This is a genomic window from Lysinibacillus sp. 10T31, from assembly GCF_056394365.1.
On record NZ_JBFTHS010000030.1, the window covers coordinates 1 to 57,671 of the forward strand.

Sequence of the window (57,671 nt, forward strand, 5' to 3'; positions counted from 1 at the left end):
GAGAAGTGAAAAGTTATATGATGTATTACAACCATTATCGAGGGCAATGGAACTTGAAAAAGCTGCCGCCTGCAAAATACAGACAGCAGCTTCAAAAAGTCGCCTAGCTTTTTTTCAAAATGTCCTTTACAAAGGGTACACTTTAATTTGAGATGGCTTCTTTGTTTTACTCAGTCAATCCTTTATTGTTGAAGTACTTTTTATATTTTCGATAATAATTTAAATTATTTAACGTTAGTTTCACCCAACGCTTCGCATTCATATCTTGATTAAAGTAAAGAGAGTTTGTATATTTCCCTTCACGAATTAATTTTTTCGCCTCTAGCTTAAGCTTTTCATTTGATGCATATTTGAAAAGAACGCCCTTAGGAATGATCATCCATAAATGCTTGTCCTGAACATAAGTTACTTCCTGTTCAATATTTAACATATGGTCATCAGCTACATATTTCATTAAATTATGACCACTTGCTGTTACATAATAACTAGAACGACCATTACGTAAGTTAATTTCAAACAACTTATACTGTTTGTCACGCATATCGTATTTCATATCGAAGTTAGCAAAGCCTGTATAACCGATGTCCTCTAAGAAGAAACGTACTTGATCCATTAATTCTTTATCGTATGTTGTAACAATCGCTGCATAACTACCGATTCCTTCAGGTGAATGCTCTTCTAAGATTGGGTTTCCTAGACACATTAGCTTCACTTTGCCATCTTTCCCTACATACGCATTTAATACACGCATGTACGAATCATCACCTGGAATGAATTCTTGAATAATCATTGTATCCTGATAAGTTGAGCTATAGATTGCTTTTAAAATAGCTGTTTTTTCCGCTTCATCATGTGCAACGAAAACTTTTTTCTTACCTGGGAATTTACATGCCCAGTATTCCACAGAGTTAGATGCCTTTAAAATAATTGGGTACTCAAATGGTGGTGTAAAGTTTTCGTAATTGTCTGCTGTTACAGTCGTCGTACCTGGATATTTAAAATCGTACTTATCACACATTTTATAGAAATTTTCTTTTAATAAAATTTCATCCATAAGTGATTCATCAATGTATGGTACTGTAAAATGCTCCTGCAATGCTGGCTTATTTTTGATAATAAGCTTTGCATAATCATCTCCACAAGCTAACAACAGTAGTTTTTTATCAGAATATTTTTTTGCGACCTTTGCAAGTGCAGGTGCAAATACATCCTGTTCATTTAAGCGATCAATCTCTTCGAAATTTATGATATGACTATCTTGCGTTGCCGTTAAATGTGAACGTCCTAATACAAGTGGTTTAATACCATATGCCTCATAAAATGCACGTGCCATACCATATGCATTCATATCTGATCCTAGTAATACTGGTAAAAATGGTTGTTCAGTTGCCATGTATATTTCAACTCTCTTTTGTGTTTTAGTATAGATTTTAGTGTATCATACTTTCCAAGATGTTCACGAAAAAAGTGTCAAAAAAATGGGGTAAAGATAATTAAGCTCTTCACCATAAGGTCTGGTTGATTTCCGTTCCGGCTTGGCGCTTTGTTGCTGACGCTTCGCTTTCGCACAGAGCAAAGCTTCCTGGGGGCGTCCGATGAGCCGCTTCACTCGCGTTGCTCGCTCCAGGGTCTCATCTGTGACGCTGATCCCCAAGGAGTCGCCCAGCCTCCACTCCAATCAACCTTTTCACATAGAATGTATCTTACGACTTGTCACTCTAATTTATAGTAATAAAACAAAATTTCAGCAATGTTTTACCTGTGCGACAGCAACAATTGCTTTTATATATGAAAACATAATAAAAAACGTGCGAACACATAAGGTTCACACGTTCTATTAATTAGAATGTAATAACAGCTTGTCTGCTACGTTCTAACTTATCTACAATTTCTTTACCTGTTTCATCCCATTTAATCATGCGGTAATACGCATCATGGTAGAAGATAAAGCCGTAGCCATTCGCAAGTGCTTCTTTCATTATACGTTCCTTCGCATAGACACTCGTCATTGGATAATCGTCATACGCTAAAACCCATAATGGATTTTGATGTGCATGTGTCGGCATAATATCCGCCATATGCAATAATACCTCGCCATTTTGAGTCAATTTTATAATGGCATGTCCATCACTATGACCACCCGTATGGATCATTTCAATCCCAGGAGCTACTTCTAACGTACCTTCATACGTTTCAATTAAGTGCTGAACTGGCTCCCAGTTTTCTTTCCAATACGTATTTTTCGAGCGAATATTTGGCTCACGCATTTCATCCCACTCGATTTTCGTTACAAAGATTTTTGCATTCGGAAATGTTGGTACAAGTACATCATCTTCCCATTGCGTTAGACCGCCAGCATGGTCAAAATGTAAATGCGTCATTAATACTACATCAATATCAGCTGTTGTTAATCCTAGCTCCTGTAAGCTAGCCGCTAATGTTGATTCCTCAGTAACCCCAAAGTTACGTAGCTGTTTTTCATTTAATTTGTTAAAGCCAACGCCTGTATCAACAATATAGTTTTTACCTTCATACTGAATTAATATTGGTTCAGTTGGTAACTCGATTTGATTTTTTTCGTTGACTGGATATTTGCGTGACCAAAGTGGTTTTGGTACAACACCAAACATTGCACCGCCATCAAGGCAAGTGACACCCCCGTTTAGCCATGATAATGACATTTTGTGAAACTTTAACTCATCCATCCATACTCCCCCTATTTAGTAAAGAATTGCGATTCTAGACGATAAATTGGCTGTCCTTTAGCAGAAAATTTCTGCTCATATTCAGTCATAACATTATCCTCAGGCATATTCGCATGTAGGTCGAGTGATACATACTTAAGTAACATACCATATTCAGACATACTCATTAATGAATACTCAAACAAACCACGGTTGTCCGTTTTAAAATGGATTTCCCCCTCATCCACTAAAATCGACTCATATAATTTCAAAAAATCCCCGTGCATTAAACGTCGCTTAGCATGGCGCGTTTTCGGCCAAGGATCTGAGAAATTCAGATACACACGCTCTACATCATTTTTCCCAAAATATTTATATAAATCTGCGCCATTTACTTTTAATAATCGTAAATTCGCTGGAGATTTAGCCTCTAAAATTTTTTCTAATGCACAAACAATTACACTGTCATAAAGCTCGATGCCAATATAATTTATATCCGGATTTTGTAAGGCCATACCTGTGACAAATTGACCTTTCCCAGTACCTACTTCAATATGTAATGGGTTGTCATTTCCGAAAACAGCCTGCCAATTCCCTTTAAAGTCTTCAGGATTTGGAACAATCACCTCTGGATGATTCGTAATCATTTCCTCCGCCCAAGGCTTATTTCTTAATCTCAATTTTTTTCCTCATTTCTTTCTCGTGAAATTATTAATTTTTTATAGTATAACGTATTACCATAAAATTCGCATGAAATTATTGCGAAATTCCATTTTTTCACTGACTTTTTGATATAACCTGCCAAGCCTCACGTTGCACTGTACAATGAATCCACATTCCCTCTTTAATTTCTCCGATATAATTACCATCCGTATGAGCATCAACGTTATTTGCGTGCACGAAAATATTAAATTGATTGCCTTGTAAAAAAGTAATCTCTTTAAATTTTGTATGCTTTTCAAAAAACACCGTGACAAAAACTAGTAGCAATTTAAGTCGTGAAATACCGTGAACGATTGTTATTTCGACTTGTCCATCATCAGGTTTAGAAGATGGGGAAATTTTCATCCCCCCTCCGAAATAAGGTTGATTGCTCATCGCAACAAACCATGCCTGCTTAAATTGCCATTCTTGATTGTTTGTACGAATAGTTACATCAAAGCATCTAAAGCTAAATAGCCCTCTTACAACAGCCGCAGCATAGGATAGCTTACCGAGCCCTATTTTATTGAGATAAAACTTTAAACGGGATTTATTAATACGCTTTGTGACAAATGCATCAAAGCCCACACCAGCATTATTGACAAATATTTCGTGCTGCTGATCTCCAAATTGAACGACACCAACATTCATTGGAAGGTTAGCCATTTCTCTTTGTATATAGCTTTCAATTTGATTAGCATTTTGAAATGTAGTAAAGTATCGTGCGAAATCATTGCCAGATCCAGCACGAACTACACCAATAACTATAAATTTATTATGTACAACGCCACTAACAACCTCATGTATTGTGCCGTCACCGCCAACAATAACAATTAATTTTTTTGTTTGAGCATCTTGCGCCCAATTTCTTGCAAGTTCCTGTCCATGCCCCTCATATTCTGTATAGGCGACTTCATAGTTCATTGTTAAATGCTGTTGAAGTTGATGCCAAACTTTCTTACCTTTGCCGTGCCCTGCTGCTTCATTTACAATAAATAACACTTGCATTCATTAGTCTCCTGCTGGCTGAGAAGATTGCTTCCAAATATCTCGATTAAAGGATGTTGTTTGTACGTTGTTTAAAATTGTTTGAGAAGCACGAATTTGCATATGCTTCATAGGAGAGGATACTTTCTTTAAATGCTCCATCCACTCCCCATAATTTCGACGATCAACAAATTGAATTCCGTAAGGTGACCCTGGATAATCGAAATAGCCATTCTGTGTTAAAATAACCTTGCGAATCGGCATACTTATATTTTCCTGCATAAATAATTGAGTTAATACAGACTCCATGCGATTTAAACTTATCATTGGATTAAGGACTTTTGAATCCTTCGTCCCTACTTTTTTAATCCAGAATCGCTCACTACCTCCCACATAAACGGCTTGATTTTCTGCTTCTAGCACTGTTATACAAATACATTCTGTCGGTGACATTAGTACGACATCAAGTTCTATGGGTGCTTTTCTAATTTGCAAAATAGGATAGTAAAAAAGTAAATAATTATCTGGTAATTTTTGTAATAAATTTCGCAACAAGGGGTCACGCATAAAACGAGGGTCTACATACGATTTTTCACGTAATGTTGAACTTGCCCATTTCATTTGGAAATGGAAAAATTGATCGATAAACATTCGTTTTAATTCATGAATAGATTGTGGTGCATAGACAATTTTTGGTTCAAAAATTAAAGTCGTTTCTTCTTCTGGTATAATATCTTCATCACTCACTAGTTCATTCGATATTTCTATCTGTTCAACGTCCTCATTTTCTTCCTTCTGACGACCTGCAAATATTTTTTTAAATAAAGAGAATCTCTCTTTTTCTGCGAAGGAATCATTTTCTGAATCGTCGTCGGTATGTTGCCATTCACTAATTTCTTCTCCTAGCTCCCACTGTCGCTTAACACGCTCCCATTGACTTTTCTTTAAGCGTACAAATTGTGTCGGATATCTCGCTAAATCAATTTGATAGCGTGAAATATAATCTTGTAATTTCACCAATTGTGCCATGTTAAGGTCACTCCAATCTTACTCACTCTATATCTAATTTGCTAATTTCCCCACTACTGCTTGGAAAGCAAACCGAAGTATCAATTTTCTCCTTGGCGTAATTGTAGTTGTTGTTGCTGCCGCTTCGCTTTCGCACAGACATAAAACATTTGTTGCTGTCGCTTCGCTTTCGCACAGAAAACAGTTGTTGCTGCCGCTTCGCTTTCGCACAGACATAAAACAGTTGTTGCTGCCGCTTCGCTTTCGCACAGACATAAAACATTTGTTGCTGCCGCTTCGCTTTCGCACAGAAAACAGTTGTTGCTTTGCTTTCGCCACAAATACCATTACTTAATGAAGATAAATAGACATTTGCATTCATTACATCGACATATGCTCTTTTACTTTAAATTCCGATAGTAATTATTTTGTAGTCATCTTATTTATTTTACATGACGTTTCAGGATAAAACATCCATAATTTGCTCTATAGAAAAAGAGAACTACCCAAATTCAAGGTAGTTCTCTAAATGATTTATTTATTTCGTATTAATAGAAAGGGGTAATTTCGCTTCGAATACTTGCTGTAATTTACGAGTCCATTCACCCGGAACTCCAGCACCAATTTTGTTTCCATCAACATCGATAACAGGTGTTACTTCAGAAGATACAGATGACACAATTACCTCATCCATTGTTAATACATCAGCCTTCGTCATTGGTTCTTCAATAACTGGTAAATTAATTTCCTCAGCACATTTCAAAATAACTTGGCGTGTAATTCCGTTTAAAATGAAGTTATTTGCAGGGTGTGTATAAAGCTTACCATCTTTAATGCCGTAAACATTTGCTGATGAACATTCAGTTACGATGTCACCACGATGTAAAATAGCTTCGTAGCAGCCTTTTTCAGATGCTTCCTGTTTTGCCAATACAGCACCTAATAAATTTAATGATTTAATGTCACAACGTAACCAGCGAATATCCTCTACGAAGGTAGCCTTAACACCTTTTTCAAAGTTTTCATATGAACGCTCGCCAGCTTTAACATTCCCTGTTAATACAGCTGGAACACTTGCATCAGGGAAAATATGGTTGCGCGAAGTTGTACCACGTGTAATTTGGAAGTAAACATGACCCGTTTCCAAATTATTTTTTTCGATAAGTTCATGTAATAATTTGTGTAATACGTCTTTAGTATAAGGAATGACAAGACGAATTTTTTCGGCACTCGCATAGAAACGATCAATGTGTTCTTGTGCTGTGAACATGTTTCCGTTATAAACTTTAATTACTTCATAAATACCGTCACCAAATTGGTAACCTCTGTCTTCTTGAGATATTGCAATTGATCCTTCTTCAACGATTTGATCATTCCATAATGAATATGCCATGTTTCGTTCATCCTTTTCATATCTAATTTATTTGTTTCCTGCAAGTTCAACAATTGCTTCAGCATAAATAGCTGTTGCTTTTATGAGATTTTCAATAACGACAAACTCATCCGCACGATGCGCTACGTCAGGTTCACCCGGGAACAGCATGCCAAATGCCACACCTTTTTTCATCACACGTGCATACGTACCACCACCTGTAGAAAGTAAAGGCGTTTCATAATCTCCAGTTTGACGTCTATAAATATCTGCTAAAGTTTGGATAAATGCATCGTCCTCGCTTACATAATGAGGCTTTGAGTCATCTTGAATATCCAATGAAAATCCTTTTGCCACAGCTAAGCGTTGTGCTTCCGTGATTTTTTCATCAAAAGGATATGTGACAGAATAGCGCATGCTAATTACCATGCTGCCACCTTTAGCCACATCATAAGTTACAATGCCTGGATTCAATGTAGTTTTACCAGACATTTCGTCCTCAAATTGTAAATCAAGCTTGTTGCCATAATGATCTTGATAAAAAACATCTGCGGTAAAGTCGACAAATTGTTTACTTGCCTCTGTCGTCAACTCTTGTTGTAAAAATGCTGTAAGATAAACAGCTGCATTGACACCTTTTTCCGGCTCCATTGCATGGGCTGCCTTACCTTTGATAGTTATTATATAGCGAGAACCCTCGATTAATAAAGAGCCTTCTAGCTGATTTTTGCTTAAAAATGTGTGAAAATTCTGTTCGAACTGTGGGGAAACAAACTGTACTGTTGCTTTTGCAAAATCAGGTACCATATTTGGTCGCTTTCCAGCATTAAATAGTAATAGCTGTTCTTTCGAAGCATCGCCTGTTTTATTTTGAGAGAACACTAGCTCTGCAATGCCTTTTTCAGCATTGATGAGCGGGAAATCCGCATCTGGTGCAAATCCAATCGTCGGCATTTCCTCATGTTTAAAATAGTGGTCGACACAGCGGAAGCCTGTTTCTTCATCCGTTCCAATAATCATACGTATTCTTTTATTAAGCTCAATGCCTGCATCTTTGACAAGTTTCATGGCCATCCATGCCGCAATTGTTGGGCCTTTATCATCTATTGCGCCACGAGCAAATAGCTTGCCATCTGCTACAGTGCCGCTAAAGGGTGGGTATGTCCAATCTGTTTCATCACCAACTGGTACTACGTCAACATGACATAAAATACCTAATAAATCATCGCCTTCACCCATCTGTATGTGACCTGCATAATTATCAATATTTTTAGTTTGCAGTCCTTCAGCTTGGCCCTTTGCTAATAACCATTCAAGAGCCTTTAGTGGACCATCACCAAAAGGTACTTCAGTAGTGATCGTATTTTCATCGAGAACACTATTAATTTGCACAAGCTCCTGTAACTCTTGTATCAATTCATCTTGCCTTTCCTTTGCAGCTTGTAACCAATCCATACGATGTACCTCCTTCAATGTATTAACATTATTCTACTCTTTACAACATAAATTACAATCATCTTCCTGACAACTTTTCTAAATCTTACTTTGAACACTACCACATATAGCACGTATTTCACTTATTCCCACAAAATACAGTGAAAATTTTATGTCTTAATTGTAAATTTCCCTTGCATTCACTAGAAAATTGACTAGCTTTTCTATATAATGAAGTTATCAGAATAATTTTTCTGAATATAAAATTAGAAAAGGGGATGTCTAAGGCAGCTACTTATAAGCCTAAGTGCACTCCGCACATATTGTCGTCCGCTAGTCTTTGCCAAGAGAATTAAGATGAAGGAGTGGTTCATTTATGAAACCAACTACTGATCGAATGCTTAATCGTATTAAAGACGTGTACATGTTTATTTTAGACAAAGGAACCGTGTCTACACAGGATTTAGTCGAAGAGTTTAGTATCACTCCTCGCACCGTTCAAAGAGATTTGAACGTGTTAGCCTTTAACGATTTGGTGATGAGTCCAAGTCGAGGCAAATGGACAACGACGAAGAAAAAAGTAAAATTGACGTCTTAGTTTTTACGTGTAACACGTAAAGCATTTTGTATGGGAAAAGAATGACCTTTCGTCGTGGTCATTCTTTTTTTGTTTTCTACTATTTTTTGATTCCTCACAATTTCTCAAACTTCCAAGTAAATTACCTCTCAAAAGATTGCGATTACTTTTATTTCCACTAATCATGAAATTCATTATTTATGGTATTCATCATCAAAAATTGAGGATAACATTATTTTAAAAGTATGCCATGTATATAAGTTGATCTTCGTTCCGACTGGGCGACTCCTTGGGGATCAGCGATAGAGGAACGAAGGCTAAAATCATCACATCCTGTGATAACACCTTCGTGACCAACATCCTGGCTGCCGCTACGTTGCACTACGCTTTCGCGCAAAAAACATCTGTTGCCCCAAGCGGCTCATCGGACGCCCCCAGGAAGCTTTGCTCTGTGCGAAAGCGTAGCGACAGCAACAAAGCGCCTAGTCGGAACGGAAATCAACAACACGTTATGGTGATGAACCTTATTTATGCAAAACCCTTTATTTGCTAACAGTTCATGTATTTTTATAACATTCGTTTTCTCAGCGTTACTTTCAAATGTTTTTTGACTATTTACAATTGATTAACAATCCGTTAAAATCGAAACATTCTACATTTTGAGAGGAGGATTCTATGAAACTTTCCAAATTGTTTCATCCGCTAGTTTGGATTATTTTAGGGGGAACCATTTTCACACGTATTGCAAGTTTTATGGCGATGCCCTTTTTAGCAATTTACTTACATAATGAGATTGAAGCATCCCCTTTACAGATAGGTTTGACAATTGGTATTGCACCGTTAATCTCCACTGTAGGAGGGTTCTTTGGTGGTTATTTAACTGACCGATTTGGTAGAAAAAACGTCATTTTGCTTACCATTATAGTTTGGAGCATTGTGTTCTTTGGCTTTGCAACAGCACAAACGATTTGGTTCTTTGTTGCATTGAACGCCCTTAATGGCTTATGTCGCTCCTTCTTCGAACCCTCAACACAGGCATTAATGATTGATTTTACTCCTGCTGACAAACGAAAAAGATTATTTTCGTTTCGTTACACAGCCATTAACATCGCCGCTGTTATCGGTCCTATTATTGGTGTTTATATTTCTCAATTGTCCAGCCCAAGTATTCCATTCATGCTGACAGGGACTATGTATATTATTTACGCCGTATTTTTATTTTTCGTTTTAAATCGCTATGAAATGCAACAACCAAAAGCTTCAACACCAACTAAAATACTGCAAACCTTTACGATTCTATTAACAAATCGTGTACTACTAAGCTTTATTTTTGGGGCAATTTTAATAAATATTGGCTACTCTCAATTTGATTCAACATTGCCACAAATCATTGAACTTAAAATTGAAGATGGTACCAAGCTATATTCTCTACTTATCTCGCTAAATGCAGCAGTTGTGTTATTACTACAATTACCAATCAGTATACTTTCAGAACGTTTTTCATCGACAGCTACTCTATTAGTAGGGATTCTGTTTTTCGCGTTTGGTCTTTTATTATTCGGCTTCTCAAATAACTATCCGTTATATATTATTGCTATGATTATATTCACGATTGGTGAAATTTTTGCCTTTCCGACTATGAATGTCATGATTGATGAAATTGCGCCCGATACACAAAAGGGAACCTATTTAGGAGCAGCTCAATTTAAAAATTTAGGGGGCTTTATTGGACCAATTATTGGTGGGTGGTTGCTAACACATTATATGAACGCAATGTTTCCGGTCATAGCTGTTCTAGTTTTATGCAGTTGTATATTTTATAGATCAAAGTTTAAGCCGCAACAGGAATAAAGTGCTCATCACCATAACGTGTGGTTGATTTCCCTTCCGACTGCGCTTTCCTGGGGTCGTCCGATGAGCCGCTAGGGCCCAAGCAGATGTTTTTGCGCGAAAGCGTAGCCCAATAAAATGAATAATAAGGCTTTTACGGGATTTAACTTCAGACAAAAAATCGCTCCATTTCTATAAGCAAATCTCAAGCATATCAATTATGCCTCGGCATAATTGCCTCCGGAGGCTTTAACTTCTTGCTTGGACTCACAGATAGAAATGGAGCGAGCATATAGTTTTATCCTTAAAAATTTGAAGTGGTTTTAGCTTTCTTCATTAGCAGGAGCCTCTACATAACTGGTGTATTGGTCTTTACCAGCATTTTTCGATTGATACAACGCCTTATCTGCACGCTCAAATAAACTTCTTTCTGACTCATCTGGATGAATGCAAATAGCACCACCCATACTGACTGAAAGTACAGACCATCTATCAATAGAAACTTTATCCTCATACTTCAAGTGATGAATTTTCTCTAAAATAGAATTCGCTAATTTTTCCATATGTTCATCCTTCGTATCATATAAAACAATTGCAAATTCATCTCCACCAAATCTTACGACAAATCCATTTTTTCCTACTTCTTGTATTAAAGTTCTTGCTGTTTCAATCAGAATTTTATCACCTTCAACATGTCCATACTGATCATTTACTTGTTTAAAATTATCTAAATCTAACAGTAATAAACCAGGTTGATTCGTCTTCCTTTGTCTTAATAACTTATCCATTTTTCTAATATAGGTAGCACGATTATAAACATTTGTTAAAGGATCATATGTTGCAAGATGAATCGTTTTGGAAAGGAGTTTGTTGATGACTAATAACATGATGAAAGAAGTTACTAAGGCAATACCAAGCAAAACTCGAAACTGCTTTGTATTTTTAGTTAGCGCTCTTATTTCTGTGAAATTACCATATTTCACATATACCACTCTTTTAGAGGATTCTCCTCGAACCGCTTCAGCTTCGTATGGTAAAAAACGGTGCCTTTCAATATAACCATTTTTAAACTCCTTTTGATATTCCGTTGGCTTCATCGTTTTTCTGGCTAGCTCAAAATGCTCTTTAAACATTTTCGATTGATCATTTACAGTGATATCACGAGATTTAGAATCATTAAAGAAAACCCCTCCCGCATTTATCGTTTGTACTTCTAACAAATCATCATATTTATCAATTAGATAGTCAGCAGTCTTGGCGAAGTTAAAAGTTTGGAATACAGGATCTTCAAGTAAGTCTATACCTACCTCGAATAAATATTTCTTGTCAGGCGTTGCTAAATAGCCAAATTTTCGATATCCCCCAGTCGTTGTTGAAATATCTATACCGTCAGTGTAATATTGCCCACTTGCTCGACGTTTGTCTAGTAAAGTAGAAAAACGGTGGCAACATTGAGAAAAATTTAAACCTTTATCTTTTTCAAAAGTTGTATAAATTACGGTATTTGATTGGTCGAGTATGTACACATCCATTCCATTTTCGCTTTTTATTTTCTGTAAATCCCACTTCGCTATATATGGATTTTCTTTATAATAAGCAATTAGTTTTCGTAGTACTCCTTCCATTTTGTCAGAGAGATTTTTATCAAAATAAAAATGTGCATTATCTACAGATTGCATATCTGTCAGAATATGATTTTCAATTAATGTTCTATTCATGACTTCTTGTTTTTTTATATCCTCAGTAAGTATTTGCCTATTCACATAAGAGATTACAGCGACGAGTATTAATGCAAAGGCAATTAAAGATATTAATAATTTAATTCTTAGGTTTTTCATTAACTTGTCCTCTACTTATTTTCACCATCATATTTTCTGAAACATTTAGAGATTTATGAGTACGATAGACTAAATGGCTTTTCACCAAAAGTTATACCAATTATACAATTATTGGTATAAGTATGTATATAAAAAATGCCTCGATACTAATCATCGTTAGTATCGAGGAACTCTTTAATCCCTATTTTGTATGCAGGCAAGCTCTTCAGCCGTTAATTCTCGATATTCTCCCAATTCTAAACTGTCATCTAGCTTTAGGCTACCCATAGATAGGCGTTTTAAATACGTTACACGTTTACCAACAGCCTCAAACATACGCTTCACCTGATGAAACTTACCTTCTTGAATCGTTAACTCAATTTCTGATTGCTGAGCAGATTTTAATATGATGAGCTCTCCTGGCTTTGTTACATAACCATCGTCTAACTCAACACCTTGAGCAAATTTCTCACAATCTTCCTCTGTCACAATTCCTTCTATTTGTGCATAGTAAATCTTCGGCACATGTTTCTTAGGAGACAATAAATTATGTGCTAATATGCCATCATTTGTTATCAACAATAATCCCTCTGTATCTTTATCTAGGCGACCTACAGGGAATGGTTGGAAATGTTGATGTAAAGGATCTAACAAATCGATGACGGTTTCATCTCGTAAATCTTCCGTTGCAGAAATAACTCCAGGAGGCTTATTCATCATAAAGTATACAAATTCTGTATAGTTCACACGTTCACCAAATACGGAGATCTCCTGCTTGTCAGGATCAACATGTAATGCTGCATCCTTCGCATATGCGCCATCTACTGTCACTGCTTTTTGCTTTAGAAGCTGCTTAACTTCCTTGCGTGACCCGTAACCCATATTCGACAGTAATTTATCTAAACGCATTAGTACCTCCTATTTAATTCCCAGTTTGTTCGTAATTCTTGTCAATCGTTCACCGAGAAGCTTTTGTGCTAAGCCTAGGCGTAAAGACAAATAGCCATATACCGCTACACCGACTCCAGCACAAATAACAGAATAAACTAATGCAGAGAATTTACCACTTACTGGTCCCATTAATAACACTAAAAGTTTATGAACGATTAGGACACTTACCGCCATTGCCGCTGTCAAAAGAGAAATGAGCATGACACGACGAATAACCATTTCTGATTTGTAGTTCAGTGTTTTTCGTAGCACAAGCATATTAATGATAATTGAAACACTATAGCCAATAGCTGTAGCAAGAAGTGCGCCATCTGCCTCCATCCAACGAATTAAAGGAATGTTAATTGCAAGCTTGACTAAAATTCCAGTTAATAAGCTTAGGACAATCCACTTTTGGAAGTCAATGCCCTGTAAAAGAGCTGCTGTCACTTGGAATAATGCAAATAAAATAGCAACAGGTGCATAATGGGCTAAAATCATAGCCCCCATCTCGCTTTCAGTATAGAGCATAAAGTAAATTTCATTCGATAATAATGAAATTCCAACTACCGCAGGCAATGTAATAAAAATTAATATTTGATATGTTTTATCCATTGCATGTCGTAGCGATAAATATTCACCTTGCGTAAAGTACTTTGTAATCGTCGGTACTAGTGCCGACGAAAAACCTGTAGCTAACATTACTGGGATAATGACAACCTTCTGTGTTGTAAAGTTAATCATTGATAAATACTTATCCGTTACTTCCGCTAAGCCTATAGATATCATAGCTCCATTAAATGTTAGCATATCTACTAATTGGAACAACGGATTGGCTACGCCTACAAATACCATTGGAATTGAATACGTAATTACTTCTTTATATATGTTGGACATTGGTAGCTGTGTAGACGTCACACTTTGACTGCGTAGTAAATCAAATTCAGGTTGATATTTCTTCCAATAATAATAAAGTACTAGCAACCCACCAATTGCCCCAATAAAGGCAGCAAATACTGCAAAGGAAACAGCTGTTTCTGGTTTCCCTTTGAAAACTACTACAACTAAGAATGAACCACCCAATAACACAACAATACGAACAATTTGCTCAACTAACTGAGAAATCGCTGTAGGCTCCATTTTGTCATAGCCTTGGAAAAATCCACGCCAGAGACTCATAAATGGCACGACAATTAACGCAAAGCTAACCCAACGAATAACCGAAGCTATTTGCTCTACCGTAAATGCCTGATCATCACTTTTAATAACAAGCCCCGCTATTGGCGTAGCTAGCGCAAAAAGGAAAATAAACGCCGCTAACCCCGTACACAGCATTATAAGTATGCCTGATTTCATAAGTTTGCGGCCTGATTGATAATCACCCATTGCATTGTATTTAGAAACAAACTTGGATACAGCAATTGGCGCACCTGAGATGGCTACTGCTAGCATAATCGAGTAGGGAATATATGCATATTGATAGAGGGCAACATTTTCCTCACCTACAATCGCATAAAACGGAAAAATATAAATTAATCCGAGCACCTTCGATAAAAACATTCCCATTGTTAATATCGCGGTACCTTTCATTAAATTGGACATCGTACCCATCCATTCATCGTAAAATCAATATTTTCATTACTTTAACACTTATGAAATATTTGCTGTTAAAGGTTCTTGTTTTAGTACAAGCAGAGCAGTCGTTTTTCAAAACATTCGAGGTTTAACCTGCTTCTTGAGCAGTTCTTTCTGTTTCTCTAGTACTTTTACTGAGTACCTGAGAGATTTCTTCCTCTACCCGAGCACTTTCACAGGATTGTTTTAAACGCTGTCATATCAATTATGCCTCGGCAAAATTGCGTCCGGAATCGGCTTTGTGCTTAGACCTGCAGATGTTTTTTCGCGAAAGCGAAACGTCAGCGCCAGATGTTTTTTTGTGTAGCACAGTGCTAACGTAGAGTCAGCAACGTGTTTTATCTGTGCGAAAGCGAAGCGGCAAGATGTTGGTTACTCAGTCGTTACCACAGGACGTGGCGTTCTTAGACTAAGTTCCTCTATTTCAGCGGATGTTTAAACACTCTCTGAAAGAAGTTAAAAAATAGCTTTCTTTTACTGTTCAAACCATAATACTACCGCCAACAAAATTCAGCAAAACAACAAGAAAGCACATCATCGCAAAATATTAAATAAGTAAACCAATTGTAATCTTAACATATTTATAGGTATACAGACGCAGAAATACATTAAAAAGTTCTTGAAGCTCCATAAAAAAATAGAGACTGTGTCCTCCCTACGGAAAGTAGAAGTCTCAAAATAATCGGTGGAGATTAAGAAAACCCCCACCGATTAAAGCTACTTCTTTATTACATATCTACGAAAAATTGTTTATACCATACTAGGAACACATAGGCTGTCCAAATATAACGTCCACGATTTGCTTTTTCTTCATAGTGCTCATCTAGATAGCCTACTAATTGTTTTGTATCAAAGAATTCATTGGCAAAGTCAGTTGTAAACATTTCTTTTACCATCGTATAATACTTTTCTTCACGTAACCAGTGACGAATTGGCACTGGGAAGCCAAGCTTTGGACGTTTTGCCCATTCTTCAGGTAATTCCTGATGTGCAGCTTGACGAAGAACGTATTTCGTATCAATGTCATTTACACGATATTTTGATGGAATGTTTTTCGCTAATTCCATCACTTCTTTATCTAAAAATGGTACACGTAATTCAATAGAATGAGCCATACTCATTTTATCTGCTTTTAATAAAATATCGCCTGGCATCCAAAGATTTAAATCAAGATACTGCATTTTAGTAACATCATCATCACCTGGAACCTCATCGTAAATACGTTTTGTAATCGATTTTACAGATGGACCATTTTTATAGTCTGGTTTCAATACATTTAATGCATCTTCTTCGTCCCATACAACCGCTTCCCCAATGAAGCGTTCTTCTACGGTTTGACCACCTTTAACAAGGAAGTGTGTATATTGATTTTTAGGTAACGCCTCTGCTAAGCCACGTAACGCTTTACGAATACCAAATGGAACTTTCTCATACTTTTGCATTTTGCCAGAGTTTTGGTACCATGAGTAACCACCAAAGATTTCATCCGCACCTTCACCTGAAAGTACTACTGTTACATCCTTCGACGCTAATTCCGAAAGGAAATAAAGTGGTACAGAAGACGGATTCGATTGTGGCTCGTCCATATGCCACTGAATTTTTGGTAGTGCTTCAAAACACTCATCTGCTGAAATATATTTACGCTCATTTTGAATATTTAATGTATCAGATAAATCTTTTGCTAAATTTGTTTCATTAAACATATCCTCGTAGTCAGAGAAACCGACTGAGAAGGATTTATCAGGGCGTAATAATGAAGTAATATAACTTGAATCAATACCACCTGATAAGAAAGAACCAACCTTTACATCACTTATTTGATGCGCATCTACTGATTCTCTTACTGTCGTACGAATGTCTTCTACATATTTTTCAATTGGAGCTTCTTTTGCATGGAATTTTTTATCCCAATACTGCACAATCTGCTTTTGCCCATTTTTAATAAGCATATAGTGTGCTGGTTGTAATTTGTACACACCTTTAAAGAACGTTTCGTCCATTGAAGAATATTGGAACGTCAAATAAGGACGTAGCGCATTTTTATTTAATTCTTTAATAAATGATGGGTGTGGTAAAAATGATTTAATTTCTGAACCGAAAATAAAAGTACCATCTGTTGTGTTTTCTGTATAATACAGTGGCTTAATACCAAAGCCATCACGAGCGATGAATTGCAAATCATTCTTTTTATCCCAAATACAGAATGCGAACATTCCGCGAAGCTTTTTGACAAATTCTACTCCGTATTCAACATAACCATAAATAATTACTTCACTATCAGAGTGTGTTTTAAAGTTATGACCTTTTTCAATCAAATCAGCACGTAGCTCTTGGAAGTTGAAGATTTCTCCATTAAATACGAGAACGATGTTACCATCCGCACTGTATAACGGCTGATTTGCCACGTCAGATAAGTCGATAATACTTAATCGACGGAATCCTAACGTTACTTTATCATCACTGTGAATCCCGCCGCTGTCTGGTCCACGGTGAATAATTGTATTCATCATATTTTCGATCGTTTGATGATGATCGATCACATTTGTTCCATTAATATAGCCTATAAATCCGCACATTCTATTTTTCACCTCATAATTTAGTGCATAACCTTTACCATAATAGCATGAAAAGACATTCATTTCATACAGACAATACAGATAAAGCAAAACTTTCATCAGTGAGGTTATTCTACACCGATTATTCGTTCAACCAACGAGCACTTTATCTCTCGAAAATACCTAAATTCCCCTTCAAAACTTTACACATGTGATCTCTTCACCATAATGTGGGGTTGATTTCCGTTCCGACTGGGCGCTTTCCTGGGGGCGTCCGATGAGCCGCTTCACTCGCGATGTCGCTCCAGGGTCTCGGGCCAACAGGATGTTGGTCACGAAGGCGTTATCACAGGACGTGATGCTTTTAGCCTTCGTTCCTCTATATCGCTGATCCCCAAGGAGTCGCCCAGTCTCCACTCCAATCAACTTATATACATAGCAAAAGTTTTATCACATGTCATTCCCAACGTTATGGTGACGAGCTACTTAAAGTAGAAGATAAGGAATTATAAAATACTTTTGTTTTATTTTCAATGTGAAAGAAGCCCCCCTATATAGACTTCATGTATAATAGGAAAGATTCCTAATTTGAAAAGAAAGTGAGTTTAAATATATGTACGATGTTATCGTTATCGGTGGTGGCCCATCCGGTTTAATGGCTGCTATCGCTGCTGGAGAGCATAAAAAGAAAGTATTATTACTCGAAAAAGGGACAAAGCTCGGCAAAAAATTGGCCATTTCAGGCGGTGGTCGCTGTAATGTCACAAATCGTTTGCCTGTTGAAGAAATAGTTAAGCACATACCTGGAAACGGTCGTTTTCTTTACAGCCCATTCACGGTTTACAATAACGAAGATATTATCACATTTTTTGAAGGACTTGGTGTGGCATTAAAAGAAGAGGATCATGGCCGTATGTTTCCTGTATCTAACCGCGCGCAAGATGTTGTAGATGCACTTATTCGTCAGCTTCAGAGGCTACATGTTGAAGTGCGTTTAAACACACCCGTTAATAAGCTTCTAATGGATGAGGAGAAAATTCTCGGGGTACGCCTTACAGATGGTACAGAAATTCGTAGTGAGGCAGTAGTCGTTGCCGTTGGTGGGAAAGCTGTTCCACAAACAGGCTCAACAGGAGATGGTTATCCATGGGCAGAGCGCGCTGGCCATACAATTACTACACTTTTCCCTACTGAGGTTCCTGTTCTATCAAAAGAGGATTTTATTCAAGCTCGTGAGCTACAGGGACTTGCCCTAAGAGATGTCGCTGTCTCTGTTTTAAACAAAAAGGGCAAGGTGCTCGTAACACATCAAATGGATATGCTCTTTACTCATTTCGGATTAAGCGGTCCTGCTGTTTTACGTTGCAGTCAATTTGTCGTGAAAGAATTAATGAAAACAGGTTACGAGCCTGTGACAATGCGTATTCAAACTCTTGTTGATTATAATGAGGAGACGTGTCTGCAATATTTAAACAGACTCATTAAAGAAGATCCCAAAAAAGCGGTGAAAAATGTTTGGAAAGGAATTGCACCTGAAAGCTGGCTTCTATTTTTATGTGAACGTGCAGACATCGATGTACAACTGACAGGTACTGAATTATCACAGGAAAAAATCCGCAATTTAGCTAAACTACTCGTCAATTTCACAATGACAGTTAGTGGTACGCAATCCCTTGAAAAAGCATTCGTCACTGGAGGTGGCGTCTCTGTTAAAGAGATTGAACCAAAGACAATGGCTTCAAAGAAAAAGGCTGGCTTATTTTTCTGCGGAGAAATTCTTGATGTTCATGGCTACACGGGTGGCTATAATATAACGTCCGCACTCGTTACAGGACGTATTGCAGGGATGAATGCAGCATTGTAATAACTCTATCAGTGTTATTGTAAGTTATCAGTGATTAGAGCTACTTATTTTCATATTAAAAGCGTGTCCTAAAATACGGACACGCTTTTTTAGCCTTCTTTAGACATATATACTTCTTCAAATGGTTGAATGATAACAAATCCTTCACCTGAAAACGCCATTTGAATGGATTCGCCGCTACCACGACCGATAAATGTTCGGAAGCTAATATCTGTTTTAAACTCTGGTGCCAAATTACCTGACCATGCTACTGTAGCATGAGGATCAGTATAGACAGTTTCACCAGGCTTCACTAACAATGTTAACGGTTCAAAATGAGTTGTAATGGCTACCTTCCCTTTTCCTTGTAAGGTTACATTAAACAATCCACCTGACATGACTCCTGCCATTTTACGCATCAAATGAATATCCCATTCAATACTTGGCTCGAATGCGAGTAAATCATTGCCGTTTACACAAATACTTTCATCCTTTAAATCGAAGACAGTTATTTTCTTTCCTTGATCAGCTAAATAAAGTCGTCCCTTACCTTTTGCTTTCATAAGTTGTGTACCTTCGCCGGTTAATGCTTTTTTAAACATTTTACCGAGGCCATGCTCCAACACACGCTCACGCTCAAACTTAATATCTCCTATGTAAGAAATCATCGCGCCCATTTTTGACCAAACCTCACCATTTAGGTTGACCTCTAATACACGCTCTGTTTCTAACTCGAAATATTCATTTTCGTTGTCGTCTTGCTGTGTTTTATTGATAAATTCATTTAAAGAAAATTTCCCCATATCACATTGCCCCCTTATTTATTTTATATACGTTTTAACATATGAAAAGATTCAATCAAATTAAGTTTTAAGTCACCCTCTAGAAAATAAACCCCTCAATTGCTTCCCGTTACAAAATTTCTCTTTTGGTACCGAAATCACTTTATTTCCCGTAATGATATTGACATCAAACACCAACTGTTATACATTAAACAGAGATTAATCAAGTGTTATATAACAATAGCTACAAAAAAAGACCATACAAGCGTCATGTGCGAAATGACACTCATATGGCCAATACCTTCAAGTGCGAATTGAAAGTATAATTTATTGTGTAGCAGAGACGTCTCCAACTTTTTCAGAAGCTTCTTTTAATGCTGTTCGTTTACGTACATCTGCACGTAAAGTTAATGAAATGATTAATGAAGCTGCAATTAACCCTGTAAACACATAGAATACTGGAATATAACTTCCATAAGAATTTTTAATTGTGCTCACTAAAAGCGGTCCGAAAATACCACCTAATGACCAAGTCGTTAATAAATAACCATGAATAACTCCAAGTTGTTTCGTACCGAATAAATCACTTGCAAATGCAGGTAGATTCGAGAAACCTCCACCATAGCAACTAACAACTAAGAAAATAAGTGCTTGGAAAACAATAACGTTTGTTGTATGCGGTAAGACGATAAATGTAACTAGCTGTGCGATAAAGAAAATGACAAAGACGTTCGAACGACCAATATAGTCAGACACAGCAGCCCATATTAAACGACCACCACCATTAAATAATCCCATTATTCCTACCATTGCTGCGGCTCCCGCAACTGATAATCCTACAATTTCTTGAGCCATTGGAGATGCAACAGAAATCATCATAATACCTGCTGTTACGTTTACTAAATGCATCGACCAAAGCATCCAGAAATGCTTAGTTTTCACAGCTTCACGTGCTGACATGACAGCTAAATCTTTTTTCACTACTTCTTTACCATTATTTGCAGCAGCCTTCATATTAGCTGGCATATAACCAGGTGCAGGCGGTACTATATATAAAGCCCCTAAAATCATTAACGTGAAATAACTTGCCCCTAAAATAAAGTACGTTGTAGAAATACCCACAGCCTCCATTAAGCTAGCTGCGACTGGCGCTGTAATTAGTGCCCCTGAACCAAATCCAAGTACAGCCATACCTGTTGCTAAACCGCGGCGATCCGGGAACCATTTTACTAATGTCGATACAGGTGAAATATAACCAATACCCATACCCAATCCACTTAGTAAACCATATGTTAACCAGTACAATGTTACGGAATCCATTGAAATCGCTACACCCGCACCAGCTTGTCCTGCCCCAAATAGAACAGCTGCTATCATTGCAGATTTACGTGGCCCCATTTTTTCTACTAAGTTACCGAATAATGCTGCTGAAAAACCAGCAAGCCCCATCATTATTGTGAAGGCAACCGTTACGTTTGTTTCACTCCATCCCATTTCTGTGACAATTGGTAGCTTGTATACACTGTATGCATATGCTCCACCGATCGAAAGATGAATAGCGATTGCGGATAATGCAATTAACCATCTATTTTTATTCATAATTTCTCTTTTCTCCCCTCTTTTGCTACCTGTGAAAGTTTTATGAACGTCCATGAAAACAATTTAACACTTAGAATTATTCAAATGCAAGATGTTTTTTCAAAAAATATTATTTCTCGAAAAAGTATTTTATTTTTTACCCTAGTAATTTTATAATCAAAACCCTACAGCCTCTAAGTAAATAGATGTTTATTAAACAAAAACCACAACATTTTTTAGCTAATATTATTTTTCTACTCTATTATTCAACTCTATATAAATTATTTTGATATAATTAATTTTGTGCATATTTTCACATGCAATCTATGTATACTTCATTTTTTCTAACGCTCATAATTTATTCTTATTCCTTCAAAAGACCATGAATAGATATTCATTATGTAGAAATTTTTAGAATAAAAGAGAATTTTAAAACTTAAATGAAAGATTTTCTTTCACACAAAAGAGAACGAAAAAATAATATTAAATGACGTATTTAACTTTTAATGGATATTAAATTAAATAAACCCAATACACATTTTGTATATTTCAAAATGAACAATCATTCCCCATTCATTTTTATTATTCAAATATATATTTTTTCATTTAAAATAAATCCCGCTCAATTTTTAGACTATGGGCAGTAATGCTTTTTAAACTGAAAAGCAACTAAACCAATAAGTTATAACAAAAGTATTTGCTATAGCACACAAGAAAAAAAGTACTTTTTAACGACGATGTTAATAAAACTAAACTCCAAGTTTGGATCATTTATGTAATACGAACATATTCTTCACAGGATTTTACTTTTAGTATTTTTTGTTTTTAACTCAATTATCACTTTGGTCCTACTATAGAGACATGTATTCGATTAAAGTCCGGCAATTTTAGACGATTGTCATTATTACAGTTCCTCTTCTTAATTACACATTTCAAAACAAGTTTTCAATTTCTAGTCATATATCAAAAAGAGATGCTCTTGAATAACTCGAGCATCTCTTTTCGTTCGTTTCCTTTTCTATAGAAAATAAATGATAAATACAATGATTAGTGGCACTAGTGCAATAAATGACCCCACCGATACATAATGTCTTTTTTCTTCACGCCCATAATAATAGTCAATCATAATAGTGCTTACTATAGCGACAGTTAATAATATGCAAATTGCAGCTGTATATAAAAACCACCCATTTATATTAAATAAAATTAAAGCCCCTCCTTGTATAAACTTAGCAATATACGTTGTACGTTGATGGCTTGTATTTATATATTTTGGTTCCTTTGAAATGCTAAACTTTTTTCGAATAGCTTTTTCTAAAAGCCACCCTAATAAGAGAGCAATTATTAAAAAAGTAAACATCTTACCGAAACTACTATCTTTTTCATCTTTTCGCATAAGCGCAATAAATGCTGAGGCAGTATCGGCATCTTTCACTTTGTAAAAGGCATTTGTATGTTGATCGCTAAAAGCTAGTTGCCCATCGTTTAAGAACATTTTTAGCTGCGCAACCTGCCCATTGTCAAACTCCACCCATACATCACCAAACACATAATAATCATTATCCATTTTCGATTTAACTGCCTTTTGAAGAGAATTAGCAATGAGCCTTGTTTCCGAATCTTTTTTATATGCCTGTTGTACTAAGATCCAGCCAGTTCTTCCAGCCTTAAAGGAATCTTCCTCCCAATTTTGCGCAAAAGTAAACTGTTTAACCTCATGCTGGGCTAGTTCAACAATCGAAGCATGCTTAGATGTATCTACTTGCTTCCATGGACCAATTACAATCAAAAAGAGGATCGTCACGACTGCTCCAATGATAATCATTGGATATCGCCATCTATGAGGTTGTTTATCTTGCTGATATACATTGTGCAAAATACGCTCCTGCAATTGTTGTGAGAAACGCGGGGCTTCTCCAAGCTCTTTATCCAATTTATCTTTAAAAAATGTCATCTTCTAGCACCTCCCAATGACTCTGACCCAGTTTTTTCTGCAATAGTTGTCTAGCTCTACGTAGCCTTGTCTTCACAGTATTTTCTGTACATGCCAGAACTTCTGCTATTTCTCGAACCTTTAATTCTTGATAATAATAAAGAATGATTACTTCTCGATAGGTTATGGGAAGCTCAAACAAAGCTGCTGTTAAAATTCTTCGTTCATCCTTTTCAAGTAAATTTGTTTCAGGTGTTCGCTTGCTAGCTCCAATGTGCAGCTTTTCAAATAGAATATGACGCTTATTTTTCCAGCTTCGTAAATAGTCATGACTTTTATGTACTGTTATTTTTACTAAATATGTTTTTAGTGAGGATCGTTGTTCAAAGCGCTCCTGCTGCCGATAATAAGAAAAAAATACATCTTGAACGATTTCTTCTGCAATTGCCCAGTCTTTAACATATAAGTAAGCTACTCGAAGACAATATTCACCATGCTCATCCATAATAATTGCTAAATGCTCACTCAAACACCTCCTATTCCCATTCACACTATAGTCGTATCGAAATCTCAGTTGGTTTCAGTAGAAAAAAGTTTTCACGCAGATTTTTCACAATACGCAGGGTAAGTATAAAAAAGACTGTGTCTCAACACCAAAACGTAGGATTAATTTTCGTTCCGACCCGGCGCTTTCCTGAGGGAGTCGGGCTAACTGATGTTTTTTGTGCGAAAGCGTAATGCTAACGTAGCGACAGCGACACGATGTTAGTCACGAAGGCGTTATCACAGGACACGATGCTTTTAGCCTTCGTTCCCCTACTCGCTTGCGCTCCAGGGCCTCATCTGTGATGCTCGCTCAGTCTCCGCTCCTAATAAAGACAGATAAAACGTAAAAAAGACAGAACCAAAATTTGATTCTGTCTTTAATCTTATTAGTGAAATGATCCAACCATCAAAAGTACTTCCGTTAAGACTTTCCAGTGCTGTAGCAAGTAATCTTAACTTTTATAGAAGCATCTAATGTTGTTTCCTTCATTTATTTAACAACGATATTAACAAGCTTACCTGGAATGACAATAATTTTCACTAAGTTTTTGCCTGCCATATACTCTTGTACTTTGTCATCTGCAAGTGCTACTTTTTCGATTTCTTCTTTTGAAGCATCTTTTGCTACAATGATTTTTGCACGTACTTTGCCGGCAACTTGAACTGCGACTTCCACTTCATCATCAACAAGTTTAGACTCATCATATGTTGGCCATTGCGCATATGAAAGTGTTTCGCCATGACCTAAAATCTGCCATAATTCTTCAGCAACGTGTGGAACCATTGGAGCTAGCATCTTCACAAAGCCTTCAGCGTAAGCTGTTGGAATAACATCCGCTTTGTAGCAATCATTGATGAATACCATCATTTGTGAAATAGCTGTATTGAAGCGAATACCTTCGTAGTCCTCTGTCACTTTTTTCACAGTCTGATGATATGATTTTTCAAGAGTTTTGTCATCAGAAGGTTGAATTTTCGCTGCGATAGCACCATCTTCTTCATTGACAAATAGACGCCAAATACGATCTAAGAAGCGACGTGCCCCGTCCAAGCCATTTGTTGACCATGCAACAGATGCTTCAAGTGGACCCATAAACATTTCATATAGACGTAAAGTATCCGCACCGTGTGAAGAAATGATTTCATCAGGGTTAACGACATTGCCTTTTGATTTAGACATTTTTTCATTACCTTCACCAAGAATCATCCCTTGGTTAAATAATTTGTGGAATGGCTCTTTCGTGTGTACAACACCTAAATCGTATAATACTTTGTGCCAGAAGCGAGCGTATAGTAAGTGTAATACTGCATGCTCTGCCCCACCGATATAAATATCAACAGGTAACCAGCGTTTCAGTAACTCCGGATCTGCAATTGCTTCTTTATTTGTTGGGTCAATATAACGTATGAAGTACCAGCTTGAACCTGCCCACTGTGGCATTGTGTTCGTTTCGCGACGACCTTTTTTGCCTGTTTCAGGATCAACAACATTTACCCACTCAGAAATATTCGCTAATGGCGATTCACCAGTGCCTGAAGGGCGAATATTATCTGTTTTTGGTAGCATTAATGGTAATTCTGATTCCGGTACTGGCGTCGTTGTACCATCTTCCCAATGAATCATAGGGATTGGCTCTCCCCAGTAACGTTGACGAGAGAATAACCAATCGCGAAGACGGTAAGAGATTTTCTTCTCCCCTACACCTTTTTCCTCAAGCCATTCAATTGCCTTAGCAATACCGTCCTCTTTGTTTAAGCCATCAAGGAAGTCAGAGTTAATGTGCTTACCATCTCCTGTGAATGCTTCTTTACTAATGTCTCCACCTTCAAGAACAGGGATAATTTCTAAGCCAAATTCTGTTGCGAATTCATAGTCGCGCTCATCATGTGCTGGAACCGCCATGATTGCACCAGTACCGTATGATACTAATACATAGTCTGCAATCCAAATCGGCATTTTTTTACCGTTAATCGGATTAACCGCATACGCACCTGTGAATACGCCTGTTTTTTCTTTCGCTAAATCTGTACGCTCTAAATCAGATTTCAATTTTACTTTATCTAAATAAGCTTCAACAGCTTGACGTTGTTCGGCAGTTGTAATTTGCTCCACTAAATGATGTTCAGGTGCAACAACACAGTATGTAGCACCAAATAATGTATCAGGACGAGTTGTAAACACTGTGAAGTTTTCATCTGTGCCATCTATACTAAATGTTACTTCTGCACCTTCCGAACGACCAATCCAGTTACGTTGCATATCCTTAATAGACTCTGGCCAATCAACTTCCTCTAAGTCATCGATTAAACGATCAGCATAGGCAGTAATTTTTAGCATCCATTGCTTCATCGGACGACGTTCTACAGGGTGACCACCACGCTCTGATTTTCCATCAATAACTTCTTCGTTTGCAAGTACTGTACCAAGTGCTGGACACCAGTTTACAGCTACTTCATCTACATAGGCTAAGCCTTTTTTATAAAGTTGGATAAAGATCCATTGTGTCCATTTATAATAGTCTGGATCCGTTGTGTTAATTTCGCGATCCCAATCATAGCTAAAGCCTAGCTCTTGGATTTGACGCTTGAATGTCGCAATATTTTTCGCTGTAAATTCCGCTGGGTCATTACCTGTATCAAGTGCATATTGTTCTGCTGGTAAACCGAATGCATCCCAACCCATAGGATGTAGGACGTTATAGCCTTGCATGCGCTTGAAGCGTGAAAGGATGTCTGTCGCTGTGTAGCCCTCTGGATGTCCTACATGAAGACCTGCACCAGATGGATATGGGAACATATCTAATGCATAAAATTTTGGTTTTTCTGTTTCATTTTCAGTTTTGAAAGTTTTGTTATCAGCCCAATATTGCTGCCACTTTTTTTCAATTTGTTGATGATTAAAACTCATTATTTTTCCTCCTTTGAATGTGCCATACTTTTCACCTAAAGAATTGACAAAATATTTAAAAAATAAAAAAACTCGTCCCTTTCTTTGTTAGAAAGGGACGAGAGAATTCGTTTCTCCCGCGGTACCACCCACATTAGTGATCACACTCGGCTCTTGCTTCCTTAACGTGGAAGGAACGGCACGCGATATTTCACGCGGGCAGACTCAGAAGGCGAGTTCAATTTGCTTTCCTACTAGCTCCCACCAACCGCTAGCTCTCTAAAAAGAACCACAAATTTACTATTCCTCATCATTGTCTTTACATGTATTGCATTTATTCTAATGGAAAGTACTGAAAAGCACAAGACTTTGTTTACATACTACCCATTATTGAACAATTAAATTCTCTTTTTCTTTTGGTTGGGATAATTCCTGACATTCACGGAAAGCAAAGTGCTTACATCCAATACATTTATTTGTATCTAAATAACGTAAAGCTTTATTTATCGCTTCTCCTGTATGCGGATAAAAATTATCCTCACCAATTTCATCATATAGGCCATTATGCTGTAGTACCCTTTTTAATTCATCTTGTACACCTGTAACTAAAATGGTACCGCCCTGCGTTTTGAAATTTTGAATGATATTGCTAAAATATGCTTCACCTGTTGAATCCATAAAAGGCACTTTACTCATGCGTAATATTAAAACTTTTTGCTGATGCTGAACGGAACTTACAATTGCCTCTTCAAAAGTTTGGGCTGCACCAAAGAAAAGCGGGCCCTCAATTGTATAAATACTAATTTGTGGACAGTCACGATTCTGATGAACAGCATGTGATTGCACTTTTCCACTCTTTAACGAATGGTCCGGTAATACCTTTGTTACTACAAGCTTTTCGCTCATACGCTTCGCAAATAATACGACAGCTAACACAAGTCCTACCTCTACAGCTAATGTTAAGCTTGTAAAAACAGTAAGCAAAAACGTAATGATTAAAACGAGAGAATCTCCTGATTTTAATTTAACGATATGCGCAAAATGCTTTTGCTCACTCATATTCCAAGCTACAACCATTAAAACTGGAGCCATACTTGCTAATGGAATATGTGAAGCAAATGGAGCTAGCAATAATAAAGTGACTAATACAAATACACCGTGAATAATACCTGATATTGGTGATACTGCACCCGTTTTAATATTTGTCGCAGTACGAGCAATAGCCCCTGTTGCAGGGATCCCGCCAAAGAAAGGCGTGACGATATTAGCAATTCCTTGACCTACAAGTTCTCGATTACTATTATGTTTTGTATTTGTCATGCCATCTGCTACCACTGCAGATAGAAGTGATTCAATTCCACCTAGCATGGCAATCACAAAGGCTGGTCCAATAAGTAGCTGAATTCGCTCTAATGTGATATCTGGAATTACAAAATTCGGTAATGTATTTGGAATTTGACCATAGGCTGTTGCAATTGTGGCAACTTGTCCAGAGAAAAAGAACGTTGCAACTAATGTAGAAACAACGATGCCTGCTAACGCCCCTGGAACTTTGGGTAAAACTTTAGGTGTTATTAAAATAATGATGAGACTAATGATTGCCGTTAAAACACTATAAAAGTTTGTTGTACCAATATGCATAACGATTTCTTTTACATTGTCAATAAAATACTCATGTCTTTTAATATTAGTCAAACCTAGGAAATTTGCGATTTGGCCTGTAAAAATAATAACTGCAATTCCTGCTGTAAAACCTATTGTCACCGGACGAGGGATAAATTTTATTAATGAGCCAAGTTTAAAGATCCCCATTAAGCACAAAATAATCCCGGCCATTAATCCAGCGATTAGTAAGTTTTCATAGCCATACGAAATGACTATCCCTAGCAGAATTGGTACAAACGCACCTGTAGGTCCTCCGATTTGAAACTTCGAACCACCAAAAAGTGAAATAAGTATTCCAGCAATAAAAGCTGTATATATTCCATACTCAGGCTTAACACCTGACGCAATGGCAAAGGACATTGCCAGCGGTATTGCCACAATCCCGACAATAATCCCCGAAATTAAATCTTTCTTCAAATGATGAACAGAATATCCTTCATATCGTCCTGTAAACAGCGACTTCATCTATAAATCTTCCCTTCAAAATAATAAGCAAGGTAAATGTTTCATAAGAACTCAGTCTACAAAATTTACATATCCTCTTCATTATTTTCATTAATAGTCATTTCTTCTAATCTTGAAATTGTATTTATCAAATGATTGTTGAAAATATCCTTTGCAACACCAAGTAATTCTCCAATCATCGGATCGCTTAAAGAATAGTAAACTTTTTTCCCCTCTTTCGTTCCATGCACAATATTTTTGCCTCGTAATACACTTAATTGCTGAGAAACAGCTGAGCCCTCTTTTTCTAAGCAGCTTTGAATTTCATTGACATTTTTTTTACCATCTACTAGTAATTCTAGTATTCTGATTCGTAATGGATGTGCTAAGGCTTTAAAAAAATCTGCCTTAAATTGCTGCAAGCTCTCTTCCACATAAATCCCTCCACGGAACTTCATCTTCATATATTCAAATATTTGAATATGTATGATTGATTCTACGCTACAATATGTTTACTTTCAAGAGTAAACATTAAAAAACGAGCAAAAAACGTGTTTCCCACACAGTTTTTGCTCGTTTCCGGAAAATTTTTGTTAAATTTAACCTATAAATCTATCACTGTTTTATTCTTTCGTAAAGGATAATCATAGATAAGACATGGAATAATCGCAAACAATACTATAATCACTAGAATTAATACGAGTACAATCATGCCAAACTGATCGACCATAATACCACCAAATAGAGGGCCAATCATACGACCAGTTGTTGCCGCACTATTAATAATCCCTTGATAAAAGCCCTGACGCCCTTTTGGTGCAAGCTGATTGGCGATGGTAGGTAAAGCAGGCGTATAAAACATTTCACCAAAAGTCAGCACAACCATTGCTGCCCCAAACATTTTAAAATCACTTGCAAATGCAATGATTCCAAAGGATATTGCGATAAGGATAACGCCAAATACTAATTGACGCTTCAATTTATTTTCCCAACGTTTCACTAGCGGTGCAATTAGCGGTTGCCCTAAAACGATAAGTAGACCATTAATAGTCCAAAGTAAGCTGTACTGTTTCAATCCTAATCCTAGATCTTGCGTATAGGAAGAAATAGTCGCACTCCATTGTGAATAAGCTAACCAGCATAGTACAGAGGAAGAACTTATAATTAATAATGCATAAAACGGCGCTTTATTTATAATTCGCTTACTTTCACCCACGACATTCATCGGTGCAATGCTCCCCGCTTCTAATCGTTTAAAAGTAAACAACGCTATAAAAAAGAACAGAATATACATAGCTAAGTTGACCTTAAAGACGTAGTCAAATTTGTAATCAGCAACAACGCCGGCAAGTGCAGGACCAATTGCTACTCCTAAATTTTGAGCTAAATAAATTGCGTTAAAGGCCTTTCGTCCACCCTCAGGCCACGCAGTTCCAGCTAAAGCAAACATTCCTGGGAAAACAATACCTCCACTAAAGCCAAGAATCGTTAAAATCCACACATACTGTGGCCAGCCGTGCCAAATCGTTAAAGCAATTAATGAGGCAATCGTCAAAAGAATGCCCAACATTGTGGATTTATAGCCACCTATTCTATCAAATAAATAACCACCTAAGAGATTTCCTAATACTCCAGCAGCAGAATTCAACATCAACACAAAGCCAGCCATCGCAAGTGACTTCCCTAAATAATCGTGCATATAAATGGCATTTAAAGGCCATAAAAATGAGTTGCCCGTCGTGTTCACAAGCATTCCGATAATTAAAAACCAAACACTTTTTGGCATAAAATATCCTCCGTTATTTCGCTACTCTAAATAGTTAGTTTATGTTGAAAAATACAAAAGTACAAGAAAAATAAATTTACTCTTTTTACATACTCTTTAGAATATTTTTTGTGTAGCTTTCGTTCTGCCCACCTCATGATTAACTCCGGTTGATGTACTTTTTGCTCAGCTTCCCACAGCATACACTCCGGTCATTCACATAATATTAAATTCTTCTTTCATGACGGAAGCACTAGCACGTGATAAAATATAGTGTTAGAGGAGTGAAATAAATGACAGAAACAAACTTTCCTTTTCCTTCAGATGGAAAAAGATATTATACATGGAATCGCTATTTACGTGAGCAATTTGGTCATAAAGTTTTTAAGGTAGCACTAGACGCGGGCTTTGACTGTCCAAATCGTGATGGTACCGTTGCCTTTGGAGGCTGTACGTTTTGTAGTGCAGCAGGTTCAGGTGATTTTGCGGGCAACAAAGTTGATCCTATCGAAGTGCAATTTGCTGAAATCCGTGACAAAATGCATCAAAAATGGAAGGACGGCAAATACATGGCCTACTTCCAAGCATATACAAATACACACGCACCACTTCCTGTATTAAAGGAAAAATTTGAAGCTGCATTGGCTCAAGAGGGTGTTGTTGGATTATCTATTGCAACGCGCCCAGATTGTCTTCCAGATGATGTAGTTGAATATTTAGCTGAATTAAACGAGCGCACCTATTTATGGATTGAGCTCGGACTTCAAACAGTACATGAAAAAACAGCAAATCTTATCAACCGCGCCCACGACTATGCAACATATGTGGAAGGTGTTGAAAAGCTACGAAAGCATGGTATTCGTGTATGCTCTCACATTATTAATGGCCTTCCTCTTGAAGACTATGACATGATGATGGAAACTGCTCGCGAAGTCGCAAAGCTTGATGTACAAGGCATTAAAATTCATTTACTACACCTTTTAAAAGGTACACCAATGGTTAAGCAATATGAAAAAGGCATGTTAGAATTTTTAGATCAGGAAGTTTATACAAAGCTAGTAGCAGATCAGCTTGAAATTCTACCACCAGAAATGGTTATTCACCGTATCACAGGTGATGGACCAATCGATTTAATGATTGGCCCGATGTGGAGTGTTAATAAATGGGAAGTATTAAATGGTATTGATGCAGAGCTTGAACGCCGTGGAAGCTGGCAAGGGAAATTTTATCAAGCTGAGGTTACGAAATGAAGCTACAACGCATTTTACAATATGCACAACAGCTAATAGAGGATACAGTTGAAGAGGGCGACACTGTAGTGGATGCCACAGCAGGAAACGGCCACGACACATTGTTTTTAGCACAACTTGTCGGCGATGAAGGTCAAGTATATGCCTTTGATGTTCAAAAGAGCGCTGTTGATGCAACTCTCCATCGCCTTTTAGATAATGGCTTAGAGCATCGTGCACTTGTTTTACATAGAGGGCATGAAGAAGTAGCCAACTATGTTCACAAGTCAGTAGCTGCTGCAATTTTCAATCTTGGTTATTTGCCTGGTAGTAATCACGACATCGTTACACAGCCAAATACAACGATACAAGCAATTGAAGATTTGCTAAAGCTGCTCAAAATCGGTGGTCTTATTGTCCTTGTCATTTATCACGGTCATCCGGGTGGTAAGGAAGAGCGAGATGCTGTGATAGAATATGTCAGTCAACTTCCCCAAAAATATGTACATGTACTGAAATATGAGTTTCTAAATCAACAAAACGATCCACCCTTTGTGATTGCTTTGGAAAAAATGAAAGATTACTCGTTAAGTTAGTTAGATAATTTCAATATTAATATTTATTTAAGGCATGATTTCGATAGAGCATCGGAATCATGCCTTTATATTTCTTTAAGCAATTATTTTCTGTAGCGACAGGTATAGAAATCTCTCACCTCTATAGGTGGTGAGATGAATGCAGGTTAAGTTACTTTTCAGCGGGCGTACAAACATCCGCTGAAATAGAGGAACTCAGGCCTAAGAACTTTCACATCCTGTGAAAACGCCTAAGTGGCCAACATCGGTTGTTGCTGCTGCCGCTTTGCTTTCGCGCAAAAAACATTTGCTGCTGCCGCTTCGCTTTCGCGCAAAAAACATCTGCTGCTGCCGCTTCGTTAGCACTGCGCTTTCGCGCAAAAAACGTTTGCCGCTGCCGCTTCGCTTTCGCACAAAAAACATTTGCTGCTGCCGCTTCGCTTTCGCGCAAAAAACATCTGTTGCTGCCGCTACGTTAGCACTGCGCTTTCGCACAAAAAACATTTGCTGGCCAAAGCACAAAGCCGATTTAGGACGCAATTGTGCCGAAGCATAATTTATTTAAGAAAAAAATATCCCCCGATGGCGCGGGGGATATGGGGAGTACTTATTCTTTACTTTCATGTCAAATTACCTTAATTAACTTAGCTTAGTTAGATTTTAAAAGTGTTTGTTGTTTCATTGCATCCACATAACGTTGATTGACTTTATCCCAATCGACAGTATTCCACCAATTCGTAACAAATTCAGGGCGACGATTTTGATATTTCAAATAATATGCATGTTCCCACACATCAATAACGAGTAGAGGAATCTTCCCCTCTTTTAAAGGTGTGTCTTGGTTAGCTGTACTCATAATGGTTAATTGTTCACCATCTAGTACTAGCCATCCATATCCACTTCCAAAGCGGGTAATCGCTGCATTAGAAAGCTGATCCTGAAAATTATCAAACGTTTTAAAATAATAATCAATCGCCTTTCCAATATCAGCATTTGCCTCACCACCACCTTTGGGACTCATCAATTCCCAAAATAAACTATGGCAATAGTGTCCTCCACCATTATTTTGTACGGCTGTTTGAATATCTGCTGGCAACACATCAAGATTGCTTAATAAATCTTGCAACGACTGATTTTGTAAATCCTTATGACCTTCTAAAGCCGCATTTAAATTATTTACATACGTAGCATGATGCTTAGAATGATGAATTTCTAACGTTCTAGCATCAATATAGGGCTCTAACTGATCATAATCATATGATAGTTTCGGTAAATGGAACACGGTCATTTTTTCACCTCCTCTTAAAAAAGTTTCCTAAAGGAAAAATGATTTCCCTTAGGAAGAATATACCTTCTTTTTTTATTGTCGTCAATAGAAATTTTTTTATAAATCAAAAAAGCTATCTAATAGATTGTTAAAATCTATTAGATAGCTTTCTCGTTATTGTCTATTTATTTTTACGTTTTTCATTATAATCTACCCAGAAATCTGCACCTTTAATTCCTAGTTTACGAGGATCAAAAACAGGATCTTTTCCTTCTTTTTTCTGTTTTTCATAGTCCTTCAACGCGACTATAGCAGGCTTCATAATAATTAAAATCGCTAAAACGTTAATCCAAACCATTAGGCCTAATCCAACATCCCCCATAGCCCAAGCAAGATCGGATGTGCGGACTGTACCGTAAAACGCAGAAATTAAAATTGCAAATTTAGCAAGCCATATGACGACTTTTTCTGTAGTTCCTGAGAATAGATACGCCACATTTGTTTCGGCAATGTAGTAGTATGCCATAATCGTCGTAAAAGCAAAGAAGAATAATGCAATTGCTACGAATGGTCCACCAAAACCTGGTAGTGAAGAGTCAACTGCATATTGTGTAAAGGCTGCACCTTCTTTAATACTTTTCGCAAATGTTATTTGTTCTTCTCCCGTTAATCCACCTTTATTGAAATCACCAACATAAACATATGAATCAGCACCGTCTGCAGCTTTTTCATCGTGTACATTGTACATACCCGTAAATAAAATCATAAATGCTGTAGCTGAACAGATTAATAGAGTATCAATATACACAGAAGCAGCTTGAACGATACCTTGTTTAGCAGGGTGTGATACTTCTGCTGCCGCAGCCGGATGCGCACCTGTCCCTTGACCTGCCTCATTTGAATAAATACCGCGTTTAACCCCCCATGCAATAGCGGAGCCAATAATACCACCAAAGATTTCATGCGCACCAAATGCGCTAGAAAAAATTAATGAAAATACAGCTGGTACTTCTTTAATATTCATTGCAATAATGACGATGGCCATCAGAATATATGCTAATGCCATAAACGGTACAATGACTTGTGCAGCATTGGCAATCCATTTTATCCCACCGATAATAATAGTACCTAATAATACAACAATAATAAGTCCTGTAATCCAAGTCTTAACATCGAAAGCGTTTTCAACAGCTGTCGCAATTGCATTCGATTGAACACCTGGCATCAATATTAACATGGCAGCTAATGCGGCAACAGCAAATATAACTGCAAACCACTTTTGCCCCATTCCTTTTTCTATGTAAAAAGCCGGCCCGCCACGATATTCTGTATCTTTCTCTTCTTTATAAATTTGAGCCAACGTCGACTCAACGTAAGCAGTTGCCGCACCGATAAAGGCGATTGCCCACATCCAAAAAACAGCACCAGGTCCCCCCATCCCGATTGCTGTAGCAGTACCGGCAATATTACCTGTACCTACTCGACCAGATAATGCGATAGACATCGCTTGGAAAGATGAAATCCCCTTTTCCGATTTTTCACCTTTAAACATTAAAACAAACATATCTTTAATGTGTCTTACTTGTAGGAACCGTGTAATGATTGAAAAAAAGAGCCCAATTAACAAAATGCCATAAATAAACCACGGTCCCCATAAAATTTCATTAATTTTCCCTACGATTGTTTCCATTTTACCCCTCCAATGTGAAAAATATTACTTTAAGTCATTATAGTATTACACTTTTCTGAAAATTACAACATTATATTCAAGTAACAAAAAGTTAGTAATTTTCTAGTTAATTGGAGAGGTAATTCACTATTCAATTATATAGCCAATTCTTCGAAGAGCATTATTAATAAAATCACGTATATAAACAAAAATCTCGTCACGCTCTACTTCATGAAATAGATTATGATAACAGTTTGCCCATTCTTTGAATTGAAACTCTGTAAATTCCATCTGATGAAGCCAATTACGTGTTTGTTTAGTTTCAGTAATTTTATCTTTTTCAGCTGTCATAACTAACATAGGCATATTAGGAAATTCAGACTCAGGCAATAACACTAAATTGCGCATCATTTGCTGTAGTTCTCGATACCATTTTACTGAAACAACTGACGAAAAAGGAACCTCATCCTTCATCTCATCTCTACCTTCTACACTGCGCGTTAGTGATTCTAATGTAATTTCATGGGTCAGCTTCACATTTGCAGTCAGGGCACTTAAACTAGTTAAAGCATTTGATAGTTTACCTGGCAATAGCTTTAAATGAAGCCAAGGTGAAGTTAAGATAATCCCTGCGCATTCATATTTTCGTTTTTGCATGGTATGTAGTAATAGTGTCGCACCAAGCCCATGTCCTATTAAAAAGACAGGTAAATTATACGAAAAAGCATTCTCCATTAAATGCCTCGTATATTTGTTGTATTCTTTAAAATCTTCATCGTGAACACGAGAAAATCCTACATTTACTCCATGGTTTGGTAAATCCCCCATGACTATGTGGAAGCCTTCCAATCTAAGTTTTTCTATAAGCCATGCATACCATCGGTGATTTTCATAAGCACCATGAAGAATAGCAACCACAGCCTTTGCTTGTCCATCAGCTTCCCATTTCCACATTTCACATAGTCCTCCTAAAAAATAATTACACAATGATTATATCGGAATATTTAGCTCATTTTAATTTTATATTTCCATCAAGTTGCGTATTTGATACGATAATATTACATCATAGAAAGAAAAGAGGCGATCCTTATGATCTATCCATTTAAAGGTAAAGAACCCAATATCGATCCATCTGTTTTTATTGCCGATTATGCAACCGTTACTGGTGACGTTACAATAGGTGCTGAAACAACGATTTGGTTTAACACAGTTATTCGAGGGGATGTATCACCAACAATTATAGGAAAAAGAGTTAGTATTCAAGACCTCTGTTGCTTACATCAAAGCCCTAAATATCCACTAATTATTGAAGATGAAGTAACAGTAGGACATCAGGTAACTTTACATAGCTGTACAATTCGAAAAAAAGCCTTAATAGGTATGGGCTCTATAGTATTAGACGGAGCGGAGATTGGAGAAGGTGCATTCATTGGGGCGGGTAGTCTTGTACCTCCAGGCAAAGTCATTCCTCCAAATAGCTTAGCACTAGGCCGTCCTGCAAAGGTTGTAAGAGAATTAAATGAAGAAGATAAAGAAGATATGGAACGCATCATACGTGAATATGTAGAGAAAGGTCAATACTATAAATCTCTTCAACCAAAAAATTAATAGCTATTTCAACTAAATCAAAGCAGCTCCACGTCTGCTTGGGCAACCGAGCCATCCATGATTAGGATTAGGAGCTTATTTTTTTTCGTTAAAAAAACAGCGAAAGGGGCTTTTAAATTTTTTGAGCCCCTTTCAGTAATATAGTATTTTAAAATATTTTCCTAGCTACTTTATCACTTTAGCTGAATAGTTTATAAACCTGCTTTTTCTTTTAATGCATCAGCTTTGTCTGTTTGTTCCCACGGTACATTTAAATCAGTACGACCGAAGTGACCATATGCTGCAGTTTGCTTATAGATAGGACGACGCAGGTTAAGCATTTTAATAATCCCCGCTGGGCGTAGATCAAATAGCTCGCGTACCCATTTTACAATTTCACTTTCTGTAACTTTTCCTGTCCCAAATGTATCAACAGCAATAGATACAGGTTGAGCAACACCAATCGCATAAGCTAGTTGTACTTCAGCTCGATCTGCTAAACCAGCTGCTACGATATTTTTTGCCACATAGCGTGCTGCATATGCCGCTGAACGGTCTACCTTAGTTGCATCCTTACCTGAGAAAGCACCTCCACCATGACGTGCATAGCCACCGTATGTATCAACGATGATTTTACGTCCAGTTAGACCAGCATCCCCTTTAGGACCACCAATTACGAATCGGCCAGTTGGGTTGATGAAATATTTAGTATCGGCATCTAGTAATTCACTTGGAACAACTGGAGCAATAACGAATTCTTTTAAGTCTGCTTGAATTTGCTCAAGTGTAGCTTCTTCATCATGCTGTGTTGAAATTACAATCGTATCAACGCGTACTGGTACATTGTTTTCATCATATTCAACCGTTACTTGCGTTTTTCCATCTGGACGTAAATATGCTAGTTCACCAGATTTACGTACTTCCGTTAAACGACGAGCTAATTTATGCGCTAAACTAATTGGTAATGGCATAAGCTCTGGCGTTTCGTTACATGCATAACCGAACATTAAACCTTGGTCACCTGCACCAATTGCTTCAATGTCAGCGTCTGTCATAGAGCCTTCACGCGCCTCTAATGCTTGGTCTACACCTTGAGCAATATCAGGTGATTGCTCGCCAATAGCAACAAGTACTGCTAGGTTTTCAGCATCAAAGCCGTATTTCCCACGTGTATAACCGATTTCTGCTACAGTATCACGAACGATACCTTTAATATCTACATAAGTAGAAGTAGTAATTTCTCCTGCTACTAATGCTAAGCCTGTTGTTACTGTTGTTTCACACGCTACACGCGCATTTGGATCTTCTGCTAAAATAGCATCTAAAATGGCATCCGAGATTTGGTCACAAATTTTGTCTGGATGTCCTTCTGTTACACTCTCTGATGTAAACAGTCGACGGTTTGTCATTTGATTTTCCTCCTATTACTTTTACAAATAATATTTGCGAATTAATACGGTACTCATTACCCATGTCAAGTTCACCCTAAGGATTGAACTCCCAAGCCGTTGTTGCTGTCGCTACGTTTGCACTACGCTTTCTCACAATAAAACCAACTGTTGCTTTCGCTACGTTTGCACTACGCTTTCGCACAATAAAAACAACTGTTGCTGTCGCTACGTTTGCACTACGCTTTCGCACAATAAAAACAACTGTTGCTGTCGCTACGTTTGCACTACGCTTTCGCACAATCAAAACAACTGTTGCTGTCGTTGCACTTACGCAGAAATAAACAGCTGCTGCTTTTAACACGAGGATTTCGAAAGATCCGTCATTATAATAAGGAAAGGACTATATACTTACCTTTAATTCGTTTTTAACAATAAAAAAATCCTTTTCTCACGCTTACTTAACATGAGGAAAGGAATAATGACTTCGTAACCTTTCACTCTTATCGTTCAAGGGGTTCCCCCTTGCATCAGGTTGGCACCAACGCATGTCGTGAAATAGTTCATGCAGGTTGCCGGGTTTCACAGGGCCTGACCCTCCACCAGCTCGGGATAAGAGTATCCGTTCAATATCTCATAATACGTAAAAGGTCGAACGTTGTCAAATATTTTTAATCTTTCAGCGAGTGTCCAAACACCGCTGAAATAATAGAGGAACTCAGTCTAAGAACGCCACGTCCTGTGGCAATTTATCTGCGCGAAAGCGAAGCGTCAGCAACACGGTTTTATCTGTGCGAAAGCGAAGCGTCAGCAACACGGTTTTATCTGTGCGAAAGCGAAGCGACAGCAACAACAACACACGACTGAGAGACCAACATCGTGCTGTTGCCGCTGCCGCTTCGTTAGCACTGCGCTGTCGCACAAAAAAATCTGCCGCTACGCTTTCAAGCAAAAAACATCTACAGGCCTAAGCACAAAGCCGATTCCGGACGCAACTATGCCGAAGCATAATCGATTGTATTCATATAAAAAAAGTATGGAATTTATCAAGAAACTGATTTGGATTATGCTGTAAATTAAAACAAAATAATCCCTACTCTCCACCTCACATCATGTGTTAACATATGTGTAACCCTTTACAGCACATTTTGTAGCGAAAGCAAAGCGTCAGCTACAGAACATGTGGTGGATGAATATGATTGTAGCCCCTTTTCAGTCGAAGACAAGCTCCAACTAATAAAAAAACAAGCTAAAACTTCACATCCTGTGCGAACCTCATGTTAGCCAAAAGCTTCAAAACACAATTTTGCTGTGTCGAAAGTGAATGTGTGATCACTTATAATAAATAGGGTAATAAGCATTATCAAAACGAATTAATTTACTTTTTGTCGTTTTCTTGAAAAGTAATAAAATCTGAAAAATAATTTCTGAATTAGTATAGATTATTTAAGCAATTGTGTTATACTATTTTTGAAATTAAGAAAATCTCCCCCAGACACAAGGGAATACTATAAAAAAGGATGGTATTTAATCGATGAATTCAGTAGAAATTGCAAACGAACTGAAGGAATTATTAAACGGCGGTAACATTAATGTTCAACTTTCAGTACCACAATTAGCTGAAAAAGCTACATCTCGTGGTGAAGCTATGTTAACAGTAGATGGCGCAGTTCGTGCAGAAACTGGCAAATACACTGGTCGTTCACCTAAAGATAAATATACGGTAGAAGAAGAGAGCACAAAGGATAAAATTGACTGGGGTAAAGTTAACCGACCAATTTCTTCTGAAGTGTTCGATAACTTATATGTAAAAGTAGTAAAATATTTAAAAGAACGTGACGAATTATTCGTATTCAAAGGCTTTGCTGGTGCTGACAAAGATTCGCAATTAAGCATCCAAGTAATCAATGAATATGCTTGGCACAATCTTTTCGCTCATCAATTATTTATCCGTCCAACTGAAGAAGAGTTAGCTTCTCATGTTGCTGACTTCACAGTTATTTCAGCTCCTAACTTTAAAGCAGACCCTGCTGTTGATGGCACTGCTTCTGAAACATTCATCATTGTATCACTTGAAAAGAAAATTATCCTAATCGGTGGTACTGAATACGCTGGTGAAATCAAAAAATCTATTTTCGGTATTATGAACTACTTGTTACCACAACAAGGCATCCTTTCAATGCACTGCTCAGCAAATGTTGGTGAAGCTGGTGATGTTGCATTATTCTTCGGTTTATCTGGTACTGGTAAAACTACTTTATCAGCTGATCCTGACCGTAAGCTTATCGGTGACGATGAACACGGTTGGTCTGATAACGGTGTATTCAACATTGAGGGTGGTTGCTATGCAAAAACAATTAACCTTTCTGCTGAAAAAGAACCAGAAATCTACAACGCAATCCGCTTCGGTTCTGTTCTAGAAAACGTAGCTGTTGATCCAGAAACTCGAGTTTGTGACTATGATGATGGTTCATTAACAGAAAATACACGTGTAGCTTATCCAATTCAATACATTGAAAATATTGTTGATCCTTCTGTTGCAGGTCACCCAAAAACAATCATCTTCTTAACAGCTGATGCATTTGGTGTATTACCTCCAATCAGTAAATTAACAAAAGAGCAAGCTATGTACCACTTCCTAAGCGGTTTCACGTCTAAACTTGCTGGTACAGAACGTGGTGTAACAGAGCCAGAACCAGTATTCTCAACTTGCTTCGGTTCTCCATTCCTTCCACTTCCAGCAACAGTTTATGCTGAAATGTTAGGACAAAAAATTGACGAGCACGGTGCACAAGTATTCTTAGTGAACACTGGTTGGACTGGTGGCGAATATGGTACTGGTAGCCGTATGAAGCTTTCTTACACTCGTGCAATGGTACGTGCTGCAATCGATGGCAAATTAACTGATGTTGAAACAATTCAAGATTCAGTATTCGGATTAAACATTCCAACTTCTATTGAAGGTGTACCAACAGAAGTGCTTAATCCTCGTGATGCATGGGCAGACAAAGCTGCTTATGATAAAAAAGCTGCTGAACTTGCTGGTTTATTCAACGATAACTTCAAGAAATTCTCAAATGTTTCTGAAGCTATCACTAAACTTGGCGGTCCAGTAAAATAATTTACTAAGCAAAGGGAACGATTTAAAAGTCGTTCCCTTTTTTATGTTAAAAAACTTTAATTTCAATAAAATTAAGGTGTCCTATTAAGGCTCTTCTGCACAACGAGGGTTGATTTCCGTTCCGACTGGGCGCTTTCCTGGGGGCGTCCGATGAGCCGCTTCGCTTCGCTCCAGGGTCTCATCTGTGACGCTGATCCCCAAGGAGTCGCCCAGTCTCCACTCCAATCAACTATTTCACTTAGCAAATATTTTCTTACATGTTTCTCTTATTTATAGTGTGAACTCATTTTTTAGCAATAAGTGATTTTTATGCGAGGTCGAAGTGGCAACAACAGATGTTTTTGTACAAAAGCGGAATGTCAGCAAAGGGTTTTAGTCTGTGCGAAAGCGTAGCGAAAGCAACAACAACAGTTGTACAATCAATTTCACTGTTATAAGTCTACTCTGATCGATTATGGTGAGTAGCATAACTTTCACTTTTAACTTTAAAGTCAATTATAAAAGTTCTACGTTGCTGACTGGAGTGGAAGGCTACTCGACTCCAGTGGGAAAGCGAGACAGGCGAGACCCTGCACGGAGCGGATGTGTTCTGTGCGAAAGCGTAGCGTCAGCAACAACAACAGCGAAGGAAGCGGCTCGACGCTCGTCCACAGGAAGCTCTGCTCTGCGCGAAAGCGAAGCGTCAGCGACAAAGCGAGTATCCTGGAACGGAAATCACCCACATTTAAAGTGCCACAACAATCGCAAAGATTTACTTAACTATTTTGTTTTTCAACACTATAAAAGGGAACAATTAGAGTAGTTCCCTTTTTTATCTCCCCTATTTTATAGAATTCTACTTTTCATATTAGTAACTTTGTGTATAATTCATAATAGTAGTTTTAGGGGGATATATATGAAAAAAAAATATAAAGTGATTATTACCATTGTCAGTCTTCTATTAGTATTGTTTGTTGTTGCTGGATTTTTTGCAGGGAATTATTTCTATAACTTCGCCTTAAATCCTAATACTGATAAATCAGATGTGTTTAATGCTCCACAAAATTCTATTGCTGTTAGTCCTAAAGATGCTAAAGAAAAAGAAGAGAGTGAGAAATGGTTTAAAGAGAATTATGAGGACTCTTATATACAGTCTTTCGATGATTTGAAATTACATGCCTATACGCTTAAACATGCAAACGACACAAATAAATGGGCAGTTGTTTTCCATGGATATTCATCTGATGGCTCACAAATGGCAAAGTACGCTAAGCATTTTTATGATACAGGCTACAATGTTCTCGTACCTGATGCAAGGGCTCATGGAAAAAGTGAGGGTGACTATATTGGTATGGGCTGGCATGATCGGCTTGATGTAGTGTCTTGGATTAATAATGTTATCAGTTCTGATAAAAACGCTGAAATTGTTTTGTATGGTGTTTCCATGGGAGGTGCTACAGTGATGATGGCCTCAGGAGAGGATCTACCTGACAATGTTAAGGCTATTATTGAGGATTGCGGTTATTCCTCAGTTTGGGGTGAATTCTCCTATCAATTGCAAGCAATCTTTAATTTACCTGAATTCCCCATCATGCACTTTTCTTCAATTGTTACGAAGTTAAGAGCTGACTTTACGCTTGGTGAAGCTGATAGCGTCAAGCAAGTAGCAAAATCAAAAACACCGATGCTATTCATTCATGGAAGTAATGATACATTTGTTCCATCTGATATGCTAGATGAGGTATATGAGGCTGCCAATGTACCGAAGGAGAAATTTATAGTTGAAGGTGCCGGACATAGCGGTGCAGAAAGCGTTGCTGGAGACGCTTATTGGAAAACTATTAATAACTTCTTAGCAAAATATATAGACTAATTGTCTTTTATTCTACCGTTCAGGTGCCTGCCGTTAAGCACTTGAACGGTTTTTTAGTATACCCGAGCAGTTTTTCGGGCTTCCTGTTCAGTTTTCCACTTGACCCGAGCAGTTTAAACTGCCACAGGACGTGGCGTTTTTAGACTGAGTTCCTCTATTTCAGCGGATGTCTTTTGTACCAAAAGCGTAGCGACAGGTACGGGTGTTTGAACACCCACTGAAAAGTAGCTTAAATCCGCAGTCATCTCACCAAAGAAGTTAAAAGACACGTTGGTTCAAAACAATGAAGGAAATGGTAGACCTTCATCTATTGACGTTTCATCCACTCGCAAAGTGCATGTACTGTTGCTCTATTTTGGGCAGGTGGATACTGATGAGCATAGCGAAGATCATACCATGTTTCATATCTTTTATTAGCATCCTTTAAATAAAATTCTAACTGTCTTGCATGTTCAATATCTACATTTTCATCACGATAGCCATGAATAATAAGTACTGGAGCTGTAATGTGCTCTATCTCGAAAAGTGGTGTTCGAGCATCATAAGCCTCTGGTACACGATTAGGCGTCCCTCCAATAACCCGCTTCATCATCCTGCGCATATCTGTCCGCTCCCAATATGTAGCTGTCGCATCAGATACTCCCGCCCATGTCACAACAGATGTGATATCTCTACGTAAGATAGCAGTCCAAAGTGCCATAATACCACCACGTGAAAAACCAAAGACATGAATATTATCATTACAAAACTGTTTTAGCACGTCTACTGCGTATACAGCATCATAACGATCCACTCCTGCAAACTCATCTCGTCCTTCTCCACCTCGATTGCCACGGTAATATGGAGCAAAAACGATAAAGCCTTGAGCTGCAAACTGTGCGACACGCGAAGGTCTAACCATACCAATGCTTTGCATGCCTCCCCGTAAATATAAAAAACCATCATATGTACCTTCTGCCTTAGGCTCCGCTAGTAATCCTTTCACACGTAAACCATGTGACATATACGTGATTTCTGTTAAACGAATAGCTGGATTAGGCGAAGGATAAGGACGTTTTCCAACGATCTTACCATTGGTCATAATGCTTCAACTCCTCCAGCATTTTCTGCATACCTGCATCCTTCATATGAAAGCTTAAATTTGGATGATGAGTAAATTCTTCATCCGTTAGCCAAGTCATCCCTGAAGTTTCTAAATCAAATTCAATGTCCTCCTGCCCCGCAAACTGTGCAGTAAAGACCGTTTTACAAAATAAGATGTCATCATGAACGGCGTATTCTGCAAACCATTTAAGATTTTTCACATGAACACCCGTCTCCTCGAATACTTCCCTAATGGCTGCCTGCTCCAATGTTTCCCCAGGTTCTTGCTTTCCTCCTGGAACCTCTACACCACGTCGTTTATGAATCGTACATAACCACTTATTTTCATGCTTTAATAAAACGAGTACATGCTTAGGCTCAGTGTCCAATTCACCTCTTTTAAAACTTAAATCCACTTGCAAACCATTTAAATCTGTAAATGTAAACATGCTCTTCAACTCCTTTTTCTCTATTTCATACACTGAGTCGAATCAGCGTTACGGTGATGATCTTTTATTTCACTATAGTGTATTCATGTATCTATAATCAACAGATAAAATCACTTATATTAACTTCCATTATGCGGTGCGATAGGCGTCTTTTTAATACTATGTTTATTCGATCGCGAACAATAACAGCGTCACAAGTTGCAATTTATTCACTGCTAGCTACTAGTGCTCAAAACGTGAGCTCTTCTATATGACAAGGTTCATCCGTCAAAAGCTCTCATCAATAAAAAAGAGTCACTGATATTTTTCAGTGACCCTACGTTTAGACACGTTTATTGAAATATGGAAGCTGTTCAACAAATGCCTTTGTATCCGCATCCCCATACTCATGAACAAGTGCATAGATTTTTTTTAATCGCAAATCAATTTCATCATTTTCTCTATCAAGATGATACTGTATATATGGCAATTGCGCACGCCATGCATTCGCAATTTCTAACATCTGCATTTGCTGAAAAATCTTTTCAAATACATCTAATGCTTGGCGATCTATGTTGAGTTCAAAGTTCCACTGTCCTGCATAGGGATTTGTATAATACGTTCTATTGGCAAGTGAAAAATATACACGCTGACGATCCATCTCTACAAAACACTCCTTTTACCATAGTATGGTGGTAAAAGGACTGTTTTATTCGCTGGAATGTCAAACTTCCTTCACAACTAAGTAAGATTATCTAATTTATAATAGAAAGTATGAATAAGGAACGGAGTGAATGCCATGAGTTTAATCACACTCTTAGTTGTAGCAGCAATCATCGTTATATTAGTAACGGTCGCGACTATTTTAAGTGTCAATCGTGCGTATGCTTTTAAACATACAGTTGATGAAAAACCACAGCAAAGATTTCATCAAGATGATGACTAGTTCAATTTGTACATTTTTTTAAGACAATCTTTTATAATAGTATTAACAATAGAATTTGGAGTGAATGCAATGGGAGTACCATTACCAATAATCATTATGATCGCAATGATGATGCTTATGTTTGGCGTTTCTGTTATTGTCTTGTTGAAGAAAAAAAACAATTTCTTTACACAAACTATCGATTCTAAGCCTAAGCAAATCAACGCTCAACAAAAGGATAAACAACTGTGAAATATCCCTTTATATGGCTCATTAAGTTTTACAGAAAATTTATATCACCCATGACACCGCCATCCTGTCGCTTCCATCCTACATGCTCCTCCTATGGACTAGAAGCTTTTCAAAAACACGGTGCCATTAAAGGATTCTATTTAACAATTAAACGTATATCAAAATGCCAGCCATTCCATCCAGGTGGCTTTGATCCAGTACCTGAAAAATGGCCTTCGAAAAAGAATTAATTTTCGAGGGTCATTTTTTCTTGTACTTTTATCGGATGTGCGTTATTATAGAAACTGTTCAAAAATAAATCGTAATGATTACTATTTTAAAGAGGTATACTATAAGATGAAAAAAATTATTTTGTTATTTTTAGTTGCAGTTCTTGCCCTATTCACTGCTGCCTGTGGGAATAAATCGGCTACTTCCAAACAGTCAGAGACAAAGGATAAATTAACAATTTACACAACTGTCTATCCATTAAGTTATTTTGCACAACGAATTGGTGGCGATTTTGTAGAGGTTTCTTCTATTTATCCTGCTGGCGCTAACGAACACACATTTGAGCCAACACAAAAAGATATGATGAAATTAGCAGATGCCGATGTATTTTTCTATATAGGCTTAGGACTAGAAGGCTTTGTTGAAAATGCCAAAAAGACTCTAGCTAATGAAGATGTAACAATGGTAGCAACTGCAGATCAGGTTGCTGATGAAAAATTAGCTGTGAGCACAGGTCACTCACATGATGATGAAGAGGAAGCACATCATGATCACGAAGATGAAGACGGACACGGACATGATGACCACGATCACGGTAATGTAGATCCACATGTTTGGCTATCTCCAACTATCAGTCAAGACTTAGCACTTTCCATTAAAAACACTCTAGTTGAAAAAATGCCAGAACAAGAAGCTACATTTACAGCTAATTACGAGGCATTGGTAAAAGAACTACAAGGTTTAGACAATGAATTTAAAGCTATGGCTGATAAAGCGCAAGAGAAAACGTTCTTCGTATCACATGCAGCATTTGGCTATATCGCAGGACAATACGGCTTAAAGCAAGTTCCAATAGCTGGTTTAAACTCACAAAGTGAGCCTTCTCAAAAAGAACTTACGGCGATTGTTGATAAAGCAAATGATTTGCATATTCACTACATTTTATTCGAGCAAAATGTCTCTTCTAAACTAGCCGAGGTTATCCAAAAAGAGGTTGGAGCAAAGTCTCTTGTCTTGCACAATTTAAGCGTTTTAACAACAGATGATATAAAGAATAATGAAACTTACTTCACCCTTATGAAGAGAAATATTCAAACTTTAAATACTGCATTAAACGCTCACAAATAAAGTAAGGAGGTGCCCCGAACATCGTATGGGGCACCTCCTTTATTATGACATACTTTTCTTGTGGCATTCGTTTTTCCGCTCTATAAATACTAACTAGCCCTTTTTTCTTATACATAGCATTTTGTGTTATCTTTCGATTATCCTTTACTTGGGCTACATTACTTTCTAAAATGATTGGTTCCCATTCATATAGATGCACCTGAACAGAATTATCGCTTTTATTACCTTTTAAAAGCAGACTAGGCTGTGCTATTAATTGTTTTACAGTTTGTTTATTTTTACTAAAAACGGACAGCCCTTTATCAAAGGCAAAATAACCATCCAGTATTGGTTTTGTAAGAACTTCAACCTTATTCGTTTTTTGTAAATCAAAATAGGCTTCGCTTGTAGCAGCTGGGAAACTCGTATAGTCCCAAGAGTGATCCTTAGCTACTTGGCGATCAGACACTAAAAAATAATTATAACGGACCTCACCCTTACGATCAGGCAATGGATCATCCCATGTAACATCGATATGATACCATGCATTATCAAGCTTCACTAAGACCCAGGCGTGTAGTTGTTCTCCTACTTTTCCTGGTACATATTGTACCTCAAAACCTAGCTTCTCTAACATTCGATAAAGCACTAAAGCATATGCCTGACAAACTCCMTTATTTTCAGTAAGCAATGTATAGGGAGAATATTGACTTCCTTCGGTTTCCTTTGAATATTCAGCAGATAGAACGATAAAATCATGTGCAGCTTGTATTTTCTGCAATTCACTTAATCCATGCATAGGTGCAATAATATTCGTCAAAGTCTGTTCTACAAATGCCTCCTCTTCCTGAGAAATATGATAAGTAAACTCAAATCTAATGACAATATTATTTGCATAGCCATCATATTTCCATTTAAAACTAGAAATATTGGCGTAAATATATGGATCCTGAATAGCGTGTTTAATGAGCTCAGATAGTTCATCTTTTATTTCTGACGTATTACCAGTATAACGAATATCAAATTCAGTAGATAATTGGATGACTTGTTTTTGAATTAGATGTTGTAGTGTTTCTATTGAATTGGCCGTTGCAATATTCTTTTGTTCATAGTTTGCGAATACTTGCACATGACTCATTTGTAGAACAAATAATATAATGACAACATTATATATATATTTTCTCATATGAGTCTTTCTCCTTTACTAACTAGTTTATGCCTGTCATTTCTTATTATGTTAATGAATGATTAATTTAATCCTAAAAATTTACTAAAAATGACTCTTACAACGAATAAAAGAAGCCTTCTTATAAATGAAGGCTTCTTTTATAGTGTTGAAAAAAACATTGAAATTAAGGTGGCATATCAAATAAAAATATGCCCTTTAGCAAAACGTGGAGTTGATTTCTGTTCCGGCTGGGCGCTTTTATGCTGTCGCTTCGCTTTCGCATAGATAAAGCGAGTAGCCTGGAACGGAAATCACTCTCATTTAAGCGCTTAAACATTCATAAAAGTTTGCTTAATCATTTTGTTATTAGTCCATTAATTTTCTACGAAGTAGTTTGTTGGCACCGTTACGAGGGAGCTCGTCCGTAACAATAATTTCTTTTGGTATTTTATATTTAGCAAGCTTCTTTTGACAAAATGCTTGTATTTGCTCTACCTCTGCTTCTTCTTTTAATACAACAAAGGCGATTGGTACCTGCCCCCACTCATCATCGTCAATGCCGCATACTCCCGCTTCCTTAACAGCTGGATGTGTAAGTAGCACATTTTCAATTTCAGCAGGATAAATATTTTCGCCACCTGAAATAATTAAATCCGCCCGACGATCAATGACAAATAAATACCCTTCTTCATCTATATAACCAATATCCCCAGTATGAAGCCAGCCATCAATCGTTGCATTTTTTTGAGCAAAACGACCAATGTACCCTGGTGTAACATGTGGGCCACGTATGCAAATTTCTCCTTCACCATTGTCATTCGGCTCAGCAATGCGAATTTGATTAAAAAATAATGGTTTTCCCGCAGAACCAATTTTTTGCATCGCATCTTCATTTGCTAATGTTGCAGTTTGTGATGAAGTTTCAGTCATACCATACGTCTGAGCTACAGCTAAATTCACTGCATGCGCTCTCTTTAAATAATCTACTGGCACAGGTCCACCACCCGCTAGCATCATTTTAAATTTTGGTGAAGCTTGCGCGTTTTTCTGCTCAAGAGTATGTAGAATCCTTTCTAATGTGACAGCGACTACCGACATATGTGTAACCTCGCCATCCATTATATTTTTGGAAATGGCTTCTGCATCAAACTGATCATATAAATGCACTTTATTGCCGTACAACAATGAACGCACTAAAATAGAAAAGCCACTAATATGAAAAAGTGGTACAGCACATAACCAAGTATCCTCCGCATGTAAACCTATATTTAAAACGGAGGCCGTTGCACTTGCCTGGTGATTTCCAACAGTTTGGCAAACGCCCTTCGGAAAACCCGTCGTACCAGATGTATACATAATCGATGTTGTTTGGTTTAAAGACCATTCTTTCGTAATATCAATAGCCGCTTCTGTACTTTTTTCTATAGTAGAAAATAAAAAATAAGATGTATGTGATGGTAATTTTTCTATATCCTCATCTGCAATTAATACCGCCATAGCCCCCGAATCCTCTAGCTGATAGGCAATTTCATCCTGTGTTAGCCTACGATTTAGCATGACCATTTCACATTGTAAATGCATACACGCGTACATCATAATGACAAGGGAAGGCTTACTCGGCCCCATTATTGCAATACGGTCCCCTTGCTTAATATCCAGTGCTGTAAGTTGACGAGCACGTTTTAACGATAAATCATTTAATTCTTGAAATGTCCAAGTCTGTCCATTATATGTTAAACCGTTTCGTAAAGGTGTTAAATAAGCTCGCTGTAAAATCCAATTTAGATACATCTCGTTATTCCTCCAATCAGCCTTAATCTTACCGCTTTATCACATCATCCGTCTATCCGTCAGTTTAATGACCTATGTCTCTTGCTTAGATGAGGTAATCCTTTGTTTTGAAAAGTCTATTTGGCGCTCTGACATAGTTTTCTGCTGCTTGAACTTGCAGTTTCGTCGCTTCGGCATGTCTTTCCTTCGCTAAGCCATAACTCTCCGTCGTTTGGACATGACTTTCCGTCACTTGGGCATGCCGTTCCGCCACTAAGCCATAACTTTCCGTCGCTTGGACATGTCTTTCCGTCGCTCTAGCAAGTCTATCCGTCTCGCTCCTTTAGATATACAAAAAGCTCGTATCTCATTAAGATACGAGCCGTTCAACGTTTCAGATAATCAAGGGAATCTTGGGAATTGACCGAAATCTGGTTGACGTTTTTCTTTGAATGCGTCACGACCTTCTTTAGCTTCATCTGTTGTGTAGTAAAGAAGAGTAGCGTCGCCAGCCATTTGTTGAAGACCTGCTAAACCGTCTGTATCTGCATTCATTGCTGCTTTTAAGAAGCGTAGAGCAGTTGGAGACATTTGTAGCATTTCTTCACACCATTGTACAGTTTCATCTTCTAATTGCTCATAAGGAACAACTGTGTTAACTAATCCCATATCAAGTGCTTGCTGTGCATCATATTGACGGCAAAGGAACCAAATTTCACGCGCCTTTTTATGGCCGATAATACGTGCAAGATAGCCTGAGCCATAACCAGCATCGAATGAACCAACTTTTGGTCCAGTTTGTCCAAAACGAGCGTTGTCAGCAGCAATTGTTAGGTCACAGACAACGTGTAATACGTGTCCTCCACCGATTGCATAGCCTGCTACCATCGCTACTACAGGTTTTGGAATAACACGGATTAAACGTTGTAAATCAAGAACGTTTAGACGTGGGATTTCATCTTCACCAACGTAGCCGCCATGGCCGCGTACTTTTTGGTCTCCACCTGAACAGAAGGCGTGTTCACCTTCACCAGTTAAAATGATAGCTCCTACATTTTTGTCATCACGCGCACGTGAGAAAGCATCGATCATTTCCATTACCGTTTTTGGTCGGAATGCGTTGCGCACTTCTGGACGGTTGATCGTAATTTTTGCGATACCGTTATAGAACTCATACTTAATGTCTTCATAAGTATGTAAGCTAGTCCATTGACGTGTCATTGAATTGCCTCCTAATAATTAAATTCGTCTCGTTCAAAATCGAGGCGATAACGTAAAAATTATATTACGTTAAATACTCCTCTACTATTGTAGCAAACTCAGCGGGATTTTCCACATGAATTGCATGTCCAGCGTCATTTACTGTCGTATGCTTGGCATTTTTTAATAACGCTTTCATTTCTAGTGCTATTTTACAAAATTTCTCATCTATTGAGCCTGTAATTAAAAGAACAGGAAATTCAAGTTTCCCCAACAGCATCCAATTTGATGGCTGACTGCCTGTACCAATCCCACGTAAGCTTCCTGCCAAGCCTTCCTCCTTCTGAGAAAGTCGCTCTAATCTAATCACTTCTTGGATACTGTGCGGTAAACGCTTTTGGGACTCAAACAAAGGAATGTTTTCCCATGCATTAACAAATGATAACAAACTGTTACTAATTATTTTTTCAGCTAAAGCGTTATCTCTCTCACGACGTTCAGAACGCTCCTTAGAAGTTCGTAAGCCTGGAGAAGCGCTTTCTAAAATTAGCTTTTCAATGCGTTCTGGGTAGGAGATTGCATACGATAATGCAACTCTCCCTCCCATTGAATAGCCTAGCAGCGTAAATTTCTTGAGCTGTAGCTGTCCAAAAACTTCCTCTAAATCTTGGATTTGCTCTTCCATAGAGAAACGACTAATTTGCTGAGGTATAGCTGTTTGACCATGCCCAATTAAATCAAGGGCAATAACTCGTACATTAGGTAGAGCTTTTGCCAAATTTCTCCACGTAGCCGTACTACCTGTAAAACCATGCAATGCAACGAGCGTTTGCTCCGCTTCTTCATTCCAGATTTCCACGTATGTTTCAAGCCCTCGAATCATTAGCTTTGCCATGTTTTTAACCCTGCGTTAATGCGATTCCACAGTGCCCGATGCGCATACACATTTTCCTCTCGATTCGTGAAAATCTCAATTAAGCGCAGTGGTCGTTTTTTCATCGTAGTGAACTTTACTGATAGCTCCGAAATATCATTTACTCGTATATAATCCATATCGTACATATTGGCAATATCATGGAATTTAAGGGCAGTTGGTGTACCAAATAAATCTTCATAATGTGCCTCAACTGTAGATTGTGGTAAATAAGAGAAAATACCACCGCCATCATTATTCATGACGATAATTGTCAAATTGCATTCCTGGTATCTTGAAGCAATGAGACCGTTGACATCATGTAAAAAGGCTAAATCGCCAATAAGCAAGTAGGTTTCACGGTTATTTCCTTGACTAAAGCCCATTGCTGTTGATACGACACCATCAATACCATTCGTTCCACGATTCGCTACTATCCTAATATCCTTTGGTGTCGCCATTAAAAACGTATCAATATCACGCACTGGCATACTGCTACTAACAAAAATATCACTGCCATTAGGAATCATTTTTAGTAATCGACTTACCATTGCTCCCTCATCAATCGCACCGTCAGAATAATACTCTATATACTCAAGTGCAATATCATTAGCATCCTGCCACTCAGCTAAATACTCTGTTTCTAATGATGTTTCAGAGATTTCTAATTGCGTGATCCACTCACCAATACTAGCGTGAACAAAATGAGTAGACACACCTGTAGAATCACGGAACATCGGATCTTCATCGACAACAATATACGCATTAGGCTGAGATTTAGTAATAAATTGCATGATAAATTTAGAAACAGGCTGTGCTCCTAAACGTAGTACCGTATCTGGTTCAACTAATGCTTTAAAATCTTCACTTTTCATAATGGCATCATACGTTGTGATTATATAAGGCAGACAATCCTCTGGGACAGTCGAACGCATATTAGATAAACTCTCGACAATGACCGGCCATTTTAATTGGCGAACAAACTCCCACATAATTGTTAAATCTGTACCGAGTGCTAGCTCACCAATAATAATAAAGCCTCTTTTGGTAGTACTTAAAATTTCCGATAGTTCTTGTTGAGTCGCCATTGAAGGGATTAGCTGACCCATACTACTATGCTTAAATGTCGTTTCTGGAAGTTCCTCTTGAAAATCAATCAACAAAGGTTCTCTGAACGGTACATTAATATGCACTGGTCCAAATGGTGCGCTCATTGCCACCGCTACCGCACGTGCAATATGACGCTCAATAAACGGCAATGTTGGTGTGGCACCATCTGCCAAAGGGAAATCCACGCTCCATTTGACATTTGTACCATATAAATTCGGCTGATGAATAGCCTGTGGTGCACCCACCTCTCGCAATTCATGTGGACGATCCGCTGTAATGACAATTAACGGTACACGAGCATAGCTAGCTTCAACAATGGCAGGAAAATAGTTTGCCGCAGCTGTTCCCGATGTGCATAAAAGAACAACAGGTTTTGCTGTAGCCTTTGCAATTCCTAGCGCAAAAAAAGCAGCAGATCGCTCATCAACCTGACGATACATATGGAGCTGTTTCGTTGAAGCAAATGCATAAGCTAAAGGTGTCGAACGTGAGCCAGGGCTGACAACAACGTTTTCAACACCGGCTTGCACTAGCGATGCTACCATTTTATAAACATAGTCCGTTAAAATTTTACGTTCACTCATGTAATTGTCCTCCTAGCGCACGAAGCATTGGACGGAATTTCACTAATGTTTCCTCATATTCAGATTGTGGCTCTGAATCTGCTACTATACCGCCACCAGCATATAAATAAGCTTTATCCTTAAGTAAAGCAGCCGAACGAATGGCCACTGCAAATTCCCCATTGCCATCAGCATCTACCCAACCAATTGGAGCAGCATAAAGTCCACGATTCATAGGCTCATACTTACGTATAGCTGCCATTGCCTCTTTCCTTGGCACACCGCCTAAAGCTGGCGTTGGATGCAAAGACTTTGTCAGTTGTAATATTGTTGCCTCACTATTCAACTGACCTTCAACAGGTGTATATAAGTGTTGTATATCTCTAATCTTTAATAGACGAGGACTATCCGGTATTTTCATCTCTACACAATTTTTACGGAATGTTTCCGCAATCATATCGACAACATATTGATGCTCGCCACCATTTTTCGAATCATTTAATAAGCTTTGTCCATAGGCCTCATCTTCCTCTGCTGTCTTACCACGTTTAATAGAGCCTGCCACACAAGATGAAAAGGCGCGGCCCTTTTCTACTTTTACAAGACGTTCAGGGGACGCACCAAAGAATAATAATTCTTGACGCTCTAAACCAAATAAATAGCTCTCCGGTTGCTCATGAATAATTTGTGATAGTACCTGAGGTGAAGAAACTTGTTCTTTAAATTGCAATGCTAGTGAGCGTGCAATAACGACTTTATCTGCCTTCTTCTGCTTAATCAATGCTGTTACTTGGTCAATCGAAGCTAAATATGGCTCCTTATATGGCTCAAAATAACTTGTGATTTCAGGCTTTGAATACGTTTTCACTTCTTTTACCTGAGCAGCATGAATTAAATGATCACGCTCTTTACGTAACGCTTCAAATTGTGATTCTGCCTGCTCATTTTTTGAAATAAGGTGAATACTTACAAACGCTTTGTCATCACGGATGACAAGCTGGTATGTTGCGAGTGCAAAATAAGCCTCTGGAAAGTCTGTCCACTCCCCAGTTACTTCATTTTGTGGATCGAATGTAAATCCACCAAACAAAATTGGTTGTAGCTCGCTTTGTCCCTGCACACAGTTTTTCGTTAAACTTTTCCATTCCGCTTCTACTGCATCGAAGCGCTCGTTTCTGGCGTTATTTTGAATTGTATAGGCATATCCTAGCCCTACTAATGTCATTGTTTTTTCTCTATTTTGCCAATAAAATCGTTCACCTTTATAATGCTCCTCGCCCGCCGCATAAAATGCGAGAGCCGATAAGCGACTTACTTCAATTGTTTCCATATAAAAATGAAGGCTTTGGCCCAAAGAGTCCACTTCTACCTCTGTGGCTTGGTACCACTTCTGTTGCATGAAAATTACCTCCGTTGTTGCAATGTACATAATGAATGACGCACGGTATGTTTTGTACTCGTTCTACACTTTCAGTCATAAATATCAACTGCTTTGGCTTTTCTTTAGCACAAAATGACCAAAACTTTGCATTATGAAGTGAGCGTTTGTACTTTTACTACATCATATTTTTTTGTTAAAATAGGGGTCATTTTTTATTTGCTAGCCTATTCTTCGTACTGTTGCTATTATCTTAATTATTGTTTTCAGTTCATAAATGCATGTTCTATTGTATCATTTTTTTAAACTTCTTTCAGCAGAAGACTCCCTCCTCTATAGGTGGTGAAATGAATGCGGATTTAAGCTACTTTTCAGCGGGTGTCCAAACAGCCGCTGAATTAGAAGAACTCAGTCTAAGATCGCCACGTCCTGTGGCAACGACTGAGTGACCAACATCATGTTGGCCTAAAGCCTCCGGCGGATGTCACGTAATCGGAAAGGAGTTCACATAGGATGTTAGCCTAAAATCATCGCATCCATGCGATAACGGCTAACTGACCTGCATCCTGCAGGCCTAAGCACAAAGCCGATTCCGGACGCATTGTTTATCTGTGCGAAAGCGAAGCGACAGCAACAATTATGCCAAGGCATAATTGATCTGAACTGTATATAATAAGCTGTGAACCTACCCATTTTCTCATTCTTCGTATAAAATAAGAATAGTCTACAACATTTGAAGGAGAGAAAGACCTTATGACCAAAGTCATTGAAGCTGATAGGGGTTTTAAAGTTTGGTGGCATTTAACACGTCCACATACTTTAACCGCTTCATTCGTTCCAGTATTTTTAGGAACAGCGATTGCCTTAGCAATTGAAAAACAAACAATTGATTTTGGACTATTTTTTGCTATGCTCATTGCAAGTATGCTTATACAAGCAGCAACAAATATGTTCAATGAATATTACGATTACAAACTAGGATTAGACAACGAAAATTCTGTCGGTATCGGCGGAACGATTGTGCGTCACGGTGTTAAACCAAAAACAATTATGATGATTGCCTTAAGCTTCTATGCAATCGCTATGTTGCTTGGCATTTACATATGTGCCTCAACCTCTTGGTGGCTTGCTGCTGTCGGGCTCGTTTGTATGCTTATTGGTTTTTTATATACTGGAGGACCATACCCAATAGCCTATTCACCATTTGGAGAAATTGTATCTGGCGCTGTTATGGGAATGGGGATTGTTTTAATCGCCTTTTATATTCAAACGCTTACTGTGACATTAGATGCTGTTTTGCTTTCAGTACCAAGTATGATTTTAGTTGGGGCTATCATGCTGTCCAACAATATCCGTGATATCGTTGGCGATACAGAAGGTGGTCGAAAAACGCTTGCTATTTTAGTAGGTCGAGATAACGCCATTTCTGTGCTATCTGGCTTTTTTATCGTTTCGTACTTATGGGTAATCGCTCTTGTAGCAATTGATGGTATTACTTTTTGGGCTCTGATCATTTTCTTAAGCGTTCCAAAACCACTTCGTGCGATCCAAATTTTCCGCGATAAAAAAGAAGCGAAAGAAGTTATGCCTGCGATGAAATTTACAGCGCAAACAAATACATTTTTCGGCTTCCTCTTAGGAATCGGATTATTAATTCAATATTTCTTTTATTAAGATCTATAACTAAAGATGCAGCAGCCTTAACGGGCTGCTGCATTTTTTACATAGCATCTAAAATTTCCACTTGCAATACCACGAACTTCTTCGGTTGAAAAATGTTCACGTAACACCTCTAACAAATTTTGTGCCTCTCCTGCGTGTGCTAATCCTTTTACAGTAGCATCTATTCCATCGAAGTCTGATCCTAGTCCAAGGTGCTCTATCCCTACTATATTCGCTAGA

Annotated in this window: 53 protein-coding genes, 1 riboswitch and 1 other annotated feature (1 of these 55 running past the window's edge); of the genes, 15 read left to right on the forward strand and 38 right to left on the reverse strand. The window is 37.8% G+C overall.

Going from position 1 to position 57,671, the window contains the following annotated elements:
* Window positions 1–166: 166 nt before the first annotated feature.
* From AC1DCY_RS17290 to pepV, 9 genes are all read right to left on the reverse strand, one after another.
* The gene (locus tag AC1DCY_RS17290; protein WP_477352127.1) at window positions 167–1,393 is read right to left on the reverse strand and encodes a carboxylate--amine ligase; all 1,227 of its coding nucleotides are present in this window, start codon (window positions 1,391–1,393) and stop codon (window positions 167–169) included.
* Between the two features lie 63 nt (window positions 1,394–1,456).
* A complete protein-coding gene (locus tag AC1DCY_RS17295) occupies window positions 1,457–1,654 on the reverse strand; it encodes a hypothetical protein (protein ID WP_477352128.1) in 198 nt (65 codons plus the stop codon).
* Window positions 1,655–1,841: 187 nt separating this feature from the next.
* Window positions 1,842–2,705: a YtnP family quorum-quenching lactonase gene (locus AC1DCY_RS17300; RefSeq protein WP_477352130.1), complete on the reverse strand. Its 864-nt coding sequence runs from the start codon at window positions 2,703–2,705 to the stop codon at window positions 1,842–1,844.
* Window positions 2,706–2,716: 11 nt separating this feature from the next.
* Entirely contained in the window at window positions 2,717–3,364 is a 648-nt protein-coding gene (trmB, locus tag AC1DCY_RS17305; protein ID WP_477352132.1) for a tRNA (guanosine(46)-N7)-methyltransferase TrmB, read from the reverse strand.
* A 97-nt stretch (window positions 3,365–3,461) separates the two neighbouring features.
* On the reverse strand, window positions 3,462–4,394 hold the full coding sequence (locus AC1DCY_RS17310) for a diacylglycerol/lipid kinase family protein (RefSeq protein WP_477352134.1): 933 nt from the start codon (window positions 4,392–4,394) through the stop codon (window positions 3,462–3,464).
* 3 nt (window positions 4,395–4,397) lie between these two features.
* Window positions 4,398–5,402: a nuclease-related domain-containing protein gene (locus AC1DCY_RS17315; protein WP_477352136.1), complete on the reverse strand. Its 1,005-nt coding sequence runs from the start codon at window positions 5,400–5,402 to the stop codon at window positions 4,398–4,400.
* A 22-nt stretch (window positions 5,403–5,424) separates the two neighbouring features.
* Window positions 5,425–5,763 carry a hypothetical protein gene (locus tag AC1DCY_RS17320; protein ID WP_477352138.1) on the reverse strand — a complete coding sequence of 113 codons (339 nt, stop codon included), beginning with the start codon at window positions 5,761–5,763 and terminating at the stop codon, window positions 5,425–5,427.
* A gap of 156 nt (window positions 5,764–5,919) precedes the next feature.
* Entirely contained in the window at window positions 5,920–6,774 is an 855-nt protein-coding gene (gene dat / locus AC1DCY_RS17325; RefSeq protein WP_477352140.1) for a D-amino-acid transaminase, read from the reverse strand.
* Window positions 6,775–6,801: 27 nt separating this feature from the next.
* Window positions 6,802–8,208, reverse strand: coding sequence for a dipeptidase PepV (gene pepV, locus AC1DCY_RS17330; RefSeq protein ID WP_477352142.1), 1,407 nt, complete (start codon window positions 8,206–8,208; stop codon window positions 6,802–6,804).
* 355 nt (window positions 8,209–8,563) lie between these two features.
* Between pepV and AC1DCY_RS17335 the strand changes: the two genes are divergently transcribed.
* Complete coding sequence (locus tag AC1DCY_RS17335) at window positions 8,564–8,785, forward strand: DeoR family transcriptional regulator (protein WP_049667439.1); 222 nt, start codon at window positions 8,564–8,566, stop codon at window positions 8,783–8,785.
* A gap of 654 nt (window positions 8,786–9,439) precedes the next feature.
* Window positions 9,440–10,615 (forward strand): MDR family MFS transporter, encoded by a 1,176-nt coding sequence (locus AC1DCY_RS17340; RefSeq protein ID WP_477352144.1) that lies wholly within the window; start codon window positions 9,440–9,442, stop codon window positions 10,613–10,615.
* A gap of 302 nt (window positions 10,616–10,917) precedes the next feature.
* Here AC1DCY_RS17340 and AC1DCY_RS17345 read toward each other — a convergent pair whose 3' ends face one another.
* The 5 genes from AC1DCY_RS17345 to AC1DCY_RS17365 form a co-directional block, all read right to left on the reverse strand.
* Window positions 10,918–12,432, reverse strand: a complete 1,515-nt coding sequence (locus AC1DCY_RS17345) for a GGDEF domain-containing protein (protein ID WP_477352146.1) — start codon at window positions 12,430–12,432, stop codon at window positions 10,918–10,920.
* Between the two features lie 174 nt (window positions 12,433–12,606).
* Complete coding sequence (locus AC1DCY_RS17350; RefSeq protein ID WP_477352148.1) at window positions 12,607–13,320, reverse strand: pseudouridine synthase; 714 nt, start codon at window positions 13,318–13,320, stop codon at window positions 12,607–12,609.
* Between the two features lie 9 nt (window positions 13,321–13,329).
* Window positions 13,330–14,943, reverse strand: coding sequence for a putative polysaccharide biosynthesis protein (locus AC1DCY_RS17355; RefSeq protein ID WP_477352150.1), 1,614 nt, complete (start codon window positions 14,941–14,943; stop codon window positions 13,330–13,332).
* Window positions 14,944–15,704: 761 nt separating this feature from the next.
* On the reverse strand, window positions 15,705–17,552 hold the full coding sequence (gene asnB, locus AC1DCY_RS17360; protein ID WP_477352151.1) for an asparagine synthase (glutamine-hydrolyzing): 1,848 nt from the start codon (window positions 17,550–17,552) through the stop codon (window positions 15,705–15,707).
* Between the two features lie 174 nt (window positions 17,553–17,726).
* Window positions 17,727–17,948 carry a hypothetical protein gene (locus AC1DCY_RS17365; RefSeq protein WP_477352153.1) on the reverse strand — a complete coding sequence of 74 codons (222 nt, stop codon included), beginning with the start codon at window positions 17,946–17,948 and terminating at the stop codon, window positions 17,727–17,729.
* 196 nt (window positions 17,949–18,144) lie between these two features.
* On the opposite strand from AC1DCY_RS17365, the gene AC1DCY_RS17370 reads away from it, so the two are divergent.
* The gene (locus AC1DCY_RS17370; RefSeq protein ID WP_477352155.1) at window positions 18,145–19,395 is read left to right on the forward strand and encodes a BaiN/RdsA family NAD(P)/FAD-dependent oxidoreductase; all 1,251 of its coding nucleotides are present in this window, start codon (window positions 18,145–18,147) and stop codon (window positions 19,393–19,395) included.
* Between the two features lie 89 nt (window positions 19,396–19,484).
* Here the strand turns inward: AC1DCY_RS17370 and AC1DCY_RS17375 are convergent, their stop codons facing one another.
* The 8 genes from AC1DCY_RS17375 to AC1DCY_RS17410 all read right to left on the reverse strand — a co-directional run bounded on the left by AC1DCY_RS17375 (window position 19,485) and on the right by AC1DCY_RS17410 (window position 30,995).
* Complete coding sequence (locus AC1DCY_RS17375) at window positions 19,485–20,177, reverse strand: AIM24 family protein (protein ID WP_477352157.1); 693 nt, start codon at window positions 20,175–20,177, stop codon at window positions 19,485–19,487.
* Between the two features lie 306 nt (window positions 20,178–20,483).
* Window positions 20,484–21,755, reverse strand: coding sequence for an L-lactate MFS transporter (locus AC1DCY_RS17380; protein WP_477352159.1), 1,272 nt, complete (start codon window positions 21,753–21,755; stop codon window positions 20,484–20,486).
* A 997-nt stretch (window positions 21,756–22,752) separates the two neighbouring features.
* Complete coding sequence (locus AC1DCY_RS17385; protein ID WP_477352161.1) at window positions 22,753–23,688, reverse strand: DUF4181 domain-containing protein; 936 nt, start codon at window positions 23,686–23,688, stop codon at window positions 22,753–22,755.
* Complete coding sequence (locus tag AC1DCY_RS17390) at window positions 23,675–24,196, reverse strand: sigma-70 family RNA polymerase sigma factor (protein WP_477352163.1); 522 nt, start codon at window positions 24,194–24,196, stop codon at window positions 23,675–23,677. The genes AC1DCY_RS17385 and AC1DCY_RS17390 overlap by 14 nt, the downstream gene beginning before the upstream one ends.
* Window positions 24,197–24,703: 507 nt before the next feature.
* Complete coding sequence (gene leuS, locus AC1DCY_RS17395) at window positions 24,704–27,121, reverse strand: leucine--tRNA ligase (protein WP_477352165.1); 2,418 nt, start codon at window positions 27,119–27,121, stop codon at window positions 24,704–24,706.
* A gap of 90 nt (window positions 27,122–27,211) precedes the next feature.
* Window positions 27,212–27,423: a binding site (T-box leader), on the reverse strand.
* A gap of 64 nt (window positions 27,424–27,487) precedes the next feature.
* Window positions 27,488–29,230, reverse strand: a complete 1,743-nt coding sequence (locus AC1DCY_RS17400) for a SulP family inorganic anion transporter (protein WP_477352167.1) — start codon at window positions 29,228–29,230, stop codon at window positions 27,488–27,490.
* A 65-nt stretch (window positions 29,231–29,295) separates the two neighbouring features.
* The gene (locus tag AC1DCY_RS17405) at window positions 29,296–29,643 is read right to left on the reverse strand and encodes an ArsR/SmtB family transcription factor (protein WP_049667424.1); all 348 of its coding nucleotides are present in this window, start codon (window positions 29,641–29,643) and stop codon (window positions 29,296–29,298) included.
* Between the two features lie 170 nt (window positions 29,644–29,813).
* Complete coding sequence (locus tag AC1DCY_RS17410) at window positions 29,814–30,995, reverse strand: MDR family MFS transporter (RefSeq protein WP_477352169.1); 1,182 nt, start codon at window positions 30,993–30,995, stop codon at window positions 29,814–29,816.
* Window positions 30,996–31,267: 272 nt separating this feature from the next.
* Between AC1DCY_RS17410 and mnmL the strand changes: the two genes are divergently transcribed.
* Together mnmL and mnmM are read left to right on the forward strand one after the other, a co-directional pair.
* Window positions 31,268–32,224, forward strand: coding sequence for a tRNA modification radical SAM protein MnmL/YtqA (gene mnmL, locus AC1DCY_RS17415; RefSeq protein WP_477352171.1), 957 nt, complete (start codon window positions 31,268–31,270; stop codon window positions 32,222–32,224).
* Complete coding sequence (mnmM, locus tag AC1DCY_RS17420) at window positions 32,221–32,799, forward strand: tRNA 5-(aminomethyl)-2-thiouridylate-methyltransferase MnmM (protein ID WP_477352173.1); 579 nt, start codon at window positions 32,221–32,223, stop codon at window positions 32,797–32,799. Before mnmL ends, mnmM begins: the two co-directional genes overlap by 4 nt.
* A 201-nt stretch (window positions 32,800–33,000) precedes the next feature.
* Here mnmM and AC1DCY_RS17425 read toward each other — a convergent pair whose 3' ends face one another.
* From AC1DCY_RS17425 to AC1DCY_RS17440, 4 genes are all read right to left on the reverse strand, one after another.
* Window positions 33,001–33,273, reverse strand: coding sequence for a hypothetical protein (locus AC1DCY_RS17425; protein ID WP_477352175.1), 273 nt, complete (start codon window positions 33,271–33,273; stop codon window positions 33,001–33,003).
* 154 nt (window positions 33,274–33,427) lie between these two features.
* Window positions 33,428–34,066, reverse strand: a complete 639-nt coding sequence (locus tag AC1DCY_RS17430) for a superoxide dismutase (protein WP_477352177.1) — start codon at window positions 34,064–34,066, stop codon at window positions 33,428–33,430.
* A 160-nt stretch (window positions 34,067–34,226) separates the two neighbouring features.
* Window positions 34,227–35,735 carry an alanine/glycine:cation symporter family protein gene (locus AC1DCY_RS17435; RefSeq protein ID WP_477352179.1) on the reverse strand — a complete coding sequence of 503 codons (1,509 nt, stop codon included), beginning with the start codon at window positions 35,733–35,735 and terminating at the stop codon, window positions 34,227–34,229.
* A 126-nt stretch (window positions 35,736–35,861) separates the two neighbouring features.
* Window positions 35,862–36,668 carry an alpha/beta hydrolase gene (locus AC1DCY_RS17440; protein ID WP_477352181.1) on the reverse strand — a complete coding sequence of 269 codons (807 nt, stop codon included), beginning with the start codon at window positions 36,666–36,668 and terminating at the stop codon, window positions 35,862–35,864.
* A 135-nt stretch (window positions 36,669–36,803) separates the two neighbouring features.
* Between AC1DCY_RS17440 and AC1DCY_RS17445 the strand changes: the two genes are divergently transcribed.
* Window positions 36,804–37,322: a gamma carbonic anhydrase gene (locus AC1DCY_RS17445; protein WP_477352183.1), complete on the forward strand. Its 519-nt coding sequence runs from the start codon at window positions 36,804–36,806 to the stop codon at window positions 37,320–37,322.
* Window positions 37,323–37,513: 191 nt separating this feature from the next.
* On the opposite strand, the gene metK is transcribed toward AC1DCY_RS17445, so the two are convergent.
* Window positions 37,514–38,710, reverse strand: coding sequence for a methionine adenosyltransferase (gene metK / locus AC1DCY_RS17450; protein WP_132364592.1), 1,197 nt, complete (start codon window positions 38,708–38,710; stop codon window positions 37,514–37,516).
* Window positions 38,711–38,786: 76 nt separating this feature from the next.
* Window positions 38,787–39,053 (reverse strand): hypothetical protein, encoded by a 267-nt coding sequence (locus tag AC1DCY_RS17455; protein ID WP_477352186.1) that lies wholly within the window; start codon window positions 39,051–39,053, stop codon window positions 38,787–38,789.
* 136 nt (window positions 39,054–39,189) lie between these two features.
* A riboswitch (SAM riboswitch) is annotated at window positions 39,190–39,308 on the reverse strand.
* A gap of 122 nt (window positions 39,309–39,430) precedes the next feature.
* Between AC1DCY_RS17455 and AC1DCY_RS17460 the strand changes: the two genes are divergently transcribed.
* The 4 genes from AC1DCY_RS17460 to AC1DCY_RS17475 all read left to right on the forward strand — a co-directional run bounded on the left by AC1DCY_RS17460 (window position 39,431) and on the right by AC1DCY_RS17475 (window position 43,662).
* On the forward strand, window positions 39,431–39,556 hold the full coding sequence (locus AC1DCY_RS17460) for a hypothetical protein (protein WP_477352188.1): 126 nt from the start codon (window positions 39,431–39,433) through the stop codon (window positions 39,554–39,556).
* Between the two features lie 667 nt (window positions 39,557–40,223).
* Window positions 40,224–41,810, forward strand: a complete 1,587-nt coding sequence (gene pckA, locus AC1DCY_RS17465; protein ID WP_477352190.1) for a phosphoenolpyruvate carboxykinase (ATP) — start codon at window positions 40,224–40,226, stop codon at window positions 41,808–41,810.
* 544 nt (window positions 41,811–42,354) lie between these two features.
* Window positions 42,355–42,612 (forward strand): hypothetical protein, encoded by a 258-nt coding sequence (locus AC1DCY_RS17470; RefSeq protein ID WP_477352192.1) that lies wholly within the window; start codon window positions 42,355–42,357, stop codon window positions 42,610–42,612.
* 93 nt (window positions 42,613–42,705) lie between these two features.
* A complete protein-coding gene (locus AC1DCY_RS17475; RefSeq protein WP_477352194.1) occupies window positions 42,706–43,662 on the forward strand; it encodes an alpha/beta hydrolase in 957 nt (318 codons plus the stop codon).
* A 307-nt stretch (window positions 43,663–43,969) separates the two neighbouring features.
* Here the strand turns inward: AC1DCY_RS17475 and AC1DCY_RS17480 are convergent, their stop codons facing one another.
* The 3 genes from AC1DCY_RS17480 to AC1DCY_RS17490 all read right to left on the reverse strand — a co-directional run bounded on the left by AC1DCY_RS17480 (window position 43,970) and on the right by AC1DCY_RS17490 (window position 45,834).
* Window positions 43,970–44,746, reverse strand: a complete 777-nt coding sequence (locus AC1DCY_RS17480; RefSeq protein ID WP_477352224.1) for an alpha/beta hydrolase family protein — start codon at window positions 44,744–44,746, stop codon at window positions 43,970–43,972.
* Window positions 44,730–45,194 (reverse strand): NUDIX domain-containing protein, encoded by a 465-nt coding sequence (locus AC1DCY_RS17485; protein WP_460013422.1) that lies wholly within the window; start codon window positions 45,192–45,194, stop codon window positions 44,730–44,732. The genes AC1DCY_RS17480 and AC1DCY_RS17485 overlap by 17 nt, the downstream gene beginning before the upstream one ends.
* 322 nt (window positions 45,195–45,516) lie before the next feature.
* Window positions 45,517–45,834 (reverse strand): transposase, encoded by a 318-nt coding sequence (locus AC1DCY_RS17490; RefSeq protein WP_132364602.1) that lies wholly within the window; start codon window positions 45,832–45,834, stop codon window positions 45,517–45,519.
* Between the two features lie 138 nt (window positions 45,835–45,972).
* On the opposite strand from AC1DCY_RS17490, the gene ytzI reads away from it, so the two are divergent.
* The 4 genes from ytzI to AC1DCY_RS17510 all read left to right on the forward strand — a co-directional run bounded on the left by ytzI (window position 45,973) and on the right by AC1DCY_RS17510 (window position 47,688).
* Complete coding sequence (gene ytzI / locus AC1DCY_RS17495; RefSeq protein WP_477352197.1) at window positions 45,973–46,119, forward strand: YtzI protein; 147 nt, start codon at window positions 45,973–45,975, stop codon at window positions 46,117–46,119.
* 69 nt (window positions 46,120–46,188) lie between these two features.
* Window positions 46,189–46,350 (forward strand): hypothetical protein, encoded by a 162-nt coding sequence (locus AC1DCY_RS17500; protein WP_477352199.1) that lies wholly within the window; start codon window positions 46,189–46,191, stop codon window positions 46,348–46,350.
* A complete protein-coding gene (yidD, locus tag AC1DCY_RS17505; RefSeq protein WP_053485074.1) occupies window positions 46,347–46,580 on the forward strand; it encodes a membrane protein insertion efficiency factor YidD in 234 nt (77 codons plus the stop codon). The genes AC1DCY_RS17500 and yidD overlap by 4 nt, the downstream gene beginning before the upstream one ends.
* A gap of 106 nt (window positions 46,581–46,686) precedes the next feature.
* Complete coding sequence (locus tag AC1DCY_RS17510) at window positions 46,687–47,688, forward strand: metal ABC transporter solute-binding protein, Zn/Mn family (RefSeq protein WP_477352201.1); 1,002 nt, start codon at window positions 46,687–46,689, stop codon at window positions 47,686–47,688.
* Here AC1DCY_RS17510 and AC1DCY_RS17515 read toward each other — a convergent pair.
* From AC1DCY_RS17515 to AC1DCY_RS17540, 6 genes are all read right to left on the reverse strand, one after another.
* Window positions 47,636–48,853 carry a transglutaminase domain-containing protein gene (locus AC1DCY_RS17515; protein ID WP_477352203.1) on the reverse strand — a complete coding sequence of 406 codons (1,218 nt, stop codon included), beginning with the start codon at window positions 48,851–48,853 and terminating at the stop codon, window positions 47,636–47,638. The two genes, AC1DCY_RS17510 and AC1DCY_RS17515, sit on opposite strands and share 53 nt — an antisense overlap.
* 348 nt (window positions 48,854–49,201) lie before the next feature.
* Window positions 49,202–50,626: an o-succinylbenzoate--CoA ligase gene (locus AC1DCY_RS17520; protein ID WP_477352205.1), complete on the reverse strand. Its 1,425-nt coding sequence runs from the start codon at window positions 50,624–50,626 to the stop codon at window positions 49,202–49,204.
* 381 nt (window positions 50,627–51,007) lie between these two features.
* Window positions 51,008–51,826: a 1,4-dihydroxy-2-naphthoyl-CoA synthase gene (gene menB, locus AC1DCY_RS17525; RefSeq protein ID WP_049667407.1), complete on the reverse strand. Its 819-nt coding sequence runs from the start codon at window positions 51,824–51,826 to the stop codon at window positions 51,008–51,010.
* 64 nt (window positions 51,827–51,890) lie between these two features.
* Window positions 51,891–52,700, reverse strand: coding sequence for a 2-succinyl-6-hydroxy-2,4-cyclohexadiene-1-carboxylate synthase (gene menH, locus AC1DCY_RS17530; protein ID WP_477352207.1), 810 nt, complete (start codon window positions 52,698–52,700; stop codon window positions 51,891–51,893).
* Window positions 52,688–54,412: a 2-succinyl-5-enolpyruvyl-6-hydroxy-3-cyclohexene-1-carboxylic-acid synthase gene (gene menD / locus AC1DCY_RS17535; RefSeq protein WP_477352209.1), complete on the reverse strand. Its 1,725-nt coding sequence runs from the start codon at window positions 54,410–54,412 to the stop codon at window positions 52,688–52,690. The genes menH and menD overlap by 13 nt, the downstream gene beginning before the upstream one ends.
* Entirely contained in the window at window positions 54,405–55,790 is a 1,386-nt protein-coding gene (locus AC1DCY_RS17540; RefSeq protein WP_477352211.1) for an isochorismate synthase, read from the reverse strand. The genes menD and AC1DCY_RS17540 overlap by 8 nt, the downstream gene beginning before the upstream one ends.
* Before the next feature lie 732 nt (window positions 55,791–56,522).
* Between AC1DCY_RS17540 and AC1DCY_RS17545 the strand changes: the two genes are divergently transcribed.
* Window positions 56,523–57,443 carry a 1,4-dihydroxy-2-naphthoate polyprenyltransferase gene (locus AC1DCY_RS17545; protein ID WP_477352213.1) on the forward strand — a complete coding sequence of 307 codons (921 nt, stop codon included), beginning with the start codon at window positions 56,523–56,525 and terminating at the stop codon, window positions 57,441–57,443.
* A 26-nt stretch (window positions 57,444–57,469) separates the two neighbouring features.
* On the opposite strand, the gene AC1DCY_RS17550 is transcribed toward AC1DCY_RS17545, so the two are convergent.
* Window positions 57,470–57,671, reverse strand: the end of a protein-coding gene (locus tag AC1DCY_RS17550) for a dipeptidase (RefSeq protein ID WP_477352215.1). 725 nt of this gene lie beyond the right edge of the window; the window shows 202 of its 927 coding nt (coding positions 726–927); the start codon falls outside the window, past its right edge — the gene reads right to left on this strand; the stop codon is at window positions 57,470–57,472.

Bases quoted from the DNA above. Each gene is read 5' to 3' on its own strand.
- AC1DCY_RS17290 (WP_477352127.1), bottom strand. From the start codon at position 1,393: ATGGCAACTGAACAACCATTTTTACCAGTATTACTAGGATCAGATATG.
- AC1DCY_RS17300 (WP_477352130.1), bottom strand. From the start codon at position 2,705: ATGGATGAGTTAAAGTTTCACAAAATGTCATTATCATGGCTAAACGGG.
- AC1DCY_RS17310 (WP_477352134.1), bottom strand. From the start codon at position 4,394: ATGCAAGTGTTATTTATTGTAAATGAAGCAGCAGGGCACGGCAAAGGT.
- AC1DCY_RS17315 (WP_477352136.1), bottom strand. From the start codon at position 5,402: ATGGCACAATTGGTGAAATTACAAGATTATATTTCACGCTATCAAATT.
- AC1DCY_RS17320 (WP_477352138.1), bottom strand. From the start codon at position 5,763: ATGAATGCAAATGTCTATTTATCTTCATTAAGTAATGGTATTTGTGGC.
- dat (WP_477352140.1), bottom strand. From the start codon at position 6,774: ATGGCATATTCATTATGGAATGATCAAATCGTTGAAGAAGGATCAATT.
- pepV (WP_477352142.1), bottom strand. From the start codon at position 8,208: ATGGATTGGTTACAAGCTGCAAAGGAAAGGCAAGATGAATTGATACAA.
- AC1DCY_RS17335 (WP_049667439.1), top strand. From the start codon at position 8,564: ATGAAACCAACTACTGATCGAATGCTTAATCGTATTAAAGACGTGTAC.
- AC1DCY_RS17340 (WP_477352144.1), top strand. From the start codon at position 9,440: ATGAAACTTTCCAAATTGTTTCATCCGCTAGTTTGGATTATTTTAGGG.
- AC1DCY_RS17345 (WP_477352146.1), bottom strand. From the start codon at position 12,432: ATGAAAAACCTAAGAATTAAATTATTAATATCTTTAATTGCCTTTGCA.
- AC1DCY_RS17350 (WP_477352148.1), bottom strand. From the start codon at position 13,320: ATGCGTTTAGATAAATTACTGTCGAATATGGGTTACGGGTCACGCAAG.
- AC1DCY_RS17355 (WP_477352150.1), bottom strand. From the start codon at position 14,943: ATGTCCAATTTAATGAAAGGTACCGCGATATTAACAATGGGAATGTTT.
- asnB (WP_477352151.1), bottom strand. From the start codon at position 17,552: ATGTGCGGATTTATAGGCTATATTAATGGAACAAATGTGATCGATCAT.
- AC1DCY_RS17370 (WP_477352155.1), top strand. From the start codon at position 18,145: ATGTACGATGTTATCGTTATCGGTGGTGGCCCATCCGGTTTAATGGCT.
- AC1DCY_RS17375 (WP_477352157.1), bottom strand. From the start codon at position 20,177: ATGGGGAAATTTTCTTTAAATGAATTTATCAATAAAACACAGCAAGAC.
- AC1DCY_RS17380 (WP_477352159.1), bottom strand. From the start codon at position 21,755: ATGAATAAAAATAGATGGTTAATTGCATTATCCGCAATCGCTATTCAT.
- AC1DCY_RS17385 (WP_477352161.1), bottom strand. From the start codon at position 23,688: ATGACATTTTTTAAAGATAAATTGGATAAAGAGCTTGGAGAAGCCCCG.
- leuS (WP_477352165.1), bottom strand. From the start codon at position 27,121: ATGAGTTTTAATCATCAACAAATTGAAAAAAAGTGGCAGCAATATTGG.
- AC1DCY_RS17400 (WP_477352167.1), bottom strand. From the start codon at position 29,230: ATGAAGTCGCTGTTTACAGGACGATATGAAGGATATTCTGTTCATCAT.
- AC1DCY_RS17410 (WP_477352169.1), bottom strand. From the start codon at position 30,995: ATGCCAAAAAGTGTTTGGTTTTTAATTATCGGAATGCTTGTGAACACG.
- mnmL (WP_477352171.1), top strand. From the start codon at position 31,268: ATGACAGAAACAAACTTTCCTTTTCCTTCAGATGGAAAAAGATATTAT.
- mnmM (WP_477352173.1), top strand. From the start codon at position 32,221: ATGAAGCTACAACGCATTTTACAATATGCACAACAGCTAATAGAGGAT.
- AC1DCY_RS17430 (WP_477352177.1), bottom strand. From the start codon at position 34,066: ATGACCGTGTTCCATTTACCGAAACTATCATATGATTATGATCAGTTA.
- AC1DCY_RS17435 (WP_477352179.1), bottom strand. From the start codon at position 35,735: ATGGAAACAATCGTAGGGAAAATTAATGAAATTTTATGGGGACCGTGG.
- AC1DCY_RS17440 (WP_477352181.1), bottom strand. From the start codon at position 36,668: ATGTGGAAATGGGAAGCTGATGGACAAGCAAAGGCTGTGGTTGCTATT.
- AC1DCY_RS17445 (WP_477352183.1), top strand. From the start codon at position 36,804: ATGATCTATCCATTTAAAGGTAAAGAACCCAATATCGATCCATCTGTT.
- metK (WP_132364592.1), bottom strand. From the start codon at position 38,710: ATGACAAACCGTCGACTGTTTACATCAGAGAGTGTAACAGAAGGACAT.
- pckA (WP_477352190.1), top strand. From the start codon at position 40,224: ATGAATTCAGTAGAAATTGCAAACGAACTGAAGGAATTATTAAACGGC.
- AC1DCY_RS17475 (WP_477352194.1), top strand. From the start codon at position 42,706: ATGAAAAAAAAATATAAAGTGATTATTACCATTGTCAGTCTTCTATTA.
- AC1DCY_RS17485 (WP_460013422.1), bottom strand. From the start codon at position 45,194: ATGTTTACATTTACAGATTTAAATGGTTTGCAAGTGGATTTAAGTTTT.
- AC1DCY_RS17490 (WP_132364602.1), bottom strand. From the start codon at position 45,834: ATGGATCGTCAGCGTGTATATTTTTCACTTGCCAATAGAACGTATTAT.
- ytzI (WP_477352197.1), top strand. From the start codon at position 45,973: ATGAGTTTAATCACACTCTTAGTTGTAGCAGCAATCATCGTTATATTA.
- AC1DCY_RS17500 (WP_477352199.1), top strand. From the start codon at position 46,189: ATGGGAGTACCATTACCAATAATCATTATGATCGCAATGATGATGCTT.
- AC1DCY_RS17510 (WP_477352201.1), top strand. From the start codon at position 46,687: ATGAAAAAAATTATTTTGTTATTTTTAGTTGCAGTTCTTGCCCTATTC.
- AC1DCY_RS17520 (WP_477352205.1), bottom strand. From the start codon at position 50,626: ATGTATCTAAATTGGATTTTACAGCGAGCTTATTTAACACCTTTACGA.
- menB (WP_049667407.1), bottom strand. From the start codon at position 51,826: ATGACACGTCAATGGACTAGCTTACATACTTATGAAGACATTAAGTAT.
- menH (WP_477352207.1), bottom strand. From the start codon at position 52,700: ATGGCAAAGCTAATGATTCGAGGGCTTGAAACATACGTGGAAATCTGG.
- menD (WP_477352209.1), bottom strand. From the start codon at position 54,412: ATGAGTGAACGTAAAATTTTAACGGACTATGTTTATAAAATGGTAGCA.
- AC1DCY_RS17540 (WP_477352211.1), bottom strand. From the start codon at position 55,790: ATGCAACAGAAGTGGTACCAAGCCACAGAGGTAGAAGTGGACTCTTTG.
- AC1DCY_RS17545 (WP_477352213.1), top strand. From the start codon at position 56,523: ATGACCAAAGTCATTGAAGCTGATAGGGGTTTTAAAGTTTGGTGGCAT.